The organism is Paenibacillus sp. FSL P2-0136 (assembly GCF_037975325.1).
Taxonomy (GTDB): Bacteria; Bacillota; Bacilli; order Paenibacillales; family Paenibacillaceae; genus Paenibacillus_AQ; species Paenibacillus_AQ silagei.
Genome location: NZ_CP150244.1, coordinates 2,132,366 through 2,190,036 on the forward strand (window position 1 = coordinate 2,132,366; position 57,671 = coordinate 2,190,036).

45 protein-coding genes (1 of these 45 cut by a window edge) are annotated in these 57,671 nt (G+C 53.5%); 27 read left to right on the forward strand and 18 right to left on the reverse strand.

From position 1 onward, the window contains the following. Positions 1-58: 58 nt before the first annotated feature. The 3 genes from NYE26_RS08870 to NYE26_RS08880 all read left to right on the forward strand — a co-directional run bounded on the left by NYE26_RS08870 (position 59) and on the right by NYE26_RS08880 (position 2,469). A complete protein-coding gene (locus NYE26_RS08870) occupies positions 59-496 on the forward strand; it encodes a LytTR family DNA-binding domain-containing protein (protein ID WP_036725417.1) in 438 nt (145 codons plus the stop codon). A 34-nt stretch (positions 497-530) separates the two neighbouring features. Continuing rightward, positions 531-986: a hypothetical protein gene (locus NYE26_RS08875; protein ID WP_036725414.1), complete on the forward strand. Its 456-nt coding sequence runs from the start codon at positions 531-533 to the stop codon at positions 984-986. Between the two features lie 157 nt (positions 987-1,143). Then, complete coding sequence (locus tag NYE26_RS08880; RefSeq protein ID WP_339255168.1) at positions 1,144-2,469, forward strand: amidase; 1,326 nt, start codon at positions 1,144-1,146, stop codon at positions 2,467-2,469. A 76-nt stretch (positions 2,470-2,545) separates the two neighbouring features. Here the strand turns inward: NYE26_RS08880 and NYE26_RS08885 are convergent, their stop codons facing one another. Continuing rightward, a complete protein-coding gene (locus NYE26_RS08885) occupies positions 2,546-3,835 on the reverse strand; it encodes a S8 family peptidase (RefSeq protein WP_339255169.1) in 1,290 nt (429 codons plus the stop codon). A 165-nt stretch (positions 3,836-4,000) separates the two neighbouring features. Here NYE26_RS08885 and NYE26_RS08890 point away from each other — a divergent pair, with 165 nt between their 5' ends. Both NYE26_RS08890 and NYE26_RS08895 read left to right on the forward strand, forming a co-directional pair. Then, the gene (locus NYE26_RS08890) at positions 4,001-4,363 is read left to right on the forward strand and encodes a hypothetical protein (RefSeq protein WP_076086360.1); all 363 of its coding nucleotides are present in this window, start codon (positions 4,001-4,003) and stop codon (positions 4,361-4,363) included. A gap of 456 nt (positions 4,364-4,819) precedes the next feature. Then, entirely contained in the window at positions 4,820-6,223 is a 1,404-nt protein-coding gene (locus tag NYE26_RS08895; RefSeq protein ID WP_339257412.1) for an NAD(P)/FAD-dependent oxidoreductase, read from the forward strand. 109 nt (positions 6,224-6,332) lie between these two features. Here NYE26_RS08895 and NYE26_RS08900 read toward each other — a convergent pair whose 3' ends face one another. Further along, entirely contained in the window at positions 6,333-7,421 is a 1,089-nt protein-coding gene (locus tag NYE26_RS08900; protein ID WP_339255170.1) for a low temperature requirement protein A, read from the reverse strand. Positions 7,422-7,613: 192 nt separating this feature from the next. Between NYE26_RS08900 and NYE26_RS08905 the strand changes: the two genes are divergently transcribed. After that, on the forward strand, positions 7,614-9,461 hold the full coding sequence (locus NYE26_RS08905; protein WP_339255171.1) for a UbiD family decarboxylase: 1,848 nt from the start codon (positions 7,614-7,616) through the stop codon (positions 9,459-9,461). A 671-nt stretch (positions 9,462-10,132) separates the two neighbouring features. Here the strand turns inward: NYE26_RS08905 and NYE26_RS08910 are convergent. The 4 genes from NYE26_RS08910 to NYE26_RS08925 all read right to left on the reverse strand — a co-directional run bounded on the left by NYE26_RS08910 (position 10,133) and on the right by NYE26_RS08925 (position 15,599). After that, positions 10,133-11,326, reverse strand: a complete 1,194-nt coding sequence (locus NYE26_RS08910) for an IS256 family transposase (protein WP_339249823.1) — start codon at positions 11,324-11,326, stop codon at positions 10,133-10,135. 233 nt (positions 11,327-11,559) lie between these two features. Continuing rightward, the gene (locus tag NYE26_RS08915) at positions 11,560-12,741 is read right to left on the reverse strand and encodes a copper amine oxidase N-terminal domain-containing protein (RefSeq protein WP_339255172.1); all 1,182 of its coding nucleotides are present in this window, start codon (positions 12,739-12,741) and stop codon (positions 11,560-11,562) included. 134 nt (positions 12,742-12,875) lie between these two features. Further along, entirely contained in the window at positions 12,876-14,273 is a 1,398-nt protein-coding gene (locus NYE26_RS08920) for a hypothetical protein (RefSeq protein WP_036725409.1), read from the reverse strand. 168 nt (positions 14,274-14,441) lie between these two features. Beyond that, positions 14,442-15,599, reverse strand: a complete 1,158-nt coding sequence (locus tag NYE26_RS08925; protein WP_339255173.1) for a glycosyltransferase family 1 protein — start codon at positions 15,597-15,599, stop codon at positions 14,442-14,444. A 222-nt stretch (positions 15,600-15,821) separates the two neighbouring features. On the opposite strand from NYE26_RS08925, the gene NYE26_RS08930 reads away from it, so the two are divergent. Both NYE26_RS08930 and NYE26_RS08935 read left to right on the forward strand, forming a co-directional pair. Then, entirely contained in the window at positions 15,822-16,010 is a 189-nt protein-coding gene (locus NYE26_RS08930; RefSeq protein ID WP_036725406.1) for a hypothetical protein, read from the forward strand. A gap of 451 nt (positions 16,011-16,461) precedes the next feature. Continuing rightward, entirely contained in the window at positions 16,462-17,655 is a 1,194-nt protein-coding gene (locus NYE26_RS08935) for an IS256 family transposase (protein WP_339249823.1), read from the forward strand. A 486-nt stretch (positions 17,656-18,141) separates the two neighbouring features. Here NYE26_RS08935 and NYE26_RS08940 read toward each other — a convergent pair whose 3' ends face one another. After that, positions 18,142-19,128, reverse strand: coding sequence for a zinc dependent phospholipase C family protein (locus tag NYE26_RS08940; protein ID WP_339255174.1), 987 nt, complete (start codon positions 19,126-19,128; stop codon positions 18,142-18,144). A gap of 224 nt (positions 19,129-19,352) precedes the next feature. Here NYE26_RS08940 and NYE26_RS08945 point away from each other — a divergent pair, with 224 nt between their 5' ends. Beyond that, on the forward strand, positions 19,353-20,372 hold the full coding sequence (locus NYE26_RS08945; protein ID WP_339255175.1) for a helix-turn-helix domain-containing protein: 1,020 nt from the start codon (positions 19,353-19,355) through the stop codon (positions 20,370-20,372). A gap of 148 nt (positions 20,373-20,520) precedes the next feature. Beyond that, positions 20,521-21,315 (forward strand): SDR family oxidoreductase, encoded by a 795-nt coding sequence (locus tag NYE26_RS08950; protein WP_339255176.1) that lies wholly within the window; start codon positions 20,521-20,523, stop codon positions 21,313-21,315. An 87-nt stretch (positions 21,316-21,402) separates the two neighbouring features. Here the strand turns inward: NYE26_RS08950 and NYE26_RS08955 are convergent, their stop codons facing one another. The 3 genes from NYE26_RS08955 to NYE26_RS08965 are packed head-to-tail and all read right to left on the reverse strand — an operon-like array spanning position 21,403 to position 24,454. Continuing rightward, on the reverse strand, positions 21,403-21,882 hold the full coding sequence (locus NYE26_RS08955) for a GNAT family N-acetyltransferase (protein WP_076078214.1): 480 nt from the start codon (positions 21,880-21,882) through the stop codon (positions 21,403-21,405). Beyond that, complete coding sequence (locus NYE26_RS08960) at positions 21,882-23,693, reverse strand: family 20 glycosylhydrolase (RefSeq protein WP_339255177.1); 1,812 nt, start codon at positions 23,691-23,693, stop codon at positions 21,882-21,884. Before NYE26_RS08960 ends, NYE26_RS08955 begins: the two co-directional genes overlap by 1 nt. Next, on the reverse strand, positions 23,690-24,454 hold the full coding sequence (locus NYE26_RS08965) for an SIS domain-containing protein (protein WP_081751153.1): 765 nt from the start codon (positions 24,452-24,454) through the stop codon (positions 23,690-23,692). The genes NYE26_RS08960 and NYE26_RS08965 overlap by 4 nt, the downstream gene beginning before the upstream one ends. A 633-nt stretch (positions 24,455-25,087) precedes the next feature. Here NYE26_RS08965 and NYE26_RS08970 point away from each other — a divergent pair. The 7 genes from NYE26_RS08970 to NYE26_RS09000 all read left to right on the forward strand — a co-directional run bounded on the left by NYE26_RS08970 (position 25,088) and on the right by NYE26_RS09000 (position 33,889). Next, entirely contained in the window at positions 25,088-26,023 is a 936-nt protein-coding gene (locus NYE26_RS08970) for a sugar ABC transporter permease (protein WP_076078219.1), read from the forward strand. Positions 26,024-26,090: 67 nt separating this feature from the next. Continuing rightward, complete coding sequence (locus tag NYE26_RS08975) at positions 26,091-26,879, forward strand: carbohydrate ABC transporter permease (RefSeq protein ID WP_051478036.1); 789 nt, start codon at positions 26,091-26,093, stop codon at positions 26,877-26,879. Positions 26,880-26,994: 115 nt separating this feature from the next. Beyond that, positions 26,995-28,356, forward strand: coding sequence for an extracellular solute-binding protein (locus tag NYE26_RS08980; RefSeq protein WP_209874550.1), 1,362 nt, complete (start codon positions 26,995-26,997; stop codon positions 28,354-28,356). 125 nt (positions 28,357-28,481) lie between these two features. Continuing rightward, positions 28,482-30,308: a histidine kinase gene (locus NYE26_RS08985; RefSeq protein ID WP_339255178.1), complete on the forward strand. Its 1,827-nt coding sequence runs from the start codon at positions 28,482-28,484 to the stop codon at positions 30,306-30,308. After that, positions 30,301-31,944 carry a helix-turn-helix domain-containing protein gene (locus tag NYE26_RS08990; protein ID WP_339255180.1) on the forward strand — a complete coding sequence of 548 codons (1,644 nt, stop codon included), beginning with the start codon at positions 30,301-30,303 and terminating at the stop codon, positions 31,942-31,944. Before NYE26_RS08985 ends, NYE26_RS08990 begins: the two co-directional genes overlap by 8 nt. Then, complete coding sequence (locus NYE26_RS08995) at positions 31,938-32,717, forward strand: glucosamine-6-phosphate deaminase (protein ID WP_209874542.1); 780 nt, start codon at positions 31,938-31,940, stop codon at positions 32,715-32,717. Before NYE26_RS08990 ends, NYE26_RS08995 begins: the two co-directional genes overlap by 7 nt. After that, positions 32,714-33,889, forward strand: coding sequence for an amidohydrolase family protein (locus tag NYE26_RS09000; protein WP_339255183.1), 1,176 nt, complete (start codon positions 32,714-32,716; stop codon positions 33,887-33,889). The genes NYE26_RS08995 and NYE26_RS09000 overlap by 4 nt, the downstream gene beginning before the upstream one ends. Positions 33,890-34,529: 640 nt before the next feature. Here NYE26_RS09000 and NYE26_RS09005 read toward each other — a convergent pair. Beyond that, positions 34,530-35,099, reverse strand: coding sequence for a YdeI/OmpD-associated family protein (locus tag NYE26_RS09005; protein WP_339255185.1), 570 nt, complete (start codon positions 35,097-35,099; stop codon positions 34,530-34,532). 277 nt (positions 35,100-35,376) lie between these two features. On the opposite strand from NYE26_RS09005, the gene NYE26_RS09010 reads away from it, so the two are divergent. Next, positions 35,377-37,428, forward strand: a complete 2,052-nt coding sequence (locus NYE26_RS09010; RefSeq protein ID WP_339255187.1) for a methyl-accepting chemotaxis protein — start codon at positions 35,377-35,379, stop codon at positions 37,426-37,428. On the opposite strand, the gene NYE26_RS09015 is transcribed toward NYE26_RS09010, so the two are convergent. Together NYE26_RS09015 and NYE26_RS09020 are read right to left on the reverse strand one after the other, a co-directional pair. After that, the gene (locus NYE26_RS09015) at positions 37,408-38,307 is read right to left on the reverse strand and encodes an NAD-dependent epimerase/dehydratase family protein (protein ID WP_339255189.1); all 900 of its coding nucleotides are present in this window, start codon (positions 38,305-38,307) and stop codon (positions 37,408-37,410) included. The genes NYE26_RS09010 and NYE26_RS09015 overlap by 21 nt on opposite strands. A 51-nt stretch (positions 38,308-38,358) precedes the next feature. Then, a complete protein-coding gene (locus tag NYE26_RS09020; protein ID WP_339255191.1) occupies positions 38,359-39,129 on the reverse strand; it encodes an RNA polymerase sigma factor in 771 nt (256 codons plus the stop codon). Here NYE26_RS09020 and NYE26_RS09025 point away from each other — a divergent pair. Together NYE26_RS09025 and NYE26_RS09030 are read left to right on the forward strand one after the other, a co-directional pair. Beyond that, the gene (locus tag NYE26_RS09025; protein ID WP_339255193.1) at positions 39,112-39,885 is read left to right on the forward strand and encodes an ATP-dependent Clp protease proteolytic subunit; all 774 of its coding nucleotides are present in this window, start codon (positions 39,112-39,114) and stop codon (positions 39,883-39,885) included. The genes NYE26_RS09020 and NYE26_RS09025 overlap by 18 nt on opposite strands. A 19-nt stretch (positions 39,886-39,904) precedes the next feature. Next, entirely contained in the window at positions 39,905-40,111 is a 207-nt protein-coding gene (locus NYE26_RS09030; protein WP_209874521.1) for a hypothetical protein, read from the forward strand. Between the two features lie 579 nt (positions 40,112-40,690). Here NYE26_RS09030 and NYE26_RS09035 read toward each other — a convergent pair. Then, positions 40,691-42,625 carry an acyltransferase gene (locus NYE26_RS09035; RefSeq protein WP_339255197.1) on the reverse strand — a complete coding sequence of 645 codons (1,935 nt, stop codon included), beginning with the start codon at positions 42,623-42,625 and terminating at the stop codon, positions 40,691-40,693. A gap of 157 nt (positions 42,626-42,782) precedes the next feature. Here NYE26_RS09035 and NYE26_RS09040 point away from each other — a divergent pair, with 157 nt between their 5' ends. The 3 genes from NYE26_RS09040 (at position 42,783) to nspC (ending at position 46,518) form a co-directional block, all read left to right on the forward strand. Then, the gene (locus NYE26_RS09040) at positions 42,783-43,634 is read left to right on the forward strand and encodes an AraC family transcriptional regulator (RefSeq protein WP_339255199.1); all 852 of its coding nucleotides are present in this window, start codon (positions 42,783-42,785) and stop codon (positions 43,632-43,634) included. Positions 43,635-44,155: 521 nt separating this feature from the next. Further along, positions 44,156-45,355 carry a saccharopine dehydrogenase family protein gene (locus NYE26_RS09045; RefSeq protein WP_036702452.1) on the forward strand — a complete coding sequence of 400 codons (1,200 nt, stop codon included), beginning with the start codon at positions 44,156-44,158 and terminating at the stop codon, positions 45,353-45,355. Positions 45,356-45,381: 26 nt separating this feature from the next. Continuing rightward, a complete protein-coding gene (gene nspC / locus NYE26_RS09050) occupies positions 45,382-46,518 on the forward strand; it encodes a carboxynorspermidine decarboxylase (RefSeq protein WP_209874726.1) in 1,137 nt (378 codons plus the stop codon). Positions 46,519-46,600: 82 nt separating this feature from the next. Here nspC and NYE26_RS09055 read toward each other — a convergent pair whose 3' ends face one another. The 3 genes from NYE26_RS09055 to NYE26_RS09065 all read right to left on the reverse strand — a co-directional run bounded on the left by NYE26_RS09055 (position 46,601) and on the right by NYE26_RS09065 (position 49,797). Next, on the reverse strand, positions 46,601-47,638 hold the full coding sequence (locus NYE26_RS09055) for a hypothetical protein (RefSeq protein WP_339255201.1): 1,038 nt from the start codon (positions 47,636-47,638) through the stop codon (positions 46,601-46,603). Continuing rightward, a complete protein-coding gene (locus NYE26_RS09060; RefSeq protein ID WP_339255203.1) occupies positions 47,628-48,134 on the reverse strand; it encodes an RNA polymerase sigma factor in 507 nt (168 codons plus the stop codon). Before NYE26_RS09060 ends, NYE26_RS09055 begins: the two co-directional genes overlap by 11 nt. 130 nt (positions 48,135-48,264) lie before the next feature. Continuing rightward, positions 48,265-49,797, reverse strand: a complete 1,533-nt coding sequence (locus NYE26_RS09065; RefSeq protein ID WP_339255205.1) for a stalk domain-containing protein — start codon at positions 49,795-49,797, stop codon at positions 48,265-48,267. Positions 49,798-49,988: 191 nt separating this feature from the next. Here NYE26_RS09065 and NYE26_RS09070 point away from each other — a divergent pair, with 191 nt between their 5' ends. Next, on the forward strand, positions 49,989-50,612 hold the full coding sequence (locus NYE26_RS09070) for a deoxynucleoside kinase (RefSeq protein ID WP_209874512.1): 624 nt from the start codon (positions 49,989-49,991) through the stop codon (positions 50,610-50,612). After that, positions 50,609-51,262 (forward strand): deoxynucleoside kinase, encoded by a 654-nt coding sequence (locus NYE26_RS09075; protein WP_339255207.1) that lies wholly within the window; start codon positions 50,609-50,611, stop codon positions 51,260-51,262. Before NYE26_RS09070 ends, NYE26_RS09075 begins: the two co-directional genes overlap by 4 nt. Positions 51,263-51,355: 93 nt before the next feature. On the opposite strand, the gene NYE26_RS09080 is transcribed toward NYE26_RS09075, so the two are convergent. After that, complete coding sequence (locus NYE26_RS09080) at positions 51,356-52,045, reverse strand: SDR family NAD(P)-dependent oxidoreductase (protein ID WP_339255209.1); 690 nt, start codon at positions 52,043-52,045, stop codon at positions 51,356-51,358. A gap of 154 nt (positions 52,046-52,199) precedes the next feature. Here NYE26_RS09080 and NYE26_RS09085 point away from each other — a divergent pair, with 154 nt between their 5' ends. Together NYE26_RS09085 and NYE26_RS09090 are read left to right on the forward strand one after the other, a co-directional pair. Beyond that, a complete protein-coding gene (locus NYE26_RS09085; protein WP_339255211.1) occupies positions 52,200-52,787 on the forward strand; it encodes a TetR/AcrR family transcriptional regulator in 588 nt (195 codons plus the stop codon). A gap of 353 nt (positions 52,788-53,140) precedes the next feature. Beyond that, positions 53,141-57,671, forward strand: partial view of a hypothetical protein gene (locus tag NYE26_RS09090; RefSeq protein WP_339255213.1) — the 5' portion only. The gene runs 1,079 nt beyond the window's last position; the window shows 4,531 of its 5,610 coding nt (coding positions 1-4,531); it begins with the start codon at positions 53,141-53,143; its stop codon lies off the right edge, out of view.

A 57,671-nucleotide genomic window follows, 5' to 3' on the forward strand; every position in this document is an offset into this window, starting at 1 on the left:
AAGTCATTTTACAAAAATATACTGTATCTGTAGGGAGAGAAGGCAGGAGGCGGTGGCGGTGAAAATCACGATTGAGCAGGTGCCGGAGGGCGGGGAGCCTGAAATTATTCTCAGGTGCAACGACCCGGATGAAGCCTTGCTGGGGCTGATCTACTCGGTGAACGCAGGCGCAAGGAAGCTGATTGGTATGAACGGGCTGCAGATGCACATCATCCATCCGCATGAGGTCTATTATTTCGAGGCGGTGGATCATAAGGTGTTCATCTACTGCCAGGAGAAGGTGTATGAGTCAAGGCTGAAGCTGTATGAGCTGGAGACGGAGTATGAGTCTGGAGATTTTTTCAGGGCATCCAAATCCAGTATTCTGAATGTGGCCAAGATCGAGTCGCTCCGCCCGGTGCTCTACGGAAGATACGAGGCGCTGCTGCACAACGGTGAGAAGGTCTACATCTCCAGACAATACGTCCCGGTGCTCAAACGGAAGTTAGGGTTATAGCTGTGCTGTCCAAACTTGACTAGGAGGAAAACTCATGATTACAACCAGAAAGTATGTGTCTTTGTTCGTGAAGGATCTGCTGGTGGCTTGCGGGGGTCTGATGGTGCTCGCGGCGGTTGTGCTGGCTCTGAACTCAACGGAGATGATCCGGGGCTCGCTGCTGGTGCAATTGTTCCTGGGGGCTGCGGCATTTACCTGCTTCCGCTATGCGCTGGTGAATACGTATGAGGTTGATCCCAAAGTGCAGACGATCAGCTTCTACCTCTGCTTCATCCTTGCTGATGTGCTGGTCATTCTCTGGCTGTGGCTGTTCGCGGATGGCCCGCTGATGGATAAGGGAGTGCTGGTGCCATTCGTCATTGTCATTCTGGTGGTCAAAAGTATGGTGTACGCGATGATGCACATCGACGGGAAGCGGGAAGCCAAGCAGCTTAATCAGAAGCTGTATGAGTATAAGCAGGACGGGGAGCAAAAAGAAGAAGAGCTTTAGGAATCTCTGGTGATAGGGGTTATGAAAGCCATCTTGGAGGGGAAGCGGCCCGGGTGGCTTTTTTGGTGCTAAGTAAGGTTGGGGATTTCTGTTACCTTTTGCAGACTGAACCGTAATAAGCCAAATGCTATACATAATCTTCCATGGAGATGATCTTATGCTGCTTCACAAGGTATCCCTGACAGAAATGATGAGCCGGATTCACGAACCCGGATATTCACCCGAAACTGTGCTTGACCCGTACTTGGAGCGTTACAGACAGGTTGAGCCGCATATCCATGCATTTGTCCCTGAGGATGAGGCTGAAGGGCGTCTGGATTCGGAAAAGGCTCTGCTGCAACGTACCTACAGCGGAGATGAGCGTAAACCGGCCCTCTTCGGCATTCCTGTGGGCATTAAGGATCTGCTGCATGTAGACGGCCTGCCGACCCGGGCGGGATCACAACTATCCGCTGAGCTGTTAGCCGGTGCCCAGGGATCTCTGGTCGCTAAGCTGCGTGCCCTAGGGGCCGTGATTGCAGGCAAGACGGTGACCGAGGAATTCGCTTATAACGGGCCGATTGCTACGCTTAATCCGCATAATACCGGGCATACTCCAGGAGGTTCCAGTGCAGGCTCCGCCGCAGCGGTGGCTGCGGGGCTCTGTCCGCTGGCAGTGGGCACACAGACGCTGCGTTCGGTGATCGCCCCGGCGTCCTTTTGCGGAGTGGTCGGCTTCAAGCCCAGCTACGGGAGGGTTCCGCTGGATGGGGTGCTGCTGTTCTCGCCGTCTTTTGACACAGTAGGGTTCTTCACACAAAACCTGCCTGATATGGAGGCTGCGGCGGCCTTGCTTGTCCCGGACTGGGAGGCTCCTGCTGCCCCAATGCCCCGCAAGCCGGTTCTGGGTATTCCCAAGGGAGTCTATATGGAGCTGATGAGCGCGGAAGTCAAAGGGCTGTTCGAGGCTCAGATCACAGGGCTTGAACAGCTTGGATATGAAGTCCGTTACGTCCAAATGCCGTGGGAGGATGAACTCATCTACGGAAATGCGATGCTGCGTTTCATTGAGGGCGAGCTGGCACGGGAGCATGAGCATAGATTCGCGGAGCATAGAGCGGAATACGGTCTTCCCGTGCAGGAAGCGATCCTTAGAGGGCAGCAGATTCCGGAGGAGGAGCTGGAGCAGTACCGAACCCGGCAAAGGGAGCTGAGGCAGGATCTAATGGAGCTTATGGAACAAGAGGGAATCGATCTGTGGGTCTCTCCGGCCCAAGGGGGGACTGCGCCGAAGATTGAGGAGCGGAATACGGGCTGGGCAGGGATGCCAGCAGTCTGGGGCTTCGCGGGAGTGCCCACGGTCAGTCTGCCTGCGGCAACGCTTGAAGGCATGCCGCTCGGCTTCCAGTGTATAGGAAGATATGGAGAAGACGAGGAGTTGTTAGCTTGGGCACGGCAGCTATGGCCGTGTCTGGCGGGTGAGCAACCGCTCCCCGTGAAATAAGGAGCGGTTACCGGTTGGTTACGGTGCCGGTTATTTTGTTTTGGGGTCCCCGCAAAGTACCTGAATATCATCGAAGCTAAAGTCTCACTTTGTGGGGTTTCTTGGGGAAGCAGCGCCGCTTCAGGAACCGTACGTCGATCTCCCCGCTGCCGCCGGTATTCGGCTTCAGGCGGAGGGGGAAGGCGTTACGCTTCAGCAAGAGCTTCACCTGGCGCGGCGTGAGACCAGGCGCAAGCTGGAGCAGCTGCGCGGCGGCACCGGACACGATGGGCGTGGAGATGCTCGTGCCGGACAGCTTGAAATACCGCTTGCCGACCTTATTGCGCGGCAATTCACGGACCAGCTGGGAGCCGGGGGCACGCAGCGAGATCACTGAATCGCCGGGGGCGACCAGATCCGGCTTCACCTTGCCGCCGGGAGCGGGCCCGCGGCTGGAATAAACGGCGATCCGGTCATCCTTCTGCGTCAGCGTCCGGCGGTCATTGACGGCTCCGACGGTGATCGCGGAGGGGCTGATCCCGGGGGACTCAATAGTATGGCGCCTGGGGCCGGCATTACCGGCGGCGATGACTACGGTGAGCCCGGCTTTGACGGCTTTTTCAACGGCCTGGACGAGAAGGTCATCCTTGACATGCGGAGCCACCGGTCCGCCGAAGGACATGGAGAGGATGCGCAGCTTCAGCTTTTTGCGGCGGGTGATGCAGTATTCAATTGCCTTGATAATGGTGGAGTCATAGCCGTCCCCATACTTATCCAGCACCTTGATTCCGACAATCCCCGCTTCCGGCGCGGGTCCCCGGTACTTGCCCCGGCTGGACCAGCCGTTACCGGCGGCATCCCCGGTGATATGCGTGCCGTGTCCATTGTCATCATACGGGCATTTCCGGTGATTGATATAATCCTTGAACGCCAGAATGCGGTTCACCGGCCGGGTCAGATCGGGATGCGGATAGACTCCGGTATCAAGTACAGCGATGTTGATGCCTTTTCCGGTAAGCCCTCTTGAGCGTCTAACCGCTGTAGCGCCTATGGATGGAGTTGCAATGTTGAGCGTAGCCTTCTTGATTCCATCCAGATAGACTTTGTGGACTCCGTTCCAGCGGCATACGTGTTCCAGACATTTCAGGGATACCTGTGAAGCCACAGCCTGGTGCAGCCGCAGATGATGCTTGACCGGGAGGACATGCCGTCCCAGATGCGTCCTTAGTTCGCGGAGTCCCGCCGGAGTAATCGGTTGTCTGAACTGTATGATCACCGGTATAGCAGCATTTGCAGTACTAGTGGAATAGGCACTGCGGATCTTATGCTTCAGGGGCCGGTTGAGCTTGGGGGCGTGACGCCTGACCCATGATGGTACACTCTTCATAATGTAATCACCTCTATGAAGCAGTGTATGCGGCCAGCTGCCCTGTGGGTACGAAACCATGAATGAGTACAGCGATACATTTATGTAAATAACAGGCAATCGTGCGTTTCGGTTGATTCTTCTCTTGCATTTACTACTGTATTCCAATAGAAAGTGGTGAAGCAAATGAAAGAATCAGAGAAGAAGGCATTGCTGGCAAAACGTCAACTGATGGCTAAAAAAGCAAGAGCAGCGGCGGTAGTAAGACCCAAGAGACGGCGGATCAGACAGGTGCTTAATAATTTCATCGTGCTTGCGGTGAACAATAACAATGTCCCTTACGATACACAGGGCTGGACGGCTACACTGACCCGGAGCTCCGGCACTGTGATCACGGCTCAGTTCGATGAATTCGGCGTCGCCCAGTTTAATACGATCAGTACGCTGACAACAGTCAGCTACACGCTCCGAATTATCGATGCGGATAATGTGCAGCGCACACAGAAGTTCGTCCCGTCGAACCGCGAGTTTTTTGTAGCACGCTTCTAAGGTGGCGGACCTATTTATATTCTATGAACAGAGCAAGATAGAGAGCCAGATTGCATAGTGTAGCTGTGAATGACTGAACGAAAGAGCTGTTTCCGGGGCCGGAAGGCTGATGGGGCAGCTCTTTTTTGAAAGAATTTATATGTTTTGGGGTCCCCGCAAAGTATCTGAGTCATCATCGAAGCTAAAGCCTCACTTTGTGGGGTTTATTTTGCGGATACGTGTGAGATAATATTTCGTTTGTCAAGCATTAAGGCGAGTTGGCGGTAAAATATTGGCTTAATGTACAATCCCGTCCACTGAATTCAGCTCTTATGACAATAAACCTTCCATCAATGTTCAAAAGCGGGGGCATACCCTATATAATATCGCCATAGATGTATATCAGGGATTATGGAACAGATTGTAAAGTGAGCAGCAGCTATGAGCTGAAGATGCCCCGGAAAGGTCTGAGGAATGATGAGCCTGGAAGCCTTGAATGAACGTGTGAACACGGATCTCGCTTATCTCGCCTATGGCGGCGCGGATTGGGTCCGCCCTGTGGAGCATGATGAAGGCCATGTCTATGATGTCGTCATTGTGGGTGGGGGCCAGAGCGGGCTTGGTGCGGCTTTTGGCTTGCTGCGCGAACGGATCTCGAATCTGCTGATCATCGATGAGAATCGTGACGGGCTGGAGGGGCCGTGGGAGACCTATGCCCGGATGGTGACGCTTCGCACACCCAAGCATCTGACCTCGATTGATCTCGGAATTCCGTCGCTGACCTTCCGCTCCTGGTGGGAGGCTCAGCATGGAACGGCCGCCTGGAGTGAGGTGGACAAAATCCCGCGCGGCCAGTGGATGGAGTATCTGCGCTGGTACCGGCAGATTCTGAAGCTGCCGGTACGTAACGAGGTGCAGCTAAGGCTGATTGAACCTGGTGACGACGGAATCTACCGTCTGCAGGTTACAGGAACGGGGGCGCAGGCTGGAACACTGCTGGCGCGTAAGGTGGTGCTGGCTACAGGTATTCAAGGCGGAGGGCAGTGGCATGTTCCGCCAATGATTGCAGATTATCTGCCGGAGCACCTGTACGCCCACACCTCCCGGCAGATTGACTTCGCTGCCCTGCGCGGCAAGCGGGTGGGGATTCTAGGCGGCGGGGCGTCCGCCTTCGACAATGCCAATTACGCGCTTCAGGAGGGCGCGGCTGAGGCCCAGGTCTTCGTCCGCCGGGCGCAGCTTCCGGGGGTGAACCCGATCCGCCAGATGGAGGGCTCAGGTATGATTGAGCGGTTCCATACCTTGGCGGATGCGGACAAATATGCAGTGATCTCGCATTTCTTCCAGTATAATCAGCCGCCGACTAGCGATACCTTCCGCCGTGCAGCGGCATGGCCCGGCTTCCGGCTGCACCTCGGCTCGCCGTGGCTGAAGGTGGAGGCTTCGGGGGAGCAGGCGGTGGTGACTACGCCCGCGGGAGAGTTCAGCTTCGACTATCTGATTGTCAGCACGGGCCTGCTTAGCGATCCTGCCCTGCGGCCGGAGCTGCGGCAGGTGGAGCCTCATATTGCCCGCTGGAGCGACCGGTACACGGCGCCTGCGGGAGCGGCGAATCCGCTGCTGGATGCGCACCCTTACCTTAGCCCAGGCTTTGCGCTTCAGAGCCGGGATGAAGCAGGCCGCAAGCTGCTGCATGGCTTATTCGTGTTCAACTATTCCGCTCTGGCCAGCTGCGGGTTATCGGCATCGGCCATCTCGGGCCTGCGGAATGCGATTCCTAGACTGGTCAGCGGCGTGGCTGACCAGCTGTTCCTGGATGACCGGCAGCAGATCCTACAGGCTTATTATGAGTACGATGAGATTGAATTTACAGGCCAGTAAGACGGCCGGAAGAGGCTGTACCTGAGGCGGGCAATGACCTCTGGTGCAGCCTCTTGGCGTGCAGAGCGAATAGATGGGGCCAGTGCCTGAGAGCTGACGGGCAGCCGGGTCAGGCAGTAATTCTGGCGTACAGCGCGAAGAACAGCGCCAGCTCGCCCATGATCAGGACATTCGGTACATGGACTATAAGATCCAGCACATAGAAGCAGGCCAGAATGACGGTCAGCCCTGCCAGCGGCTTCATTCCCAGCCGATGCTGCTTATGCCTGTAGACCTGGAAGACCAGTGTCGTGGAAGCGAAGTAGAGCAGCACCGAGCCGAACAACAGGTTCAGCATCTGCCCATAATGAAGCTGATCCAGGAACAATAGCTGGATTGACGCAGCAAGCATACATAGCGACAGATAAATGAACAGATGCCCGTAGATAATGGTCTGTCCGGCAGTCTGGATGTGCATATCGACCTTCTTCTCCAGGTTGTCATAATACTGCCACCATATGGCGATGATCAGGACAAAGGTGAGCGCAGCGAAGCCGACAGATGGCCCGGTCCAGCGGCTGGATTGCAGCACGGCGAGGATGCTAACCACGGATTCGCCGAGCAGGATCAAGGCGAACAGGGAGAAGCGCTCCAGCAGATGATGGGTATTGGGGGGCGTCTTCACCAGAATCCTCCGTCCCGTCAGCGGCAGAATGATGTCCAGCATAATTCCTGCGTACAGTACCGCATACCGCAGCCAAGAATCGAAGAACAGGGAGCAGGCCGAAATCGCAAGTCCAATCCAGAAGCGTGATCCCAGATAGCGGGCCGTGTCGCGCAGATGCCCGCTTTCTCTGGAATGGCTGTAATGATACTGGACCGCGGTCATGATCCGGAGTCCGAGGTAGCCAATCAGAAACGGCAGATAGTTGGCATCGAAATCTACGGACAGGCTGGCTGTCATAATCAATACGAAGAACAACTGGATAATCAGAAAAATCCGGTGCATCACCGTATCCTGACCATAGCGGTTAACGAAAAGCGTCTGGCCGACCCAGGCCCACCAGATCGGAATGAAGATCAGTACGAATTTGCCCAGTGTCTCAAGGGACAGGGCCTCGTCTTCTACATGCAGCAGCACATGGCTGGCTTTGGAGACCGCAGCGACAAACAGCAGATCGTAGAAGAGCTCCAGCCAGGTTACCTTTTTGATGATCATTGCGTTAGTCCCCTTTGCTTGCCGAATGTTTGCCCGGAGCCGTCCGGTTTACAAGTATAATAATGGCTCTCCACAGAAGAAGGCAAGAATATCTGTGACAACTGGAGAGGTTGCCCTGGCGGCAATTGACCTGACGGGCACACTCATTGATAATAAAGAGGTTCATATTCTTGAGAGAATGGGAGTAGAAGCATGTCATATCGCAATATGGAAGAATGTATTATTGACCTGGAGAAGCACGGGCATTTAATTCGCATACATGAAGAGGTGGACCCGCATCTGGAGATGGCGGCGATACATATGAAGGTCTATGAGGCAGGCGGTCCCGCCCTGCTGTTCGAGAAGGTCCGGGGCTCGAAGTACCGGGCGGTCTCGAATCTGTTCGGAACGATCGAGCGCAGCAAGTTCATCTTCCGCGACACTTGGGAATCGTCGCAGGCGGTCATCGCCCTGCGCAGCAATCCCATGAAGGCGCTCAAGCAGCCTTTGCGGTATATCGGGACAGGCCTTGCCGCCCGTAAAGCGTTGCCGATCAAGAAGGGCAGCGGCGTGCCGGCCGGATTCGAGGAGATTCAAATCTCCGATCTTCCGCAGATTAAGCACTGGCAGGGCGACGGCGGGGCATTCGTCACGCTTCCGCAGGTGTACTCCGAAGATCCCGATAAGCCGGGCATTATGAACTCCAATCTGGGAATGTACCGTATCCAGCTTAGCGGCAACGAATATGAGCTGAATAAGGAAGTGGGCGTCCATTACCAGATTCACCGCGGCATCGGCATTCATCAGGCCCACGCGAACAGACGCGGCGAGCCGCTGAAGGTAAGCTGCTTCATCGGCGGCCCCCCTGCGCATACGCTCTCGGCGGTGATGCCGCTGCCGGAGGGCTTAAGTGAAATGACCTTTGCCGGGCTGCTCTCGGGGCGTCATTTCCGCTACAGCTATGTAGACGGCTTCTGCGTCAGCAGCGATGCTGACTTCGTCATTACCGGAGAGATTCATCCCGGGGAGACGAAGCCGGAGGGGCCGTTCGGCGATCATCTGGGCTACTATAGCCTGACTCACCCGTTTCCGGTGATGAGAGTTCACAAGGTTTACGCCAAAAAAGGGGCCATCTTCCCCTTCACGGTGGTCGGCCGTCCGCCGCAGGAGGACACTGCCTTCGGAGAGCTCATTCATGAGCTGACCGGAGGGGCGATCCGCTCGGAGATTCCGGGCGTGAAGGAGGTACATGCGATAGATGCTGCGGGAGTGCACCCGCTGCTGTTCGCGATCGGCAGTGAGCGCTATACCCCGTATCAGCAACTTAAGCAGCCTGCAGAGCTGCTGACGATCAGCAACCGGATTCTCGGAACTGGCCAGCTCAGTCTGGCGAAATATCTGTTCATCACGGCAGAAGAGGACAAGCCGGTCAGCACGCATGATATCGCCGGGTTCCTGACCTACATCCTGGAGCGGATCAATCTGCGCCGCGATATTCACTTCCAGACGAATACAACGATCGATACGCTGGATTATTCCGGCACCGGGATCAACAGCGGAAGCAAGGTAGTCTTCGCAGCTGTAGGGGAGCAGAAGCGGAGCTTGTGCACGGAGGTGCCTGAGGTTCTTCAGCAGGTGGAGCAGGGCTGGGGCCCGGCGGCGATGATTATGCCGGGGATTGTCGCCATGCAGGGGAAGCCGTTCCGGGATTACGCCTCGGCGGCAGAGGAAATCTCCGGCCTGAGCGCTGCGATTGCAGCGCAGGGGGCGCTTGATTCCTGTCCGATGATTATTCTGTGCGATGACAGCAGCTTCATGTCGGAGTCGCTGAACAACTTCCTGTGGGCGACCTTCACCCGCAGCAATCCGTCCCATGACATCCATGGGGTGAACAGCACGGTGGAGCATAAGCACTGGGCCTGTGATAATGTGATCATCGATGCCCGGGTGAAGCCGCATCAAGCGCCGCCGTTAATTCCTGACCCCGAGGTGCAGCGGAGGATTGAGCGGGTATTTAGTGAAGGAGCAAGCTTGGGTGGACTGCGGAGCCGTAAGGGGTGAAGTAGCACTTCTATAACCGCTGAAACCGCTGAAAAGAGGGGTTGTATGGCTGAGCTATTCGGGGTGCTTTTTGAAGTTATGTTGGATCTCCTGCTCTACCGTAAGGACCGTAAACGGAGGAGAGAACGAAGAAGAGAGAGAAGAATAGCGCGGAGAATGAAAAGGCAGGGGCGTTTGTAGACGCCCTGTCTTTTATTTGCTGGCTGTTGGATGTTAAACGCATAAACGTCATTTATGATAATAATGACGTTTATGCGTTTTTTTGTCGTTGCCGAAAATGTATGCGAAAACAAATATGTCTTTCAAGACACAACTCCAGCATAAAAATGCGCAGCACGGAGGTGTGCGGACCAAATGTAATCGAAAAACCGACCACAATGCGCAGCGTGGAGGCTGAGCAGACCAAATGTAATCGAAAAACCGACCACAATTCGCAGCGTGGAGGCGAGCGGACCAAATGTAATCGAAAAACTGACCACAATGCGCAGCGTGGAGGCGAGCGGACCAAATGTAATCGAAAAACCGACCACAATACGCAGCACGGAGGTGTGCGGAGGTAGCGTCAAGAAGTTTGTGTAAAAGAGTAGAAGTGCCTCCCCCGGGTTACGGGTTGGGATGTAGTGTTTCTGGGGGGAGGGGGAACCCCGACTCCCAGAAACTGGATTTCTCTGTTACGCCTCTTCCGGTGTGGGCAAAGAGGGGTAGCGTGTTTCGAATAGCTCTTTTAGCTTCTTTTTAACGGCATCCACTCCAAAGCCTTGGGCGACCCGCCCTGCATGACGTTCATTGTATTCCAGCATCTCCAGGTACACGATTTTCTCTGCGGCATCCATGTTTGTCAGACTGTTCATCGGTTTCAGACGCTTGCGGATTTCCTTGTTCATCCGCTCGATGGGGTTCGACGTGTAGATCGCTTTACGGATCGACAGCGGATAGTTGTAGAACGTCAGGAGTGTGGATAACTGTTCCTCCCAGGACCTCATTTCCTTCGGATACAGCTTGTTCCACTTCGCTTTGACCGTATCAAAGTTAGCCCGGGCGACCACTTCATCCGGTGCCGTATATACGGTTTTCAACGCCTCCATGACATCGGTTTTGTGCTCCACCCGAATTTTATGAAACGTGGCCCGCACTTTGTGCACTACGCAATGCTGTACATCCGCCTGAGGATAGGTCTCTTTAAACGCCGCATCCAGTCCCGGTAGCCCGTCAAACACACCCAGCAGGACTTCCTGCGCTCCGCGGTCGTACAGGTCTTTGAGTACCTCCCGCCAGCCATTCGAACTCTCTTGGCCACCCACGTAGAACCCGAGAATTTGACGCTGGCCCTCCTCGTCAATTCCCATCGCAAAGTAGACCACTTCACCACGAACCGTGCCCCGTTTCAGCTTCACGTACAGCCCATCTAAATAGATGACGGAGTACCGTTTGCTCAGTGGCCGTTTCTGCCACTGGTGGATATCGTCTAGCACCGTAGCCGTAATATTGCTGACCGTGGTGGGGGAGTAGTGGCTGCCAAACATACTTTCAATGAACCGGGCCACATCCCGCGTACCCATGCCCGATTTATACATTTGGATGACGGCCTCTTCTAACCATCCGTCCCGCCGCTGGTACGGCTCAAACAACTGCGTCTGGAAAAGGCTTTGGCGGTCCCGGGGCACCTGAAGATCCTCGATATGGCCGTATTTCGTGTGTAAGTCTCGCGTATAGTAGCCATTGCGACTATTGCTGGCGCCGGCTTCTTCACTCTCCATAAACCCCTGGATTTCGGCGCGCAACAGGCGTTCCATGTTGTCTTTCACAAAATCTTTAACAAGTTTTTCAAATAGATTATTCAGCGAACTTTCGGGTAAAATATTCATTGGTAGGGTTCCTCCTTGGTGGTTTCGCAATCCCGAGGATACCCTACTTTTTTGGTGCCTGACTAGGCTCCAAATCTTGGTACACAACTTACTTTACGCCATCTGTGCGGACCAAATGTAATCGAAAAACCGAACATAATTGGACCGGGCGTGCCGCGTAGGTCGTGCGTTTATCGCAAGAGACGTATTTTCACAGAAAAACAGAGTGCAATCGAATGTGAAAGTGTAGCTGCTCAGTTCTGGCTGCCTGGCCATGTGTAGGACTTGATGATGTCTTGGCTGCCGTCCATTCTGTGAAGCTTGAAGGTGAAGACGTTGTCAGTACGTCCGGTGAAGTAGATATAGTCTCCCGGGAACATAAAATCGGGCTGCTCTACTTCGCGCTGGCGCTCTGCACTGAGCAGCTGCTTATATAACACAGTCTGCTTACCAGTAGCGCGGTCAACTAGGGTCAGGAAGGCAGTGTCTGTAGGGCGTACCAGCAGAACATCCGGGTATACGGCTTCGACATTGTAGTAGACATCCTGGGCAACGGTTGCACCCAGCAGTTTCGGTATATCTACGGTCTCGCTGACCGCTCCGGTCCCATCCTCAATGAGCCTTAGTGTGCGGCCGTCATTGAATACCAGCTTGCCGTCGGCCCAGACCGGGGCTGTGCCGAAGGAGGTATGGATATTCGTATGCCCCTGGCGGATCACACTGTTATTCTTCACTAGATAGGTGTAATACTCTGCATGCACATGGGGCTCGCCATACGAATTGACGACTTGAAGCAGTGTCAGACCGGCGGGTGTGCGCTCGAAAGTGAAATCCACTACATCCAGTCCTTTGCCGAGAACAGCAAGCTTATGCTTAGTGTTCTGCTTCGTAGTCAGATAGAGCTCCCCGCTGTCCAGCGACAAGGAGTACACTCCGCCGTCGAACACTTCTGAATAACCGCGGTACATATGCAGACCGTTGGCCCGTATTGTATTGGTGGCGGCATCCCATCTTACGGGGCCGCCTTCAAGGGCCGCCACCACAAACTTGACGGGCACATACAACTGCTTATCTGCCATATAAGGTGTACCTCCAAGGGAGACCTTCTTCCCGTCCAGTACGCCGGTGGATTGACCAAGCTTCATGCTGAAGCTTTTGTTCCACCCGCTGAAGGTGGCCGTTTTGTCCGCGTTATTCCACTTGACCTTAAGTCCCATGATTGTGACCAGGTTAGCTGGCATATAAGAGACCCCGTTCTTGATCTGTGCGGTGCCTCCGGCCATGCCTGATGTTCCGCTTCCGTTGTTGTAGGTTAATTGGAGCTGCACGTCCGGGGCGGGCTTGGCCGAAGCCGAAACGGCTTCAGCTCCTCCGGCCAGAGCCAGTGCAAGTGCGGGGAGGAGTAATAACCTCCGGGTGATCTTCATGTTCATCATCCTTTCTGGGGGCGCGGCGGCTGCTACATCAGCCGTCCCCCGTACCGTGACCCATAGGCTGAACCACGGATTGTACAGTAGCCTTTGTTACAGATTCATAACCCTCCAGGGGGTGAATAGCTATAACGGCCAAGCTACATGACATTAGAAGCATAATCATTTTTCTTATCATTGGATTCTTGCACCTCTCCAATCAGAAGTCTGTATTGTTCTGTCTGTTCCTCAGTGGCTTGATGCCGGAATTGTTCAAACAGATTCACACATTTAATGATTATGCTATCACTCTTTATTTTAGCAGAAGATTCCAGACTTTGCAGAAGGAAGGCCATTCCTTCCAGGCGGTGATTGCGTAAATAATAGTTGGCTAATTCCGCTAGAAAGGTAGAGTACTGGTCGGCCAGGATCTGCTGGTTGTGAAGCTCGCCGAAGTCCTTCAGATTGGTCCGGTAAGGGATATAGGAAGGGAACTGTTCAAGCACCTCATCCACATTCCAGGAGAAGCGGTTGGCTGAGATCACAATATGGTACAGGGCTACAAAGATCTCACTGGCATGCGGAGCAATATAGGCCACATATTCAGGCAGCACTCCATAGTCGCCGGACATCATCCGGTAGAGGAGGGTATTGGCTGTACCCCATTCCTGAAATTGGTCCAGGATGTGCCGGGTGTCTTCCCCTTTTTCGCGTATCCAGCTCCTATCCATATATAGAGCTACGTATTTCAGCGCCGATTCATAGTCCCGGAATTCTTCGCACACGCTTGCCCGCATCAGATGCGAATACAGCGCGTAGAAGAATACCGGCTTCTCCGGGCATTTATCCTGGCGGTCTCTGCGCTGCGAACGGTGCAGATGGTGGTAGCTGAGCATGGCAAGACGGTGCATCTCCTGAGCCAGCGCGTCCACCTTGTCCCATTTGTGCAGCGAGTAATAGACATGCATCAGAGCTTTCAGTCCATCGAGCTGATCAGACACCTCAAGCCGTTCAATATAACATTCGAATAAAAGAGCAGCCTGGAGGTTGAGTGTCTGGCTGTCTCCTAGGGCAATGCGGAACAAACGGTACTGGCAGAGGGCCAGCCGCTCGGAATGCTGATACTTCTCGCTCGCGCTGATATTCTTGTACAGCACGGCTGCCGCCTGCCAGTGATGCTGCTGGAACAAGTCCTCGGCCACTTCAAAAAGCATCGGAGCATAGGTTAGGTTGTCCAGCAGATTTTTGACTACTAGCTCTATACAGTCCAGCCGCCCCAACTCCGCCGAATTCAGGATGAAGGGGCGCAGCCGCCGCCAGGTGGGTGCCGAATATAAAAAACACTCATCGACATACATGCTATAGAAATGATCCTCCGGCAATGACATGCCCCGGGTGATCAATTTCAGGTGATTCATGGCAATCGGCTGCTGACCGCTAAGGATACGGCTTAAGGTGCCGGAATTAACGCCGGACTGAATGGAGAACTGGTTGATGGACAACTGCTGGGAATAGAGATAAGCCTCAAGATGACTGCGAATCGTTGTGAGAGGCTTCAAGGGATCACCGCCTGACTGAATTCCATATTATGGATTATTGTATATGTGTATAATATAAGTCATTATTCCAATGGTCAATAGAGTGATGGGGAGAAACCGTGAACAATGGAAAAAAGCATTCCCGTGGTCCCAGGAACGCTTAGTCTTCATAGGCGGGCAGACAGCGGATCAGGCGGTGTAAATCCCTGCTTCATTCTTGATCCTGCGGCGCTCGATGACTTCTTCATAATCCTTAATCAGTCTGTCAAAAATCTGCTCCCAGGAGCGCTGGAGGGCTTGGTGCCGCCCTTCACGGCCCATTGCGCTCCGCAGCAGGGGCCTGGCGGCGGCGGTGCAGATCTGCTCTGCCATGGCTGCCGGGCTGCGCGGCCCGAACAGCATGCCGGTGACACCGGGTGCGATCAGCTCCCGCGTTCCGCCTGCATCTGCGGCGATCACGGGAAGCCCCGACGCCATGGCTTCAAGCACGACGTTGCCGAAGGTCTCCGTGCAGGAGGGGAAGACGAACAGATCGGCGGAGGCGTACAGCTCTGCCAGCTCTTCGCCGTGTCTGGCACCGGTGAAGGTGACATTCTCCGGTGCCTGCGACTTCAGCTCAGGCAGCAGCGGGCCATCGCCGACAATCACCAGCTGAACCTTTGAACGCACGGACTCCGGCAGGAGCTGCATAGCCTGAAGGAGGGTGGTGAGATCTTTTTCCGGGGCAATCCGTCCAACATAGAGCATCATCAGCGCTGCTCCCTTGCCGTAACGCTCCCTGGTCTCTTCTCTTCGTCTCTCCGGCGAGTAGAGGGTACAGTCCACGCCTCTGGACCATAAGCGCAGCCGGGTGAAGCCCTCCATGCGCAAGCTGGTTAGGGTCTCGCGGGAAGGGGCCAGGACGGCATCGCAGGACCGGTGATACCACTTCATGTATTTCCAGTAGAGCGGGAGGATTCTTCTCATTTTGTAATATTCGAGGTAACGGTCGAAGTGGGTGTGATAGGAGGCGACATGGGGGAGCTGCTGCTTGCGGGCATACCGGAGGCCGGTTAAGCCGATATTGAACGGGGTGGCGAGATGGAGCAGGTCAGGGGCGAACGCAGCCAGTTCACTCTGCATGGAGGACATGCCGAGCAGGGCCAGCCTGCACTCGGGATAGAGGAAAAAGGGGATGCTGGCCACGGGTCTGACAGGATCGGGGTAGCTGCTCTCCGGGGCGGATTTTGGCGTGAACAGCAGATGTTCAATTCCCCGGCGGTGCAGGTGGCTGGTCAGCCGGCCGAGTGTACGGGCAACGCCATTCGTCTGCGGAAGAAAAGTGTCCGTGAATAGAGCCAGACGCATCGGTATCCCTCCCAGTAATCTTGTTGCCTTGATCTTAACAACCAACTATTACTTGGAGATCAACCGCAGGTTAAACATCTTGCATGAAGAGGGGATTTTGCAGAGAGGACAAGGGAGGACTAGGGAGGACTAGGGAAGACCGGGGAGGACTAGGGCAATAAGGTTAAAGGAAGCGTGGAGCGGGTATAAATGAGGTATCAGGAATGAAGGAGGTATAAGGAGATGAGCAAAGATCTGCCGCCCGAGGTTCCGCCGAAGGTTGTCCCTGATGTGAAGCCGGATATCCTCCCGGAGCCGGTTGTGATCCCGCCGGAGGTTGTGCCGGAGAAGCATCCCGAAATCGTACCGCCGGAGCAGCCGGATATGGTGCCACCGGCCCCGCCCGAGATTCTTCCGAATGATCCGCTGTAAGCTGGAATGCTGTCTGACAGAAGGATAATGTATAAATTGTGCTGAGCGCCCGGGGAACCGAGCGTTTTTATGATTATATAGGAAACTATAGTTTCCTGCTGCTGTGGAAAAGGTGAGTGTAAATTTGTGGATATGAGTTCTTGGAAAGAAGGAGAGTGTATGTGAAAAACAGCATACATTGTGCTCGCGAGCAGGCATATGGACCAAATGTATGTGAAAAACAGCATACATTGTGCTCGCAAGCAGGCACACGGTCTGAATGTATGTGAAAAACAGCATAGATTGTGCTCGCGAGCAGGCATATGGACCAAATGTATGTGAAAAACAGCATACATTGTGCTCGCAAGCGATGGCGTAAAGTAAGTTGTGTACCAAGATTTGGAGCCTAGTCAGGCACCAAAAAAGTAGGGTATCCTCGGGATTGCGAAACCACCAAGGAGGAACCCTACCAATGAATATTTTACCCGAAAGTTCTCTGAATAATCTATTTGAAAAACTTGTTAAAGATTTTGTGAAAGACAACATGGAACGCCTGTTGCGCGCCGAAATCCAGGGGTTTATGGAGAGTGAAGAAGCCGGCGCCAGCAATAGTCGCAATGGCTACTATACGCGAGATTTACACACGAAATACGGCCATATCGAGGATCTTCAGGTGCCCCGGGACCGCCAAAGCCTTTTCCAGACGCAGTTGTTTGAGCCGTACCAGCGGCGGGACGGATGGTTAGAAGAGGCCGTCATCCAAATGTATAAATCGGGCATGGGTACGCGGGATGTGGCCCGGTTCATTGAAAGTATGTTTGGCAGCCACTACTCCCCCACCACGGTCAGCAATATTACGGCTACGGTGCTAGACGATATCCACCAGTGGCAGAAACGGCCACTGAGCAAACGGTACTCCGTCATCTATTTAGATGGGCTGTACGTGAAGCTGAAACGGGGCACGGTTCGTGGTGAAGTGGTCTACTTTGCGATGGGAATTGACGAGGAGGGCCAGCGTCAAATTCTCGGGTTCTACGTGGGTGGCCAAGAGAGTTCGAATGGCTGGCGGGAGGTACTCAAAGACCTGTACGACCGCGGAGCGCAGGAAGTCCTGCTGGGTGTGTTTGACGGGCTACCGGGACTGGATGCGGCGTTTAAAGAGACCTATCCTCAGGCGGATGTACAGCATTGCGTAGTGCACAAAGTGCGGGCCACGTTTCATAAAATTCGGGTGGAGCACAAAACCGATGTCATGGAGGCGTTGAAAACCGTATATACGGCACCGGATGAAGTGGTCGCCCGGGCTAACTTTGATACGGTCAAAGCGAAGTGGAACAAGCTGTATCCGAAGGAAATGAGGTCCTGGGAGGAACAGTTATCCACACTCCTGACGTTCTACAACTATCCGCTGTCGATCCGTAAAGCGATCTACACGTCGAACCCCATCGAGCGGATGAACAAGGAAATCCGCAAGCGTCTGAAACCGATGAACAGTCTGACAAACATGGATGCCGCAGAGAAAATCGTGTACCTGGAGATGCTGGAATACAATGAACGTCATGCAGGGCGGGTCGCCCAAGGCTTTGGAGTGGATGCCGTTAAAAAGAAGCTAAAAGAGCTATTCGAAACACGCTACCCCTCTTTGCCCACACCGGAAGAGGCGTAACAGAGAAATCCAGTTTCTGGGAGTCGGGGTTCCCCCTCCCCCCAGAAACACTACATCCCAACCCGTAACCCGGGGGAGGCACTTCTACTCTTTTACACAAACTTCTTGACGCTACCTCGCAAGCAGGCACACGGTCTGAATGTATGTGAAAAACAGCATACATTGTGTTCGCGAGCAGGAGGGGCGTTCAGACAAGCAAGAAGTCACTGTAAAGGGAAATAGGTGGATTTTGTACACTTGCTGATGACCAAAAGCCCTCTGCTGCAACAATAGTTGGAATAACAACACTTAATTCGCACATATCCTCCAAAGTAGCGAAAAGTAACTGGAATAAATGTACAAAATGCACTTCTTACCCGATATTCTTGAGAAACCGGCGAAATTAAGATACGTTTTTCCAATTGTTTGCGGCAGGCAGCCGTCTCCTCAGCTGGGAAAGGGTGCGGCGGTAATAGAGACGTTGGCTGACGTTTGGTAGGCTCAACCTCAACTCCCAGGGAGACTTGTCCAGATCGGCTCGGCGAATTGATTCTGCAGATTCATGCTGCAATCCTTGCCGGTATCGTAGGAGCGGTTGCCCAGTGCCAGTGTGAACTGCTCAAGCTTGCGGCTTGCCGCAGCGGAGTCCTCCGTACATTCCAGCCAATCGGCAAGCGCTCCGAGCACAGTCCGTCCTTCCGCAAGGGCCGCCTCCCACAGCTCCCACACAGATTCGGTCTGCACCTCGGAATATAGTGCAGGATGCCGCCACCGGGAGTGCCGCTCATTCAGATAATCCAGCCGTTCCTCGCGGGCAGTGAGCTTCCGTGAGAACAACCGGCGGGTACGGCCCCAGGTTATAGCCTTCTTCCAGCCCTTCGGGTCATACAGGCATTTCTGAGCCAGCACCATATCGCGGTACGCGCTCTGCCAGATCTCTGCGGGCAGTCGATCCATAGTCTCCGGGTAATGCTTAAGGGCGGTGGCATGAAGAATGCGATGAACCGGCTCAGGCAGCCGGGCACCTGTGTCAATTGTGGCCCAGGCAGCGTGCTGCCAGGTGTTCATCCCGTGCAGCCGCTTCATGAACAAAGTGTCCAGGTCAATCTCAAACCGCTGATGGGCACGGTACTTATAGCCCGCCTTCCAGTTAATATAGGGATGGAGGTTGCGGTCCAGCAGATGATGGGTCAGGAAACCGAGGAAATAGAGCTGGACCTGGGCCGCTTCCGTTCCTTTAAGTCTCCGGGCAGCCTCCCAGAAATCAACAAGTACAGGCCCGCAACTCTGCGTATGCATCTGGTCTCCGAGATGAAGTGCCCCGGTATCTCGTCTCCAAGGAAGAAAGCTGTGATATAGCAGGAAATCCGGACCCTGACAGCCGAGATTATAGAGCCGCAGCTGTTGTTCCAGCAGGTGGAGACACGGGAAACGGCTGCTGAATTCTCCGGCCAGCTGCTGACCGAATTCAATATGCATCCAGATATTGGGCATGATTGATCCTCCTACTAGTTATGATGGATACCGTGCAGTGATAATCTGAATCCATTCTAATGCCTATATGTTAAAACAAAATAAGAAATATGTGTGAAATTAGGCAGAGCTGTACATTCCCGTACATTAAGGTAGACATGATCACGGGCACAAGAGTATTCTTATATGGCCTTAAGACAACCATAACACTGTAATATGCAACTGGCAAAAGGAGGCCCATACCTATGAAGTCCCGTTCCTCTGAACGCGTTAAAATGCCTCCGGGATTCTGGACAGGAATAAGCCGCCTGGGGATTGCTGCCCGCGACGTAGCCCGCCAGGCACAGCTCCCTGTAACGATAACAACAGAAGCCACGGTTACCACTGCCCAATATTTCGCAATCTGGCAGGCGTATTCCGAGCTCGCCGGGGATCTTGCGTCAGGCATCACCAGGCTTGCGGCCGCCTTTGACACCGCGCAGTATCCTCCCGCCGTATTAGCGACGTATCACGCCCGTGACTACCGCGATGCCTTGCACCGCATGGTCAGGTACAAACAGATGTGTCCGCCCGAAAGCCTGCGGATGACTGAGGAGAACGGGCAGTGCACCATAGAACTGGAGTGGGGGTCTACAGGGCTGCCCGGTCCGCCGGTGCTGGCGGGGATCACGCTGGCTTTTCTCTTGGAGCTTGGAAGAAAGGGGACGGGTCAGCCCTTGAAAGCGCAGGCCGCCGAATTTGTCAACTCCATGGGCGATGAACAAGTGCTTGAAGCTTATTTCGGCTGCGCGATTCAAACAGGCGGGAAGTATAACCGGTTGACGCTACTGTCAAGTCAGCTGGACCTTCCCTTTGTTTCTTATAACAAAGAACTGCTGGAGATCCTTGCTCCTGCACTGGACCGCTCACTCGACGAACAGCTTGACAGCTTCTCTGTATCCGGGAGGGTCAAGGTGATCATTGCACACTGTCTCGCAGGTGGATGCCCCGACCTCCAGACAGTGGCGAAGGAGCTTACGATGAGCGGGCGGACCTTGCAGCGCCGGCTGACTGACGAGAATACGACCTTCAAGCAGCTTCTGACACAAGTCAGACATGAGCAGGCACAGAAGTACTTGGCAAATCCTTCGCTTGATCTTAAAGAGGCGGCGTATCTGACCGGGTATGAGGATCAGAACTCTTTCTTCCGTGCCTTCCGCCATTGGGAAGGGGTTACGCCTTCACAGTGGCGTGCGGAGCATCTGAATGGACACCTGAATAGTTGAGCACCTGAATGCACGAATTTGCTGAGCTGTAACTTTTGGCGTGTCCGGCAAGAAGCTTGGCGTAAGGTGCTAGTTACTGAACGATCCCAACAAGATAATATAATCACTATCCGCAACACAACAAGATATGAATAAGGAGAAGTGCATTATGGAGATGGGATTACACAATACAACAGCACTAGTTACAGGATCAACGAAGGGTATAGGAAAAGCCATCGCCATAGAGCTTGCTAAGGAAGGCGTCAACGTGCTGGTCAATGGGCGGAATAGGGAAGAGGTAGAACAGATTGTCCGTGAATTGAAGCTGAATTACCCGGCCACCGCTCCTCAGAATGCCGCAGCCGATCTTTCCGATCCTGAACAAAGACAAGCCTTATTCGCCCAATTCCCCAGCGTTGATATTCTGATCAACAGTATGGGCATTTATGAATTGATGCAGTATGAGGAAGTGGCCGATGACATCTGGGAGAAGTATTTCCGCACGAATGTGCTGGCTGCAAACGGATTAACGAAATTATATTTACCTGGAATGTTGAGCAGGAATTATGGCCGTGTGATCTTCATTGCCAGCGAAGAGGCGGTCATGCCCTCAGGACAAATGCCTCAATATGCGATGACCAAATCCATGCTGCTGTCCCTGTCCAAAAGTATCTCTAAAGTGACAGCAGGAACAGAGGTTACAGTGAATACCATCATGCCCGGACCAACACTCTCTGAAAAAGTGCATCACATCATTGAGGGAATGTATCCTGACGAAGATTTAACTTTTGCAGAAAAAGAGCAGAAATTCATGGCGGCCAATCTGCCGCAATCGGAATTACAGCGTTTCATCAAGCCGGTGGAAATCGGCAGGCTGGCTGCCTTCGTATGCAGTCCTTATGCGGCGGCCTTTAAAGGTTCTCCCATCCGCATGGATGGAGGGATGGTGCCGACTATATATTGATGGAGGTGTACATGCTCAACAGCAAACAGCGGCACCCGGGACGGTTAAGCCCCGGAGTGCCGCTGTTTTGCTGCATCAGGGCCGATTTCAGCCCAGTTTGATCATGTCCCGGAATACACCGGGAAAAGAGTCAGGGATCGCTATCGCACCGACGGTCTTCTCATAGAACGGCTGTGCGTCCTCGACCCAGCCGATGACGGCGTAGCCGTAGCCGTTCTGGTGCATCGCGGACAGGCATTCCAGCAGCAGGGCCTTCCCGATGCCCAGCCCCCGGTAATCGTCCAGCACGCCGGTCGGGCCGAAGAAATTCTTCATTACAACCTCGTGACAGGCGAAGCCGATCACCTCGCCCTGCTTCACTGCGATATAGCAGTGGACGGGCAGGTGGGCGAAGGCTACCTCGCATTCATTCCGCCAGCTCTCCGTGAAATGGCGGCCGACAAAATCCACAATGGCCTGCTTATCTCCGGTCATCGCCCTTTTAATAACAATGCCTTGTCCACGCAGACGCTCCAGCAGCGCCCCGTTGTCCGGCAGATCGTACAGCTTTACAAGCATATCAGGCATCAGCTATCCCCCGCTTTCTGTTCTATGATCTCAAGATCGGTAATCATGGCATGCAGGTCTGCTTCAAACAGCTCCGGCCGGTAGAAGCGGGAGCGGATGAACAGCTCCGCCATCTGCGGCGGAAGCAGCTCGGCAAGCACGGTCTGCATTCTTAGCTTGGCTCTCCGCAGATCTCCGTATCCGCTCCTGTATTTGTCCCGGAGGAAGGTCAGCACTTCCTCACTGTGCGGCGACATCGCGCCCCGGAAGAGGAAGGTATGCAGCGGGGAACGGCGCTGCGCCGGAATCTCATACTGGATCATGGCGTCGATCAGCTCGGCGGTCAAGCGGTTCTTCCTCACCTCAGGCAGCAGTTGCGGGATCAGGGCATAATAGTCGGTTACCGCATAATCTGCCCATTCTTCCCCGCTAAGGAGAGCGGCGGGCAGTCCGTGGAAGCGGTGCAGAAACCGGACCAGGAAGGTAGAGAGATCTGCCCCGGCATTCCAGCTCTGCTCTGCGGCCAGGAAGGCCGGATAACGCGAGGTCTCGAACAGCCCGTAAGGACTGCCCAGCGAGAACGGGCAACCCCAATTCGTATGAATAATGCCGCCCAGCTGCTCGGAGCGGGCGAGCTCAATCCAGTCCAGCACATTCTTGACCCGGTTATGGATGACCGGATAATTCTGGTCCCCGTTATCATCCCAGCAGCGGACAGAGGAAGCGCCGAGAGTCTCGATGCCCGCATCCCGCAGCTTATGGAGAATCAGCCGGGCATCGGCCTTCATCCGGTGTCCGCCATAGATCCAGACGACGACTACAATCCGTTTGTCCAGCGCCGCAATCTCTTCCGCAGTAGCGTGCATAATCATATCATGCCAGATCATCGGCTGCTTGCCAAGGCTGACCGTCTTCTCCGCCAGTTGATTGACGAAGCGGATGAACGAAGCCTCCGGGGTAAGCCCGGACCGCTTGCAGTCTTCACAGGTGCCGAGGGTCCAGACCTCATCGCAGCCCAGGTGAAGATAGTCGCTGTGGGGATGCAGGGCAGCTACTTCCTCCAGAATGCCGGCCATCATCTCGAAGGAGCCTGGGCGGTGCGGGCACAGCTCCGAGACCGTCTCCGGGACCTCGCGCAGACCGATATAAGCCGGATGCTTCAGGATATATTCCAGATGGCCGAAGGACTGCTGCTTCGGAATCACGGTGACGAAGTGGTCATGTGCGGCCTTCAGCAGCCGCTGGTGTTCTTCTTCGTTGAAGGCAAGCTCAGGATGGCGCAGGAAGCCCAGCTTACGGAAGGGCAGCTTGTCTTCATATTCAATGACCAGCGTATTGATCTTATAATCGGCCAGCTCCGCGATATACTCCAGGATATGCTCATAGGTCGGATAGACCGTGCGCAGATCGAGATAATCGCTGCGCAGCTTCAGCTCCGCCCAGTCGGCAATGGTCAGGGCGGGTACCCTATCGCCGCCTGTATGGAGCAGTTGTTCCAGCGTCTTCAGCCCGTAGAACAGGCCTGACGCACTGAGCGCATACAGCTCAATCCGGTCCGTGTCTGTAATCAGCACGTAGCCGTCATGTTTGCCCTCAACCCGCCGGGCCAGCAGCGGGTTGAGCGGGGTACCGTCCGTGACCAGGGAGAATACACCGCTGCCGTCATGCGTAGTACGCACCGTCACCTCTGTGAATATCCTTTGCGCTGCCGTGAGCAGCCGGACATCCTTCACGGGGAGCTGAAGCTGCACCGTCCAGCCGCGAATACCGCTGACCGGCTCGGGTCCCCGGCTCTGCACCACCTGAGGCTCTGGAATCAGCTGAAGGTTCATAGCCAGCGGACCCGGCCTTTGAAGCGTTCAATGAAGCGGTTATTCCACTCATCCCCGCCGGGAGCGTTGCCGCTGCGCCAGACCGGCACCTCGATCCCTTTCGCTCCGAGACAGGCCGCTGTAGTCATCATCAGGGAATTGAGCAGAAAAGCGTTGGCGAAGGTGGAGGTCGAACCCATCTTCGGTTCAATCCCGTCAATATGCAGCGCAGCGTCACCGGGCTTCACCTTGCTGTCCAGGACATAGTCGCACAGCTCATACAGATTCTGCCCTGAAGGGTGGCGGGCAATATGATCCTTAGGCGTAGCTTCAGCATGGCCGACCGAAGTAACGGCAATCGTTGTGACTCCCCGGCGCCGGGCTTCTACTGCCGCATCGACACAGGCGGTGTTAATGCCGTAAGCATTGGCAAGAATCAGAATATCGCCCTCGCCCAGCCGGTTATCTTCAATAACAAGCGTTCCGTAGCCGGGAGTGCGTTCAACGGCCATCGAGCGCAGGGCGCCGTTCGAGATCATTGTGCCTTCATCTAATATGGCGCTGATATGCATCAGGCCGCCGGCGCGGAAGAAGACCTCAGTCGCATTCATATTGGAATGGCCGCCCGGGCCGTAGAGGTAGACCAGCTTGTCCTGTGCGATATGATCCGCAAGCAGCTCTGCCACCTGCTGCAGCTTGTCCTGCGGTTCGTTCCGGATCTCATTCAGCAGCTCAACAATAGTATCCATATAAGCGGACATAATATCTGGCTTGGCGTTCATCTGGATTCCTCCTAAAAGTTTTGTAAGCACAAGCCCCCCGAGTCTCTTCGCAAAACTGGCTTCGGAAGCATAAACTTTAAGTTTGGTAAGCATAAGCTTTAAGTTTTGTAAGCATATGCATTGTGCTTGCCTAGAAGATAACAAAGCGGGCAAACCAAGTAAATCAACTATTTTGCGCAAATCCTCACCGTTTTTGACCGATTTGGCCAACCGGATGTCATAGAGCAGCATCAGATGTAATCTGTGAATAGGATCAGATCCCTGAGGTTCCGTAAAATGAAACTGCACCGGCCGATGAGTTTGCTTCTAACGGACCTGAGAGCCCCTACTCCCTGGAAAACGCCACTTTTTGCGGTTTAACGGACGGAGTAGCCCTTATCGTCTCTCTATAAGATGTTTTAAAGTAGAAATTCCAAGAATAAGGACCATGGGGTCCGTTCCTTGGCCAAAGTGGAGACTTTCATCCGGAATAAGCGCGCCTCAGTCCGTTATGCCGGGCCAGACGCTCTAATGGACAACTCACGTCTGCGGCAGGTAAAAATTTTTCTGAACGGGTCAGGATCGTGACTTATGTAAAATTCTTTGCTTTTCTATAATGAGAGATAAGATCACGCAAGAGGGGGGACAGAGCCTTTGAAGACGTCAGTTACCTTACCGCAGTCCCATCAGACACCAACCGCCGGCAGCAGAAAAAGAAAACGGATAGAAGCGGGGATGGGCTACTTTTTCACCGGTCCCATGCTGCTGGGGGTGCTGGTATTTACGCTTATTCCGATGATATTCTCCTTCATGCTCAGCTTCACCAAATGGTCGTTCGTTACCGGGTTTGATAAGATCCGCTGGAGCGGCCTCGATAATTTCCGCCAGCTGTTCCAGGATGAGGTGTTCCTGAAGTCGCTGGGCAATAACTTCATTATGCTGCTGGCCGTACCCGTCGGGATGGCGATCGCGCTGATCCTCGGGGTAATTATCACGAGTCATGTATATGCGCCGGGTGCCTTCAAGGTCATCTACTTCATGCCCCAGATATCCAGTGTAGTTGCTGTGGCGGTAGTGTGGCAGGTACTCTTCCATCCTTCGTACGGTCCGGTCAACGGTTTCCTGTCGGCGATCGGGGTGGACAATCCGCCCAAATGGCTGGCCGATCCAACGTATGCGCTTCCATCGGTCATGCTGCTGATGATCTGGATTGACCTTGGGGTCTCGCTGATTATCTACATTGCCGGGATCAAGAATATCCCTGCCGACCTGTATGAAGCGGCGACGATTGACGGCGCCTCCAAGCTCGCCCAGTTCCGCTCCATTACCTTTCCGCTGCTGACGCCGACGACCTTTTTCCTGCTCGTGACCGGCATTATCGGCAATTTCAAATCCTTCGCCCTGGTCAAGGTGCTGACGGACGGCGGACCGGCTAACTCCACTTCTGTCGTAGTGTACGATATGTACCAGACCGCATTTGTCGATCTTCAGACCGGTTATGCTTCATCCATGGTCATGATTCTGTTCGTCATCGTGCTTGCCATTACCGGCCTGCAGTGGCTGGGACAGCGTTATTGGGTCAATTACTAGATAAGGGAGGCACATACCTGTGAGAATAGGCAATCTGGACTGGGGAAAAGCCATCATCACCCTGATCATGGCACTGCTGGGCATTGTGTTTCTGCTCCCTTTTATATGGATGCTGTCCGCTTCGCTCAAGCCTGAGGCCGATGTGTTCAAATATCCGATCGAATGGATTCCGCAGACATGGAGGGCGGCGTTCAACTATCATTCCGTCTGGTTCGGCAAAGCAAACTTCACCCTGTATTACTGGAACTCGATTAAAGTCACGGCGCTCACGACACTTCTCTCCGTAGCGGTGTCCAGCATGGCGGCCTATGGCTTCACCAAAATCCGCTTCCCCGGCAGAAATGCACTTTTCGTACTGGTGCTGGCGACTTATATGATTCCTGCGGAAGCCACGCTGGTGCCGCTGTTCATTATCTTCCGCTCCACCGGCCTGTACGATACGCATCTGGGCCTGATCCTGCTTGGCGGGTTCAGCGTGCTGGGCACCTTTCTGCTCCGCCAGTTTTTTGCCTCACTCTCGAATGAGTATATCGAATCGGCGCAGATCGACGGCGCGGGACATATCCGTATCTTCCTCTCGATTCTGTTCCCGCTGGTCCGTCCCGCCATTGCCACTTATGCCATTCTGCGGTTCATCTGGACCTGGAATGATTTTCAGACGCCGCTGGTCTTCCTGAACAGCAAGACACTCTATACCCTTCAGCTTGGCATGAATGCCTTCGCTGACCGCAACGGGGCCTTCTATTCGCTCATCATGGCGGCTTCGGTCTCGGCGATTGTCCCGCTGCTGGTCGTGTTCATCCTCGGGCAGAAACAGGTAATCGAAGGTATTTCCTTGGGGGGGGTGAAGGGGTGAGGGCTGGCAAGTTCCCGGAAGCTGCATAACCGGAAGACAGGCGGGCGGATAGGACGGTCAGGAAGTGCATGAGAACTGCATGGAACTGTAGACCACATTAGAAGGGGTGTTAGTTATGAAAAAGAATGTGTTCGCTTTGGTATGGATCATCGTGCTTCTGGTAGCCCTGGCGGGCTGCGGCAACTCAAACAACACAAATGGTGCATCTCCCACTTCCGGCAGCACGGCTGCACCGGAGGCGGGGGAGAGTGCCGCACCTTCAGCAGAACCGGTAACGATCAAAGTCGCCAACTGGTCGCCTGCGGCGGATATGGAACCGATTCTGCAGGCGTACGAGGATTCCCATCCGGGAATTACACTGGAATACGTGGAGCTGGCTGACAACGGTGATTCAGTGGCCGGAATGAAGAAGCTGGATCTGCTCGTCGCATCCGGCGAGAACCTGGATGTGGTATTCATGCCGGGGGCAACCGATTATTCACAGCGTGCCGGACTCGGACTGCTGGCTCCGCTGAATGACCTGATCAGCAAGGAAGGCATCACGCTGACAGATGAGTATACGGTTGATCCGTCCGTTGACGGTAAAGTGTATGCCCTGCCGGATACGCTGGAGAATTATTTCGTCCTGCTGAACAAGGACAAGCTGGATGCGGCGGGCTTAGCCGTTCCCACCGAATGGAGCTGGGACGATTACCTTGATTACGCAGCTAAGCTGACCAGCGGCACCGGGCCGTCCAAGACCTTCGGTACGTATTTCCATACCTGGGCTATGTACTGGGAGCTGGCCGTCATCAACCAGGAGAAGGACAATAATCTGGTCAACAACGGTGTCGTAAACATCGATAGTGCGGGTATCCGCCAGTCCCTGGAGCTGCGCAGCAAGGCAGAGGCATCGGGAGTAGCGGTGCCGTATGCCGACACCATCTCCCAGAAGCTCGCGTACCGCTCGGAATTCTTCACCGGACATGCCGCGATGATCGTGACCGGCAACTGGATGATCGGCGAAGCAGGCGGGTCGGAAGAATTCCCTGCAACCTTCACTACCGCGTTCGCTCCGATGCCGTCCAATAGTGCCGGACAACCTGCGGGAGTCAGCATTGCCAACGGCAACTATGTAGGTATCCTGGAGAAGTCGGGACATCAGCAGGAAGCCTATGATTTCATCCGCTGGTACTCCACAGAGGGCGAGCAGATGCAGAATGTATATTCCGCGTGGAAGAAGCAGGATGTGGACAAGTTCATTGCCGGCGTCAAATCGGGTGCCATGAGCCCCGACAAGATTGACGAAGCCTCACTGGCCTATGTAATTAAGAATGCCAAGCCCGCACCGCTCAGCGTGCCGCCGACCTATCAAGGCGAGCTGGAAACAGCCTTTACCAAAGAAACCGAGCTGTACATCCTGAAACAGCAGGATCTGGAGACCACCATCAAGAAGGCGCAGGCTGAGCTGCAGAAGATTGTAGACGCCAACAAGTAAAAATTGGAAGCGCTGAATAGCCCTTTTTTACCCGGAATAATAGATTGAAATGAGCTGCTGGAGGCGGAAAGCTGATATGATAGAGGCATAGAAAACGATAGTCTGATTGTGAAGGAGGATTGCCATTGCTGCCTAGAGGATGGAGACTCGGTTTTCGCAATAAGCTGCTCGTCGCTTCTCTGCTCTGTCTGCTGCTTCCCGCCTCTATTACCTTGTATATCTCCAATTCCTACACCGAGCATATCCTCCGCTCCCAGGTGATTCAGAATGAACGCCGTTCGCTGGAGCAGGAGAGCCTATATATCTCTAACCTTCTCAGCAATATGGTGCTGGTGGCGAATTATATCCAGTTCGACCCCGGCATCACTCTTATTCTCAAAGAAAACTGGCAGCGCAATAAGCTGCACGAGCCTGATACCGCCAAGCACATTCTCGATTTCAAAGAGGTTACGGACAAGCTGAACAGCGTCACTTCCATGATGGAAAAAACGTTCGTCACCGTCCTCACCTCAGATGGACAATATTATTCAAACTATGCTTACGCCAAGCTGGATATCGGCGCACTGCTGAAGCAGCCCTGGATGGAACAAGCCCGCCAGCAGCCTGCCTTCGAGCTGTATTGGGCGGGTGTGCTTGCCAACTATATTCCGACCGCTGCCCCAAGCAGCCCGCAGGTGCTGACCATTGCCAGGAATCTCAAGCTGTCCTCCAATTCAACCTATGCTACCTTGATCATCAGCATCGCCGAGAGCCGGATCAGCCAGATTTTTAATGACAACCGGCAGGGCCAGGAGACGCTGCTGATTGCGCCTGACGGAACCGTTCTTGCCGCCAGGGACAAGACCCGGCTGGGCCGGCCGTTCGCGCTTATGGATGCTGTGAAGCATTCAGAAGGTTCCGGGTTTATGGATTACCGGGGCGAGCAATATCTGCTGAGCAGCCTGGAGATTCCTTACGGGAATTACCGGATTGTCAGCCTGTCGCCATACCGTGAGGCCGTGAGCCAGATCAGTGCCACCCACCGCTGGAGCAGTGCCGTGCAGATCGTATCAGGCGCTTTTTTCCTGCTGATTCTGGTTCTGCTGGTCCGGCAGTTCACGAAGCCGGTGATCCGGCTGGATCAGGTGGCAGCACGGGTGGACAGAGGAGAGCTGGGCATCCGCTCAGGCGTCCGCGGCTATGACGAGATCGGACGGCTGGGCAAGTCCTTCGACCATATGCTGGACCGGGTGGAGCGGATGATTATCCAGATCAAGGTGGAGCAGGCGCAGAAGCGCAAGGCCGAGCTGGCCATGCTGCAATCGCAAATCAATCCCCATTTCCTGTTCAATATTCTGAATTCGATCCGCCTGCGCATCATGATGCGGGGCGATGAGGAGAATGCGGAGCTGCTGTTCTCGCTCTCCCGGCTGCTGCGGATGACCATTCAGCAGCGGGACGAGTACACCACCCTGCATGATGAGCTGCATATTGTCAGGAGTTATGTGGAGCTGCTGAATTTCCGCCAGTCCGAGGAGGTGTCGCTGGATACAGACTGTACTTCGGAGAGCCTTGGCGTGAAGATCCCCCGGTTCCTGCTGCAGCCGGTCATCGAGAATGCCTACATTCATGGTCTGCATCAGGAGAGCGGACGTATTCTGATCCGGACCCGGACGCAGGATCACCGGCTGCTCATCGAGATCGAAGACAACGGACAGGGGATGGATGAGGTGACCCTGGACCGCCTGCGCGCCGAGTTAAGCTCTGAATGGCAGGAGAAGGAAGCGATGCCGTCCAGCAGATTGGCCCATATCGGCATGTCCAATGTCTATGAGCGGCTGTATCTGACTTACGGTGCAGCCTTCCAGATCACGATTGACAGCCTGCCCGGACAAGGGACGACCTTCCGGTTCGTGCTGCCTGAAGAGATTCCGGATCAAGGCTATGAAAGGGAGCGTGGAAGCGATGTATAGCGTAATGCTGGTGGATGATGATCAGCCGGTACTGGACTTTCTCTCGGCAATGATTCCTTGGGACGAGCTTGGATTAACGCTGCATTCGGCCTGCAAGAATGGTCTGGTTGCCCTGGAGAAAGCACAGGCCGATATGCCCGATATTGTCATTACGGATATTGGCATGCCCTATATGGATGGTCTGGAGCTGATCCGCGAGCTGAAGCTGCGCAGCGAAGAGCTGCGTGTGGTGGTGTTGTCCTGCATGGATGATTTCACATATGCCCAGCAGGCGGTGAAGCTGATGGTGAGCGACTATATCCTGAAGGAGATGATCAGCCGCGAGCTGATTACCGGGCTGCTGCGGGAGCTGGGCGAGGATCTGCGCCGCAGGGATGCGGACAAAGCCCAAACGCTGAAGTGGAAAAGCATGGCCGAGCATCAGAAGGTGTTGCTGAAGCAAAGTGTGCTGCGGAGAATCGCTGCCCGCGAGCTGCCGGACAGCGAATGGCGGGCAGACGCCGCCGAGCTGGGAATTATGCCGGATCTCACGGCCCATGTAGCCGTGCTCTGCCGGATCAGCGGCAACGCCGGTGAGAATGAAGCGGAGGAGCTTGCACTAATGTCATGGGTGGAATCCGCCGCCGAAGCCGTGCGGCAGGAGGATACCGCTGCCGTGTGCCTGCCTTACAGCGGCCGCGACTGTGTGCTGGTCTTCAGCGGCGGTATGGGCAATGGAGCGGACTCAGGCCATATCTCCATGCTGGGCAGGCTTCGTTCCGCCATTCAAGCGCTGCCGGGAGTTACGGCTTCCTTTCAATATTTATGTATACCGGCGGGCGGCGGGCATTTCCGGGAGGGTATTATTGATCTGCTTAGCCAAGGCCGCGAATATGCCTTCTATCTGAAGCCGGGAGAGCTGAACGGCCTGAAGACGCTTCCGCCGTTCACGGAGGAGGATCTGTTTCTCCATTATGCCGAAGCGGCGCAGGAGATCCGTGAGGCCTTCCTGGAGGAAGCGGCGGACAGGCTTGCGGCCTTGCTGTCGAAATGGATGGATACCATCCGTGCCAGACGGTATGCGCCGCGCCAGGTGAAGGAGTGGATGCTCAAGCTGCTCTACGATAACCAGATGCGTCTGATGGCCCGCCAGCAATACCAGTCCACCTTTTCCCTGGAGGTTCTGCATGATACCCTGACGGCCATTGATCATATTGATCATCTGGAGGAATGGTCTCAGCAGTTCTTCAGCGAACGCCTGCCGGTGATCCGGGAGATGTACCAGGAGACCCGCCGGGATGAGATCAAGAAGGTGAAGCAGTATGTAGACCGCCATCTGAACCGCAAAATCACCCTGGAGGAGGTGGCGGAATACACGCATTTGAATTCGAGCTATTTCAGCCGCCTGTTCAAAAAAGAAACCGGAATGAGCTTCATCCACTATGTCACCCATACCAAAATGGAGCAAGCTAAAGAATGGCTGGACCAGTCTCCGCAAAGTGTGGAGCAGGTAGCGGAGCAGCTGGGATATGAGAATAAAAGCTATTTCACGAAGCTCTTCAAGCTGCATACAGGCACTACGCCCGGAGAGTTCCGGGGGGAGGAAGGCAGCCGGTCTGCACAGACATTAGGCACAAGGAGGCAATACCCATGCTGAGCATCAAACCGATTCATACGGAACTGTCGGGCGCTATGCTTGTCCGCGTATACAAGAACCGCTCGCAGCTCGGAGCTGCTGCCGGGCGTGAAGCAGCGGCGGCCATCCGGGCGCTGCTGGCCTCCAAGGCACAGGTGCGGATCGTGTTCGCCGCTGCACCCTCCCAGAATGAATTTCTTGCTGAGCTTGCCGCTGCGCCGGATCTGGACTGGAGCCGGATTACCGCGTTCCATATGGATGAATATATCGGCCTGCCGGCAGGCTCTCCGCAGAGCTTCGGCAGCTTCCTCCGGGAGGCGCTGTTTGGCAAGGTACGGCCGGGAACGGTCCATTATCTGAACCCTGCCGCCAGCCCGGAAGCCGAATGCAAGCGTTACGGACGGCTGCTGGCGGAAGCGCCGATCGATATCGTCTGCCTTGGCATCGGGGAGAATGGTCACCTGGCCTTCAATGATCCGCCCGTGGCAGATTTCAATGACCCGCTTCCTGTGAAGCTGGTAGTACTGGATGAGGTCTGCCGGAACCAGCAGGTGAATGACGGGTGCTTCCCCAGCCTGGCGGAAGTGCCGCAGCAGGCCTTAACGTTGACGATTCCGGTCCTGCTGTCTGCGCAATGGCTGTTCTGCATGGTGCCGGGCGCTTCCAAGCGCGGTGCGGTTACCCGCACACTGCATGAATCCATCTCCACGGCATGTCCGTCGACCATCCTGCGGGAGCACGGGGATTGCCGGATGTTCGTGGACACCGACTCCTTCGGGGCGGTCTTCTCATGAACATTGACGCACTGCATTACCGGACAGGCGAACCCGTTCGGGTTCACGTGGAGGATGGGGCGATTGCTGCCATTGAAGCCTTGGGCATACGGGAGCTGCCGCTGGAGGAACGGGAGGGGCTTCCAATTGTTGCGCCGGGCCTGGTGGATCTGCAGATTAACGGCTATGGCGGATATGATTTCAATCATCCGGCACTGGGGGCAGAGGATGTCAAGAAGGCGGTCCGCGCGGTGTGGCGGGAGGGGGTGACCGGCTTCTACCCGACTGTAATTACCGGCGCTCCGTATACGATTCTCGGAGCGATGCGGGCGATTGCCCGGGCCTGTGAAGAGGATGAGGCCAGCGCTGCGACGATCAAGGGCATCCATCTGGAAGGCCCGTTTCTCTCGCCGGAGGACGGGCCGCGCGGGGCACATGCGCTGGAGCATATCCGTCCGCCGGATACGGCCTTGTTCGACCAGTGGCAGGAGGCTTCAGGCGGGCGAATCTCCATTGTGACGCTGTCCCCCGAATGGGAGGGGAGCGCGGAATTCATCCGCCACTGCGTACGGCGGGGAGTGACGGTCTCCATCGGGCATACGTCAGCGGATGCTGCGCAGATTGCCGGGGCGGTTGCCGCCGGAGCGCGGCTGTCCACGCATCTGGGCAATGGCGCCCATGCTATGCTGCCGCGCCATCCGAACTATCTGTGGGCCCAGCTCGCCGCAGATGAGCTGTGGTGCACATTGATCGCCGACGGCTTCCACCTCCCGGATGAGGTGCTGAAGGTGGCGATGAAGGTCAAGGGCCGGCGGGCGCTGCTGGTCAGCGATGCCGTTGCCCTCGCCGGGCTTGCGCCCGGCAGCTACGACACGCCGGTCGGCGGCCGTGTCGTGCTGACCCCGGCGGGCCGGCTGCATCTCGCCGGCGAGCCCGGGCTGCTGGCGGGTTCGGCGCAGATGCTGCTGCGCCACATCGCGCGCCTTAGCGCCGCGGGCCTGGCCAGCCTGCCGGACGCCTGGGACATGGCGTCCGTGCATCCGGCAGGCTTCATGGCCCTGCCTGCGGCCGCGGGCCTGGCGGCCGGAGCGCCGGCGGATCTGGCGTTGATCCGCCGTACCGGGCCGGGTGGCGGCGGGCTTGCACTGACGGCGCTGTGCCAGGCCGGCGGCTGGGTGTACCGCCGGGAGTGAGTGAGCGGCGGTAAGGTGAGCACAGGCCCCCGGTTACGGGGGCCTGTTATGATTTGGAAGTGAATCGCTCAAGTTGAACGATTGCAGAGGGCGGGGGTGGCATGGGCTGAGCAAGGGGATGGCTGTTGCGCCAGCGTCTGCTCCACGCCAGTAACATTAATAGTAAATGTATTCGGTTTTCCGTATACACTCACACTAGCACCCGCACTATATCACACTTGCGTCAACGTCTGCGCCAGGGCCTGGACCAGCAGCTGCATCAGCATCTACAAATGTATCTGCATTAGCCTCAGCACCAGCCTCACCGTCAACCTCAGCCCCTCCCTCAGGGAACAGTTGGATTTTAGGCACTTGTTCAGGGGCGGAAGGGACCACACCCAATCGTAGTTGGAAAAAAGGCACTTAATATGCTGGCATCAGAGCCTTAGAGGGAGTTTGCACAAGAATAAATGTCATAAATCCAATTAATTTCCGCGAACGCTCCAACTGAGCCAGATTAAGCTGCATTTGTCCAACTAATTCCGTATCGTCTAGAAGTAAACCCCAGTTACTTTCAAATCGCATACTTTCAAGTCGCACATCTACATCTACCCGTACCGTTTGCGGAATCCCTCCAGAACGCTATAGGAGTACAGCAGAACTAATAATCAAGCAGACGCCCGTTGTCATGCCACTGGCCGTACATTTTGTTAACTCTGGTGTTCTCTATGAATTTGTCCAATCTACGTTGGAACAGCTCCGGCTGGCGGATATAGCTCTGAATGGTGTCGATCCGCACCCGCTGATACAGCGCCGGAAAGGCCAGAAAATGGCGATACACCTGCTCGTCCTCCTTCAATCTCTGTTCAATCAAGGGATCGATTCGAAAAGCTCCGACATCCATATCCGGCAGGCATCGCCGTCCCTCGTCGCGCATCAGCCCCAGCTTCTCCAGCCTTCGGACACGTTCCTTATTCAGCTCAGTCCATGAACTCCGTTTGCTGCGTGGAGACAGCCGTTGCATCAGCTTGCCTTCAGCGTTCACCTTCTTCACCCCGTCAATCCAGCCGAAGCACAGCGCTTCTTCCACGGCGTCCAGATACAGTATTGTCCCCGGGAGTGGCTTCAGACTGACCTCTACCCAGCAACACCCCTCCGTCGTACTGTTCACCAACAGCCACTTTCTCAAATCTTCTCTCGTTGCAGCTTCAAGTCTATTTTCGCTACTCATAGATATGGTTCATTCCCTTCTGTCTTCTGCTTCCGGCTCTCTGTCTGCCCTCTGCCCGATCGAAATCCTGCACATTATGCAACTTCTCCTAATTCCTTAAATTTTGCCGCTTTGTTAACACTTTCGCAACACATTCTTTACGCTGCGCATACACAACTTGAGAGAGTAATTAATATCCGGCTTTTACAATGAGGTTATTAGCATAATATACCTATTGCATAATCAGGCTTGATATGAAGGGATGATACTTTTGAAGGGGAAGCGGCTGCACTTTTCGATGAAATGGAAGCTGATCTTGAGTTTCTCGGCGATTACACTTATTTTTCTGGGCGTGGCTGTGTACCAGGGACATAAAATCAAGCAGGTCGAGCGATCCATGGAACGGCAGAAGAGCGAAATGGAGAATAGAATTACGGTCTCAACCATCACCCAGCAGCTGCAGGAGCTGAACCGTGCGGAGACTTCCTTGGCGGAATCCAGTGACCTGGAGCAGGCAGAGCCCTTGAAGGAGAAGCAGCAGCAGCTGTCCACGGAGCTGGCCAAGGTAAATTTTGGGCTGGGTACGCCTGCTTCTGCGAGCTATAAGCTGCTGTCTGCCCAGGCCGCAGAATACAGCGCTCTGACGAAGGAACTGGTAACCACAATGTCGGACGAGACCCTTGACCCGCTAAGTGTTTTGGAGAAAATCGATGGTATACATACGAAGGCGCTTGCGCTGAATCAGGACATGCTGAAGACTAACGGTGAGCTGTACACCGCTGCTGCTGCCAATGCTGATCAGGCCCAGGGGGTCTCCTTCGCCCTGCTGGATGATACGGTATCCATCGTGACGTACGCTGCGATCGCAGTATCCCTGTTCATGCTGGTGCTCGCCTGGCTGCTGATCCGCTCGTTCCTGTCACCGGTGCGCAAGCTGCAGGCGGCGCTCAGACAGATCGCGGAGGGCGATTTGCGGCAGCAGATTAACTCCCCGTACAATGATGAGCTGGGACAACTGAGCCATCATTTCGACCATATGGTCAGCAGGGTACAGGGGATGCTGCGGCAGACCTTGTCAGCGGCAGGCTCGCTTGCCGATTACGCGCAATCTTTTCAGGGGTCTTCGGCCGTTACAGCGCATACGAACCAGAATATTGTCAGAACCATCCAGGAGATTTCGCTTGGAGCAGACCAGCAGGCTGTCCAGTCGGAGCAGAGCTCACAGCTGCTGGAGGAGCTGGCCTGCGGGGTTCAGGAGATTACCGATTATACGGATGTCATGCTGACTACGAGTGAAGCCGCTAACCGGAACAGGCAGCAGGGCTCGGAGACCGTTACGGCGCTGCGTCAGAGCTCCCAGGATTCCCGGGTGTCCATCAGCAAGGTCTACGGGGCGCTGGACAAGCTGGTGAGCCAGTCCAAGGATATCTCGCGTATTACCCATTCGATCACCGAAATCTCGAAGCAGACGAATATACTCTCACTGAACGCAGCGATTGAAGCTGCCAGGGCGGGGGCAGCAGGCAAAGGCTTCGCCGTGATTGCCGATGAAGTGCGGCAGTTGTCCATACAGACGAATGACTCCTCGGTACTTATCAGCAGGATTATTCAGGAGCTTGGGGCCGGTATGGCGGATTTCCAGGGACATATGATGGAGACCCGGGACCGTCTGGAGCAGCAGGACCATCAGGTGGAACAGACCCTGGCTTCCTTCGCCGCTATCGACGAATCGATTACAGGCATCAGCATACAGATCGGGCAAATTCACCACAAGGTGGAACAGACGCGTACCCTCAATTCGCGGCTTGCCGAATCTGTACATTCTGTTGCGGCTGTAGCTGAGCAGACGGCGGCCGGAGTTCAGGAGGTGAACGCCTCCAGCACCCAGCAGGATCAGGCCATCGGGGACATCGCCAGGCAGGCCGGGGAGATTAATGAAATCTCGCAGCGGCTGTTCCGGGAGATCAATGTGTTCAAAATATCGGAGACTGCTGAGGCCGGATTCGAGCTGGGAGCAGCGTCTGAGCTAGAGCCAGACCCAGATTCGGACCCGGGTTCAGATCCAAGTTCAGCACATGCAGCTCCAAAGGTTCGCGGGATGGTGCAGAAATCGGAAGAGCAGCAGGAAGCGGAGACTGCCGGGGAAATCCAGCCCAAGCTACAGCGGGAGATGCATACGAAGCAGACGGAACAGACAGCAAAAAGGGCAGAAGCCGGAATTCACCAGCCCCTGCCTGCAGGAATACCGGTGCAAGATAAGCCTGCGCCCGGCCTGAGTACGCTTGTTAACGAACCTGATAAAGAGATCTCCAAAGAGCTGGAGGAGGAGCTACTGGTCCTGGCGAAGTGAATGGGTCAGCGAAGAGACCAGCTCCGGGAACCACTCGGATAAGGACAGGAAGCTGAAGCCCGCTCTGCGGGCTTTTGCCGTATCCATGAACCACGATGCACCGATGCCAAAAGGCGATTGGTCCGCTTCCGCCGCCTCCCTCTGGACGACAGCCGCTCTTCCGGTGATCTGCTCGATGATGGAGATCACTCCGCCGATGGTCAGGGTGCCATCCGAGCAGGCGTTCACCGGTCCCGTGACGGCTGAGCCTTCCCGGCCCAGCCAATGCAGGAAATCAGCCGCTTCATCCGAACGGATGAACGAGATCTCCGCCTGCGGATTAGGGATGCCAACCGGCCTTCCCGCCAGAACATGCTCGATGTGAAAATGCAACCGGCGCGTATAATCATCCGTGCCCAGCACAATCGGAAAACGTACCGCAGCCACCGGGAAATCGGCTGTCTGGAGCAGAACGGCTTCGGCTTGTCTTTTGCCTTCCTGGTAACTGATATCCGTCTTCCCGCCAGACTTCAGCGGATAATGCCAGGGATCGAAGTCCGTTTCAGCCAGCGCCTCTTGCTGCGGATCGTACACGGATAAGCTGGAAGTCAGGATATACCGCTTGGCCCGCCCCGCCCAGATCCGCACAGCCGCCGCCGCCTCATCCGGCGTGTAGCAAATGTTATCGTAGACGATATCCCATACAGTGTCCCCGACAGCCTGCTCAAGCGCCGCTTCATCCGTCCGGTCCGCGGCCAGCCGGGTGACACGCTCACCGAAGGAATCCTCTGTTAGGCCCCGGGTCAGAATGGTGACCTCGCTGTCCTGGTCCTGGAGCAGCAGCTCCACCAGCCTTTTGCCGAAAAATCTCGTCCCTCCAAGCACAAGCACCTTCTTCATGGGATCACCTCTCCTAAGCTATAGTCAGAGCTACTGCTCCATTCATCCGTATTATGCAGCCATCCGAAGCTCACCGTATGCAGGCGCTCCATGGGTATAGGCGTATCTCGCGTTGTCTGTATACATGGAATACAAGGACTGAACCGTAAACGTGCTTACAGCAGCGGTTACCTCCCCGGCGTTCTCCTGGCGGAGCAGCTCCAGCAATACTGGAATCCGCCCTTGCTCATAAGCCTCAGCTAGAGCCCGCAAATACCCCCGGTAATCGGCATCCTGCGGAAGCGCGGGGCCTTCATACTGGATCAGCTCCTCCCGGACCTTGCTCAAGGCCTGGCGTGCACGGTGCAGCGCAGCTTTGACCGCGCCTTCCGTGGTTGCCAAGAGTCCGGCGGACTCGGCGGCTGAATACCCCAGCACATCGCGGAGGACCCAGGCGGTCCGCTGCGGCGGCGAGAGATGGGCGAGCAGCGCCTGAAAGGTCAGCTCCATCTCGGTCAGCTCCTCTAGGGCTGCCGCCGCAGAAGCTGGATCGGATGACACTCCAGACCTTTCCATGGCACGGATGAGCGACCCCTGGCGGCGGGAGGCGTCAATCCAGGTATTCTTGGCAATCCGCAGCAGCAGGGCTTCGGGATTGGGGCTGATGGTGAATTTGCAGTAGCCCAGCGCTTTGGCCCAGGTCTCCTGCGCCAGATCGTCGGCGTCGAAGCGGGAGCGGGTGAGCGACAGGCAGTAGCGCTGCAGCGTTTTTCCCAGCTCCTGCAGATGTCTTGTATCCATAGCTATTGTATCCGGTATCCGGTGATGTTCAAGCATCGTCATAGTGGCCCTCTCCTTCGATGGGTTGTGTTGCTTCTATTATATAAACGAACGGCACAATGTAAAAGATACGCACTCCCGTTATTTCCGCAACTCTTCCGCCTTCCGTATCTTTTCGCGCGGGCTGACCGTTTACAGGGTATCCACACTAAGACAGATCAGAGGAGGCACACCAGAATGAGTGTAATACCCTATGTGATTGAACAGACGGCTAGAGGAGAGCGTTCCTACGACATCTATTCCCGGCTGCTGAAGGACCGGATTGTATTCGTGGGTGCGGCAATCGATGACGGGCTGGCTAACAGCATTATTGCCCAGTTGCTGTTCCTCGCGGCGGATGAGCCGGAGAAGGATATTCAGATGTTCATTAACAGCCCGGGAGGTTCGACTACCGCAGGCTTTGGTATTTATGATACGATGCAGGTAATTAAACCTCAAGTCAACACGATCTGCACCGGTTTTGCTGCTTCATTTGCTTCTCTACTGCTGTTGTCAGGCGCTACCGGCAAACGGTCGGCCCTGCCGAACAGCGAGATTATGATCCATCAGCCGCATGGCGGGGCGCAGGGGCAGGCCAGCGATATTGCCATCAGCGCCAGACGTATTCTTCAGATCCGTGAGAAGATAGTCGGGATCACGGCGCAGCGGACCGGCCAGCCGCCGGAGAAGGTGGAGAAGGATATGGACCGGGATTATTTCATGTCGGCTGAGGAGGCCCTGGAATACGGAATTATTGACACGATCATCACCCATCTGTGAGACGAAGGAGAGGAAGAGCATGCTGGAAGCGCTGAAGGGACAGGAAGTTCATATTCATTTTTTGGATGGTACAAGTGTTAGGGGAGGCGTACTGGAGGAACTGGATGATCGGTTCGTGAAATACAGTACGGAGTATCAGACCCTCTACATTCCCATTACCTCGATCCGGGCGGTAGAGCTGCAGACCAAGGAGCGCGAGCGTCCGCGCGTCGGCTTCGGGCAATAACCGGGAGCTGCAGGTAAAAGCGTACAAAACCCCGTCATCCCTGCTCAGAACGAGCGGAGACGACGGGGTTTTTGCGCTTGTATAGGAAATTATAGTATCCGTCTGCTGAGGATAAGGCAGGTGTAGAGGTATGGATAAGCGTTCTTCGAATGATTCGTAGAGTCTGCATATGGCCCAAATGTATGCCAAAAACAGCATACATTGTGGTGGCACGCAGGCGTATGGCCCGAATGTATGTGAAAAACAGCATACATTGTGCTCGCACGCAGGCGTATGACCCGAATGTATGCGAAAAACAGCATACATTGTGCTCGCACGCAGTCGCATGACCCGAATGTATGCCAAAAACAGCATACATTGTGGTAGCACGCAGGCGTATGGCCCGAATGTATGCGAAAAACAGCATACATTGTGCTCGCACGCAGGCGTATGACCCGAATGTATGCGAAAAACAGCATACATTGTGGTGGCACGCGACCTTCTACTTCTCACTGAAACGGCACCGCCCTTTAAAAGCACGATAAAGCCGTTTCCACTTATGGACGTAAGTTCTGGCCGCCTTGAGGACGCCAGTCCAGCTTATACGGATAACGTGAAGGCAGGCTCCAGGCGGTGTACTCCCTTCGGGGAGTAGCCCAGGGCTGAGCTTAACCCGCACAGGTCCGCCAACAGATAGATAATGCTTAGCCACATCTCCGTGCCTTGCAGACCGGTCTCCTGCTGCCGGGACAGCTGGAAGGCGAAGCCGCGTCCAGGAACCCAGAAGGGTAGCACTTCGCCGAGCAGCTTCTCCGCCCAAGCGCGGATCTCCGCCTGCCGGTAATCACTCTGCTTCTGGCAGAGCCAGAGCGGGTGGACGACATCCAGCACGTTGCAGGCATTGAGCGCGTCTAGGCGGAAGAAGCGGCGGTCCCGGCTGTGAGCCAGCACGGTATCGATGCTGCGCTCCGGGTACGGCAGGGGCAGACCGAACTGGGCGTAGGTAGCGCGGGTAAGCCGGTAAAAGCCGTTCACCGGCTGCAGCCAGCCCTCCTTCGAAGTAGGCAGACCCCACAGCCCGGAGTCCCGGCGGCAATGCGTCGCCAACCAGCCGAACAGATCATCCGGGCGCTTGCCGGAGCCGAAGGACTTCAGATTGTGATACAGGCCGGTAGCATAGCAGTCGATCCAGTCGCCAGCGCCCCAGGCATTGTCCGCCCATGGCAGACTATTAAGTTGATGATACAGTGTAGCAGTATCCATATTCTCGGCAACAGCAACGGGATGGGGCAGAGCAGAACCTAACGCCTCAAGTGCGTACCCTACAGCGAGTAGATGATAACGCGAGAGATGATCGGCTAACCGCTCCGGCTGATCCTCCGGTCCGGGCGGCGACCATGGGTCGGGCAATAATCCGGTCTGGCTATCCTGGAACTGCTCTAATGTGGCGATCAGCTCTTCCTTTGTCCAGCCAGGCGGCAGACTGTCAAACATTGCAGCAAACTCCACAGCATCGCAATACGCCCGTACGGTCCGCCCTGCTCCCGGCCGGTCCCGGAACAGCTTCTCTCCCTCTATTGTTTCGGAGTAGAACTCCAGCAGGGGAGTTATCTGCTCCTGCACCTGCCTGCTGAAGTCTGCCAACTGGCTATAAAGTGTCTTAAAAGCGGGGGCAACTCCACCAGTCAGTCCTGCGGCATCGCCTAACCGCCTTGTACCATCGCTCAACCGCACAACGTCATCGTCCGACCGCTCACTGCGATCTCCCGCTGGCTCAACGCCCTCGCCGAACAGCTCAACGCCTGTCTCCAACCGCTCACCGTTTTTCCCCAGCCCCTTCCTTCCTTCCTCCCTCTGCCCAGATTCTCCCCCCAAATTAGCCTCCTCAATTCCCATTCCATCCTTCATCTTCATCACTGACTCCTCCTTGTCCTTGGTGGGCTCAGCCGTTGCAGCTGCCTCCCCGGCCAGCCGGCTGCGGATCAGCTTGGCCGGATTGCCGCCGACAATGCTGTACGCCGGCACATCGCGGGTTACTACCGCCCCCGCCGCAACAATGCTGTGCGAGCCGATCCGCACCCCGTCAAGAATCACGGCATTAGCCCCGATCCACACATCATCTCCTATGACAATGCCCTTGACTGTCAAAGGCTGGCGGAAGACCGGAACATCCGTCACGGCGTAGCCGTGATTGAAGCCGTATAGACTTGCATGGGAAGCGATCCGCACGCCATTCCCCATGGTAATATCGCCTGACAATATGCTATAGCTGTTCATAGAGCAGTCGCTGCCTGTGACCAGCCGTGTGCTGCGGATAATCGCACCTCCTGCAATGTAGCTCCGGTCGCCGAGCGCCAGCTGATCCGGCAGCACGATGGCTTGCGGCGAGACGAAGCAGGCTTCTCCGAAGGTGCAGGGATAATCCGCAGCAAGCTGCTGCTGGTAGCGGTCCTGCTGAAGCCGTTCTTGTTCGGACAAGCCAATCCAAGGCATGTAATCCAGGGCTTGTGCTTGGGTGGACAGGGTTTCAGTCATCTGGTATCTCTCCTTCATCATTCCAGCCGTTAATGTGCTAAGTGTAGCAATGAATGCAGGGGAGTGGCATGGTATAATGAACAGAATTGGCATGTCAAAAACGCTTCAGTATTAATCTCTGGTTGATCCCATTCCTGATTGATTCCATCTCTGGTAAATGGCAAACCGAGAAACGGAGGAGCTATACATGGAGGAGATTCCGCAGAATCTGGTGATGGATATCCACTGGATTCATGACAAGACCACCTTCCCGCACTGGAAGGATATCCGTCAGAATATACATGTGCACAGCCTGTACTGGATTCAGGAAGGGGAAGGAGTTTTCCGCACAGACACAGAGGAGCATCCGGTGTCGCCGGACATGCTGTTCTATCTGCGGCCGGGCCTGTCCATGGAGATGAGCAGCGGAGGCGGGGAGCCACTGAGGATCACCATGATCCTGCTGTCGTTGTATACGTTGTCTCCTTCAGCGGATAATCAGGGGAGGGTGGAGCCGCTTCATGCACTGCCTTTGCCGTTCCACCTGAAGCCGGGGAGGGAGCCAGGCAGACAGCTGAGTCAGCTGTTCCGCCAGATTGCCGGCGATTTTGTTCCGGGTAATCCCGGAAGCCAGCTTAAGACTCAGGCGCTGCTCTATGAGCTTTTGTACGAATTATTTCAGGCTAAGGATAGCGGTAATCCTGACCGGGGGCAGGGCTATGAACTGTTCTTACGGATGAAGGAGGAGCTTGAGCGGCGCTACAGTGAACCCTTGCAGATCCATGAGCTGGCGGTGCGCTACGGCATATCCTCCTCGTATGTGCGCAGTCTTTTTCAGCAATATCTGCACAAGAGTCCCAAAGGGTATTTAAGTGAAATTCGCTATGAACATGCGAAGAAGCAACTGCTGTATACCAGGCTAACCCTGAAGGAAATTGCTGCCGCCTGCGGATACAGCGATGAGTTTCATTTCAGCAAAGCCTTCAAGCAGCTCAGCGGACAGCCGCCGTCTGTGATGAGGTCCCGCTAATCCCGCAACGGCTAGGCACGACAGAGGTATGGGATAGAGAGGGTTACGCATAATAAACGGATGGACCAGATCAGAGTAGTCCACACTGGGCGGCCTTTACAATGATCAGTTAACGGCAGCGAAAAACGGGTAAGTTATTATAATGTGACTCATTTGCACTTTTGTCCGGCTGGCCTTGCTTAAATTTGAAATAAAAAAGTTGAACAACACCGCCGTTGTGATATAATTATCCGGTTGGCCTGATGGAATGACATGTGGACGGGACCCTAAGCTGATTTTCAATTTATTAAGGTTAAAAGCGAAGGAAAACGAAGGATTTCAGTGCAATGAAGTGAATTACAGAGTATTAATGTAGAAAACTGCAGATTTTACACGGAAGATCACAGTTTTTGTCGGATTTTATTGATTTATTGAGAAAGTTTCTGTATAATCAGCGTTGTTGATTTTTCATAGGATGTAGCCTGTTCCAGAGCAGCAAGGCTAATAACTAATAACTTAAGCATAATTAGGGGGTTATTAATTTGGGAAAAGCGTTAATTATTGGCGCTGGCGGTGTAGCGAGCGTTGTTGTTCATAAATGCTGCCAGAACCCGGATGTATTCGAAGAGATTTGCATTGCCAGCCGTACGGTGTCGAAGTGCGATGCGCTCAAAGAGAAGCTGGACGGGGGCCTGACTAAGATTTCTACGGCCAAGCTGGATGCTGACAACACGGAAGAAGTCATTGAGCTGATCAAGAGCTTCCAGCCGGATGTCGTGATTAATGTGGCTCTTCCTTACCAGGATCTGACGATCATGGATGCCTGCCTGGCTACCGGAGTGCACTATGTGGATACAGCGAACTATGAACCGCAGGATACGGCGAAGTTCGAATATTCCTGGCAATGGGCTTACAAGGAAAGATTCGAGAAGGCCGGAATTACAGCGCTGCTCGGCAGCGGCTTCGACCCTGGCGTAACCGGTGTATTTACGGCTTATGCGCAGAAGCATTATTTTGACGAGATTCATACGATTGATATTGTGGATGCGAATGCGGGCGACCACGGTTATCCGTTTGCCACTAACTTCAATCCTGAGATTAATATCCGCGAGATTACTGCGAACGGACGTTACTTCGAGAACGGCGAGTGGATTGAGACAGCGCCGCTGTCCGAGAAGAAAGTATACGATCTCCCGGAGATCGGCCCGAAGGATATTTACCTTTTGTACCATGAAGAGTTAGAATCCTTGGCAGTTAACATTCCTGGCGTCAAAAAAATCCGCTTCTGGATGACCTTCTCGCAGAACTATCTGACTCACCTGAAGGTGCTTGAGAATGTCGGCATGACTTCTATTGAGCCTATTAATTATGAAGGTAAAGAGATTATTCCTTTGCAGTTCCTGAAGGCTATTCTGCCTGACCCGGCTTCCCTGGGACCAAGAACCAAAGGTAAAACCAATATCGGCTGTATCATTCAAGGAACCAAAGACGGCCAGCCCAAAACCTATTATGTCTACAATGTCTGCGATCATGAAGAGTGCTATAGAGAGGTTGGCTCCCAGGCCATTTCCTACACTACCGGCGTTCCTGCGATGATCGGGGCGATGATGATTATCAAAGGCATCTGGAACAAGCCGGGTGTACACAATATCGAAGAGTTCGACCCAGATCCATTCATGGATGCTCTTAACAAACACGGCCTGCCTTGGCAAGAAGATTTCTCGCCGACGCTGCTGGATTAAGGCGTATGACCATGAAGAACAAGGACATCGATATTGATATCAGCAATCTGCCGTCCCCGGCGTATCTGGTGGATGAACGGCTGCTGACGAAGAACCTGGAGACCCTGAATTATGTGCAGGAGAAGAGCGGAGCCAAGATTCTTCTTGCGCAAAAAGGCTTCTCCATGCACGCCATGTACCCGCTGGTAGGCAAATACCTGCATGGGGTAACCTCCAGCTCCCTGTTCGAGGCCCGGCTGGGCTTCGAGGAGATGGGCAAAGAGGTCCATGTCTATGCACCGGCTTATGTAGACCGCGAGTTCGATGAGCTGCTTCGCTACAGCGATCATATGGTATTCAACTCGTTTGACCAATGGAGCCGGTTCAAGCAGCGCGTGCAGAACGCGCCGAAGCAGATTAGCTGCGGGATTCGCGTCAATCCGGAGTATTCCGAGATTGAAGTGCCGCTCTATGATCCTTGCTACAACTTCTCCCGCATGGGCGTAACCCTGCCGAACTTCCGGCCGGACGAGCTGGACGGCATTGACGGCCTGCATTTCCACACAATGTGTGAGCAGAATTCGGACACGCTGGAGCGTACGCTTAAGGTCGTAGAGGAGAAGTTCGGCCAATATCTGCACGGTATGAAATGGCTGAACTTCGGCGGCGGGCATCATATTACCCGTCCTGACTATGATCTCGACACCTTGATTAAGTGCATTCTGCATATGAAGCAGACGTACAATGTGGAGATCTACCTGGAGCCGGGAGAAGCGGTTGCGCTCAATACCGGTTATCTGGTAGCCACGGTACTGGATACGATGCATAACGGCATGGATATCGCGATTCTCGATACTTCGGCGGAATGCCATATGCCGGATGTGCTGGCGATGCCTTACCGCCCGGGCATCATCGGTGCCGGAGAACCGGGCGAATTCGCCCACACCTACCGGCTGGGCGGCATGACCTGCCTGGCGGGGGATGTTATCGGCGATTATTCCTTCCCGGAGCCGCTGAAATACGGCGACAAGCTGATCTTCACCGACATGGCGCATTACTCCATGGTGAAGAACCACATGTTCAACGGCGTCAACCTCCCGGCCATCGCTTCCTATAATGAAGCAGAAGGACTCAAGGTGATCCGCGAGTTCGAATACAGTGATTTTAGCGGCCGGTTGTCTTAAGGAATAGATATTATTAATAGATGCGCCCCTTCAGCTTTGGCCGAGGGGGCGTTTTTGTACACAATTTAAACCGGACTAACGATCAGTGCGGGACCGTGTTTAGCGGAATCTTTTTGCCAAAAAATACGAAAGATTCGATTTCTTTATCATTTATAATATTATCAAACGTTTTTAGTGTAATCAGCTGGTTGCTCTCATAATAACTTGCAGACATTCCGGTAAAAATGCGGGTTGTCTCTGAAGTGCCGTCCTTAAAGTTAATTGTGATAGGCAGTTTATCCAAAGATTGGTTTGGACCAATTTCTTCTGATTTGAAGGCGAATTTATTAATCTCTTTTAATGAATCGCTCTCAACTTTCAAGGTGATGGAAATTGGCGAGACAGAGATCGTCTTTAAGGTTGCCTTATAACCATAAAGTGAAATGCCTTGATTGATCTGATAAAGGGTAGAGTACTCTTTGAAATCTAGCTTAAGTGAGGTTTCCCAGGAACCAGAAACTACGGTTTCAAAAATACCGGGAAACGGATCAGCAGCTTCTAAATCTCTAAAAATAATATCAACAGTTTGACCAGCTAAGGAATTATCGGTCATTATATTCATAACCAAGCTAATTTTGTTGTCATAAGGATTCCCGTCATCGAGTACCTCGTATCCTGTACTGTACGAGCTTTGATTAGAGTTGATATGGGCATGAAAACGATAACGGGCTGCATTCAAAATAGTGCCTTTAGGAGCGGTAAAGTCCATTAAAATGTAAGTTAGATTACTGTCACCGATCACCTGCTTAATGGCAACAGACCCCTGCTTATTTTTAATTATTTTATTTATTGTATAAGCGCCATTGGACATATGTACAACCTGATCCTTATTGGATGGTTTAAGAAATTGAATCAGTGCTTCATCAAGTCCTGTATATACTGCTGCAAAAGCTGTAGTGGTTAAACCAACCATCAGTACAGCGGCAATTATAGTATATCTTCTAAGTTTTATAGGAGAAGTTCTTCTTTGGCTTCTATGTTCGATCTGGCTACTTGTTAAAAGATTTTGAAAGATTTTTTCTTTTTGATCATTTGTTGGAGTCAAAGCTTCAAAAACCTTACGGATATTTTTAATCTTCAATATAATTCCCTCCCAAATCCATCTTAAGTCGTTTGCGGCCTCTAAATAATTGTGTTTGGACCGTGCTTTCTTTACGACCTAACATTTCAGCGATTTCCTTTACTGTGTATTCCTCTAAATAATATAGATACAAAACGGTTTTGTATTTTTCGGGGAGTGAAAGAAGTTTTGAAACGACTTTACCCGAAGGCTCAATACCATTCCAAATGACAATCTCCGGCAAAGGTTCCAATGCCACACGGCGGGTTCTCCACCAATGTTTAAGGATATCTTTGCAGTAATTCCTAGTGGTTACTGTCAACCACGCTTTTTCATGCTCGTGGTCGTTAAAGACCATTGGAGTGTTAATTAGTTTGAGAAATACAGATTGAACAGCGTCTTCAACATCAACAGGATTTTTTAAATATATATAGCAAAGCCGGTAGACCATATCTGCATGACGTTGATAGAGTTCAGCGAATTCTTTATCTGTGTCTAACAAAGAGCTGGATTTCATTATTTCGCCTCCTATAAACAACACGATTGAAGGTTTCAAAATATCTCAAAAGGCGAATTTTAGATTAAAAAAAGACCATTCTCCATTTGAGAATAGTCCGCTAATATTCTTATGTCAGGAGAGAATCCCCTTACTTCATACTAATCGCAATTCTGCTCTCCTGCGGTAGCCAGTCAACCTTGGCGCCGAGCTGTTCGCTGATGAAGCGCAGCGGCAGGTAGACGGTACCATTCACTACAAACGGCGGCGTGGCCAGAGTGACACTTTTGCCATTGACGGTGGTGGCTCCGTTCACGGTATTGATGACGATGGATAGCGGAGTTTTATCGGCAGCGGTACCGGTGATCGTTACTACTTTGTCGATGGAATAACCGATAGTAGCGCCCATCTTGGTGAACAGCGAACGTAGCGGAATGAAATTCTGTCCGTTACGGGTAATTACTCCGTTCGTGAAGGCGATGGATTCGCTATTCAGGGTAACGGAGATCGGCTTCTGCATCGGGACAGGCTGCTTATAGCTGAATTCATAAGTACCGTACCCTAGTTGAGCATTCTTGTTTACGCCCCAGCCCCAGAGCGTGCCGTCGTTTTTCTGCATAATGACATGTCTTCCGCCGCCTTTTATCGACTGAATATCGGAAGCAAGTAAGGCGAACTTTGCATTCGGCGACATAAGCTCTGCGGCAATCGAAGCCGCATAGACCTTGCCGTCTGAGGTCAGGGCGACAATAGATTGTTCAACGATGTAGGCATCGGTCACCTTGCTGATCCCTGAGAAGACGACCGGAACGGGTTCATCCTGATATGTGGTTCCATCCGAATATCCGGTGACCGTGGAGCCCCAGAACCATAGTCGGGATTGAATGTCAATCGCGAGCCGGCTGCGCCCGTTGTTGTACAGGGCCCGAATATCTTTTAAGCCGGAGAATGGAGTTACAGTTAACTGGGCCGGGTCACTATAGGTCTCCGGTAAATAACTATCCTGGTCTGGCCAGGTCCAGACGCTGCCATCCTTGCTGAGCGCATAATTCTGTTCGAGCTGCACAATATCCTTCAGATTGGGGACGGGTGTAAAAGTGGCAAGTTCGTCAATGCTGGTCCAGACCGTCCCGTCTGTCTTCAGGAACAGATAACGATCCCAGCTGCTAACCTTATCGTTAAGCTTGTTGCTCTCGTAATATTGAGAGATAGCTGCAACGTGATCCAGGCCCGGAACAGGCGCAAACGGTGGGGTCGTATTATCGTCAGTTGACGTAACTGAAGTATATACCGTTCCCTCTCCGGTGACTGCTAAATGACGCGGGTATACTCTTTGGAAACTGGTTATATTCTTCAATTCCGGCACTGGCGTAACTTCGATGGCCATCGTCCGGGCGTTGCTCTCCCACTTCCAGACCGAGCCATCCTTGGTGGTTACCATTGCGCTGTAATATAGCGGGAAAGAAGACTGTACATCACTTAGTCCGTGTACCTGCGTAGGTACGGACTTTGTCTCACCCCAGACCCACAGGGAACCGTCATCCTTGATCAGATAATCGGGTCCGTAGGAAGCGATGCCGGAGCCACCGCCACTAGCTGCTGCTGTTGCAGCCTCGGGAGTCCCAACAGTCAGACACGCCGTCAAACCCATCATCATGCTCACAAGCAAATTTCTTTTTTTCATCAAGATATCCTCTACTCTCTTTAGGAAATTACTGAATTAGGTAAATAAATGAATATATTACCTTGAATATAGACGCTGCATAGGTGCGAAAAGTTTCTTTGAAAATTAACCGTTGCTGGCGGCGCTCCTGTGGTACAATAATTTAGTCTGTTTTTTGGAATTGTCCGTACTTGAGGAGGAAATTAGCGTTAATGAAACATGCACCTTTTATAGCCGTGGAAGGCCCGATTGGAGCCGGTAAAACCACCCTCGCCACGATGCTCGCCACCGAATTGCAGCTTCCGGTCATTAAAGAAATTGTCGACGAGAATCCGTTTCTGGACAAGTTCTATCAGAATATGGACGACTGGAGCTTCCAGCTTGAGATGTTCTTTCTCTGCAACCGGTTCAAGCAGCTGGAAGACACGACTGTGCAGTACATAGATCAAGGGAAGCCGGTCATTTCGGATTATCATATCTATAAGAATCTGATCTTCGGGGAACGGACGCTGAAGGGATCGAAACGGGACAAATACCGGGAGATCTATCATATTCTGACCGATGATTTCCCCAAGCCGAACATTATTCTGTATATCCGGGCGGATCTGGATACGCTGCTGGCCCGGATTGCCAAGCGTGCGCGTACCTTCGAAGAGATCATTGCCCCTGCCTACCTCGAGCAGTTAATTGAGGATTACGACGATGCGATGGCATCACTGGCCCTCCGCGAACCATCCACCGTAATCGTCACGATCGACGGAAACCAGGTGGATTTCGTGGAGAACCCCGAAGACTTCACCGCTATCGCGGAACAAGTAAAGGAGCTTATGAAATGAACAGTTACAATATCCCGAACAATGCCATTATCACTGTGGCCGGAACCGTAGGCGTCGGCAAATCGACGCTGACCGCAGCACTGGCGGAGCGCCTGGGCTTCCAGACCTCACTGGAGCAGGTAGATCATAACCCGTACCTGGAGAAGTTCTATCACGACTTCGAGCGGTGGAGCTTCCACCTGCAGATCTATTTCCTGGCGGAGCGCTTCAAGGAGCAGAAGAAGATGTTCGAGCTGGGCGGCGGTTTCGTGCAGGACCGTTCGATTTATGAAGACACCGGGATTTTCGCCAAAATGCACGCCGATCAAGGCACCATGTCCCCGACCGATTATGCCACTTACACCAGCCTCTATGAGGCCATGGTGATGACGCCATACTTCCCGCATCCCGATGTGCTGATCTATATTGAAGGCAGCCTGCCTTCGATCCTGACCCGGATCAATGAGCGCGGGCGTGAGATGGAGATCCAGACCGACGTCTCCTACTGGGAGCATATGCACGGCCGCTATTCCCAGTGGATCAACGAATTCAGCGCCTGCCCGGTGCTGCGTCTGAATATTGATGAGTATGATGTGCATGATCCCGCTTCCATGTCGGAGATTCTGACCCGGGTCAGCGCGGTAATTAACCGGACTGCGGTGGGGAAATAAATAGTTAGAGTGAAAAAGCAGCACCAGGGGTTAATCCTGGTGCTGCTTTTTTGATCCGCCTTCCTGCAATGAGGCCAAATCCATCACAGAATGTTAAAATACAATGGTTTCGGGGGTTACACCCTTGGGATATTCTTCCTCCCATATGGTTTTGTCCATATAGGCTTGATACCACATGTCGCCAATCACATCCGGATCATTGATTGCGCCAGTACCCGACTCCTTAATCAACAAGCCTAAAGAACGGTGACCAACAAAAATGCCTTGAGCAGCCAATGAAGTATGGAGATTAGCTACATAATTGCGCAGTCCTGAAAGAGCAATGCCGATATTCCCCATCATTGGGACGGGGTACATGGCAGATAATCCTGTGGTAAAGAGTATGGAACCCTCTTTCTTAGCGAGCATATCAGGGAGAACAGCATTGACAACTTGGACGGCACTGACCACATAGGCCTCAAATGCGTCCCTTACATTCTCTACGGTTAACTCCAATACAGAGGTGGGAGGATAGTTGCCTGCTGTAGGACTGAATTCCAGCACATCAATCTGGCCATACTGTGCTTTAATGTTACTGATCGCCTGTTCAATTTGTTCTTTACTGAAAATATCCGCTATGAAATAAGAGGCCTTAATACCCTCCGCTTTCAAGTCATTCACCATTTCTTGCAGCTTTGCGGCGTTTCTTGCGACTAATGCCACTTGGAAGTCATTTTTTCCAAAGCTCTTCGCAATAGACATTCCTAATCCCTTACCTGCACCAATGATCGCTAGTGTTTTCATATCTGATTCTCCTCTTATGAATACGTGAGTGTAATTGACAATTTTAATTGTAAAATCTACAATTAAAACGTTCAATGGTTGATATGAGTCAACATGACATTTAAACATCATTTTATATATATTTGACTATTATTTATGAAGGAGTGGCTCATTATTGGGCAAGGATAAGGTGGATCTGCGTATTCTTAAAACGCGAAAAGCGATTAAGGAAGCCTTCTTGAGACTAGTGCAAACCAAAGGCTACGAACGAATTACTGTACAAGACATTGCCGACGAAGCGATGATAAATCGAAACACATTTTATTTACACTATGTAGATAAACCTGAATTCATGGACAAGTTATTTCAGGAGAGCGTACAGAATTTGAATGCTTGCTTGAGCCTGGAGGTGAGCTCGATCCATGAGATGGACAAGGATATGTTCAGTACGATGATAAAAACGATTTTCGACAATATCGATGCAAACATGATATTCTTTAAAACCATGCTCACTCAAAACATTCACCCAAACTTCCCCATCTACTTAAAAGACGCTTTTAAAACGTTCATCTTCGCCGGAATCAGCGATTTCCACCACGACGAAAAGATGAAAATTGGCCTCGAGTACATGATATCGGGATTGGTAGGTGCGATTTGTCTATGGATTGTTGAACGTGAGAATTATAAGATGGATGACTTTATCTACCATCTGAGCGAAATTCATTATCATAACATGGTTGACTTGCTGAAGAATACTAGATAGCAAAACAACACCAATAAACCGCAACTGAGCCGTTCTCAGTGCGGTTTATTTTGCTTTTCAGACATTTTCTCTTAAAAATTCAGGACTTTTTTCGTTTTCCGAGTATATTAACCCTGTTTTGGGGCGTTTGACGCAGCTTTTGTCGAGATTTGTTAAGAGTTTGTTTAGAGCTGCCTGATAGAATAAACGCAGATATGAAAAAATAGGTAGTTTATAACTAGTATTTTTTGTCCACGGGAGGGCAGGGCGAAAGGAGAATGCGGAAGCATAGGGAGTGAATCTTAGACTACAGCGAAGCTTGCTGCATGCCGGACAGGACATGATGAACGAATAAGGGGGAGCACCAATTGTTAATGAGCAGGAGATTGAAGAGATATACCTCGCTAAGCTTGATTCTTAGTATGTTGTTATCGTTAATACCCAGTTCCTTTAGCGGACTGGCAGAGGCTGCGGGTGATGATTTTGAAGTCAAGTTTCTAAACGGACAACATGTTGGGAACCTAAGCTACCCTGCGGATAATACATTCCTCAACTTTTATACCGAGGAGCAAGGCTTCAAACAGACAGAGAAAGACAAAGATGCCAAATATGATTGGGTCAAGGGAGATATCTTTGCCGGTGTCGATGATAATGAGGCCACGGTTCAATTCCAGGTGAAGGTAGCCGACAATACGCTTCTGAAAAATATGGCGGAGAGCGGACATGCGGAGATGCTTACAGGGTTCTCTGTACTGCGCCGTCACTCCGGGTTCTTATGGACGCGTCATTCGTCTATTACAGTAAACATTGACGGAAAAGATATTATTAATGAACGAACCGGCAGTAGCCAGCGGTATAACAAGTCGGCCAAGGCCATCATCAAACCTAATTCCGTTATTACCATTAGGGTCTGGGGCGAAGGCGATGACGACGGTGAAGCAGCCGGTGTACGCGGATTCTACCTCAAGTTCCAGGATCTCAAGCGTCCGGTCATCGATAACTATACCTTCACCGGCAATGGTGCAGAGCGGCTCAACGAGAAGATTAATCAGAAAGAGCTGTATGTCAAAAGAGACGAGAACATCACGCTCAGCTACAACTTCAGCGAGCCTGTCAGACCGACTTCGGTCGTGGAAGCAAACTCCGATTATTTCCTGCGGCATAAGTTGTTCGTTAGTGATCCGGGCACTGGACTTCCGGCAGCCGGAGAGCAGCAGTATCTGCAGAATATAAGCTTTACCAATACCAAGGTGAGTTTAAGTTCCTACCAGAAAAAAATTGCTTACAGATACACAGGAGTTCCTTTCCATAACAGCGGCAATCTGCCACTGAAACCGCTAATTACCGGGGGAACCACCGGCGGAGCGCAGATGGATCTATCGCTGGATAATAAATTGAAAGAAGCCGTGCTTAGCGATGCGGCAGGTAATAAAGCGGTTGTCAATCTCAACACTGTGCCGAGCAGCGGCAGCAATGCCTGGCTGGACCGGAAAAGCGGGAACCCGTTTGACTTCGACCGGGGCGGATACCGCGTCATTGTCGATGCTGTGCGTCCGAAGTATTCCAAGACCGCGAACGGCATTCAGCCGGAGATTCTGACCGGAGTTACGCTGAATAAGGGAGATGTCATCGACTTCACCCTGCAGATGACGGAAGAAGCGATTGCCAAAACCGGCTGGGAGGAGAAGAAGACCTTCATCCTCTTCAATAACGGAATGAAAGCCTATTATGTTATAGGCAGAAATACACCGAATTGGACGTTCCGCATGACCGTGCCTGACGGGCTGACTGTGGAAACTCCGCTGCTCAAGGCCGTAGCCATATCCAATGATGCGAAGGGCGGCAGTGAGCCGATCCAGATGGATACCGATGTTATCCAGGATTACGCAGGTAACTTGCTGATTCAGCCTGCGAACTTCGATGGAATCCATGAAGAGAAGTTTCCTAATATTGAAGGCGGCGACTTCTCACTCGCCAACTCCAAGATTGACTGGGCGAACCTGTTCATCGACAACACGGAGCCGGTGATCGGTTACCGGTTCGAGACAGGCGGTGCGACGGATACAACCTATGCCAAAAAAGGCAAGGTCACCATCGACGCCAACGATCCTTCCATTAAAGTACCGCATCTTGATCCTACTGTAGCTGACCGTGGAACAGAGCGGCCGAGCCGCGGGATCTACCGCCCTTCCAATATGAGTGCGGAAGCCTCACCTTCGGTAGGTCTGGTGTACTACTGGTGGAGCCAGGATAAGGCTGATCCATTCGCTGGTGTAGCCGGAGATCATTATGCAGCGCTTAAGCGTTACGCACTCTCCGCCAAGCAGCCGTCGGAAGAGCTGTATCCGGGAGAATTCGAGAATGTAGAGCTGTCGGTAGTGAATAACAAGACGAACCTGCTCGCTCCTCCGGTGGAAGCCTTCGAGGAAGGGAACAGCGGCGAGTGGTATCTGCATACATGGACTGCCGATATGTCTTGGGATTCTGCCAGAGAATTGATGCAGCATAAGAAGAAAGACATTTACAAGAATACCCATCAGGCGCAGTATGACGCTTGGATAGAAGAAGCACCGGGTTCCAAGGCAGATAAAATCTTCTATGCCGATAATCAGGCGCTGGCGGCTGTTGGACAATACGGCGATAAGAGTGTCTGGCCGCTTGAGGATTTCAAGAATGACGACTCTAACTGGAAGCACGAAGTTGGCGTACTGAAGCTGGACAACCAGGGGCCTGCCATTACCTTGGCGGCAGAGGATATCGCCACTGTACAAGCTCTTGTGAAGGACCCGCACAGCGGTGTCAAAAGTGTACAGTACCAATGGGTGAAGGACGGGGATTCCCCGGCGGACGGAAAGTGGGCGGATACGACCTACACCGGTTCAACCGTAACCCGGTCTACCTATGAGGATATTGATGAGGACGGATCATACTGGCTCTATCTGAAGGCGCTGGATCATGCGGGCAATGAGACGATTAAGACTCCGCAGGAAAGAGCGGTAGTCGTGAGTTCAGAGGCGGCGATTCCGACGCAGTTCACACCGGAAGCCAACCCTAACTATGTGAAGAGTCATGATGTCACCTTCCAGATCAGTGGTGTGCATCCCGATTATGTGGGCTATGCCATCAGCGACAGCTCTCTTCGTCCAAAGGATAGTGATTTCACCGGACTGGATGCTTCTATGGTATCGGATATATCACCTTTGTCTGAGAAAAGCCTGCTTGAAGACGGAGCCGAACCGGCGGAGCCTGGCGCGCCGGCTGAACCCAACTCTTCGGCCGAGCCGGAAGTTATAGCAAGCATCGGGCCGGTAGCCATTATGAAGTTCCTGTCCTCCGGGCCAACAGCGCCTTCGTTGACGCCGCTTGAATCGGAAGAGACTCCGGCACCGGATAACAGTGCTGAGCCGACAGTAACACCTGCTGCTTCAGCAGAAACAACTGAACCGTCAGCGACACCAACTGGCTCAGCAGAAGCAACTGAACCGTCAGCGACGCCTGCTGCTTCGCCAGAAGCCAGCACGGACGCCAAGCTGGCAGCCAAGGGCCTTGGCGCTTCTGTAAGTGAAGCCACTTACAGCTATGTCATTCCTGCTGAAAAATTAAAATTAAACGGCACGCAATACATTCATCTTATGGTGAAGCACAGCGACAAAACGTACTACTACTCAAAGGCTTATTATTTTGATAATGAAGCACCGGCAGTGTATTTCAGCCCTGATAGTGTTGCTTATCCGCTGCCGCTGCAGAAGACGAAGATTAGCGTGTCGGAATTCTACAGCAAAACAGGACTGGTCAGCAAGTATCAATGGGTTAGACAAGATGCAGGTGCAAAAGTGCCTGACGAGTCTTCCATAGAATGGAAAGATGTTCCGGCAGGCGGCTCAGTGTCCATCGATGACAAATCGCTGAAATCGGGAGAAATCTCTGAGTTCCGCTTATATGTACTCGCGGTTGACGGAGCAGGCAACAGCACGATCAAGGCAAGTGCAGGAACCTTCAAGGTCTCGGCAACGACCAAGCCGGATGCGCCGGTGTCGGATGCCAAGTCTTCTCTGATCTATCTGTCCGGTGATACAGCGGACGGCTACACAGCCATTATGAAGCTGAGTCTCGAAACGGAAGACAAGACCGGTTACGAATATTCAGTCTCACCGGATAACGGAGTGAGCTGGCTGAACTGGAAGCCTTATACGAACTTCGTAGCCGTGAAGGTTCCGACGAGTAAGGCTGAGGAGCTTCAGGTGTGGGTCAAGTACAGAACGCCGGGCGGTCTGATCAGCAAGCCGGCCCAGCTTGAAATCAAGCTTCCTCTTACTACCGTACAGCCGGTCTATGCGCTTGCTTCATTAAGCGTGAACAGCCCGGTCAATGCCAAGGTTGGCGCAGACATTGAGATTACGCTCCCTCCGGGTATCCGCGTAATGCCATCGAAGATTAACCCTTCGGTGCCTGTGCGGACCGGAAATTCATTCAAGATCTACGAGAATGGTTACTACAGCTTCGATCTCACCGATCTCAGTGATCCGGACCGGACAGATACGCTGTATCTGGTCGTGAAGAATATTGACGGTACGCCTCCTGAAGGAACCATTGAATATTCATACATGGAGAGTACGAACGGTAATGTGGTTGCCCTTCTCCAGAGCACCTCTGAGCCGGTCACGGTTGTGAACAATGGCGGCAAGACAGCATACACCTTCACGGAGAACGGCAAGTTCGAATTCGAAATTAAGGATGCTGCCGGAAATGTCAATAAGGTTGAAGCAACCGTTGCGAACATTAACAAGGAAGTGCCTAGGGTGAAAGTGGTCCGTTCCTACCAATATGGCGAGAATGGAAGCCAGACCTTCGGCACCCTGAAGGATAACAGCGGCAATGTGCTGTTCTCCACCGGCGTTACGGTTA

What these genes read in the sequence shown, in the direction of transcription:
- NYE26_RS09080 (WP_339255209.1), bottom strand. Translation starts at nt 52,045, where the DNA reads ATGAAAACACTAGCGATCATTGGTGCAGGTAAGGGATTAGGAATGTCT.
- NYE26_RS08950 (WP_339255176.1), top strand. Translation starts at nt 20,521, where the DNA reads ATGGAGATGGGATTACACAATACAACAGCACTAGTTACAGGATCAACG.
- NYE26_RS08910 (WP_339249823.1), bottom strand. Translation starts at nt 11,326, where the DNA reads ATGAATATTTTACCCGAAAGTTCGCTGAATAATCTATTTGAAAAACTT.
- NYE26_RS08885 (WP_339255169.1), bottom strand. Translation starts at nt 3,835, where the DNA reads ATGAAGAGTGTACCATCATGGGTCAGGCGTCACGCCCCCAAGCTCAAC.
- NYE26_RS09060 (WP_339255203.1), bottom strand. Translation starts at nt 48,134, where the DNA reads ATGAAATCCAGCTCTTTGTTAGACACAGATAAAGAATTCGCTGAACTC.
- NYE26_RS08935 (WP_339249823.1), top strand. Translation starts at nt 16,462, where the DNA reads ATGAATATTTTACCCGAAAGTTCTCTGAATAATCTATTTGAAAAACTT.
- NYE26_RS09065 (WP_339255205.1), bottom strand. Translation starts at nt 49,797, where the DNA reads ATGAAAAAAAGAAATTTGCTTGTGAGCATGATGATGGGTTTGACGGCG.
- NYE26_RS09015 (WP_339255189.1), bottom strand. Translation starts at nt 38,307, where the DNA reads ATGAAGAAGGTGCTTGTGCTTGGAGGGACGAGATTTTTCGGCAAAAGG.
- NYE26_RS08930 (WP_036725406.1), top strand. Translation starts at nt 15,822, where the DNA reads ATGAGCAAAGATCTGCCGCCCGAGGTTCCGCCGAAGGTTGTCCCTGAT.
- NYE26_RS09025 (WP_339255193.1), top strand. Translation starts at nt 39,112, where the DNA reads ATGTTCAAGCATCGTCATAGTGGCCCTCTCCTTCGATGGGTTGTGTTG.
- NYE26_RS09005 (WP_339255185.1), bottom strand. Translation starts at nt 35,099, where the DNA reads ATGAGTAGCGAAAATAGACTTGAAGCTGCAACGAGAGAAGATTTGAGA.
- NYE26_RS08895 (WP_339257412.1), top strand. Translation starts at nt 4,820, where the DNA reads ATGAGCCTGGAAGCCTTGAATGAACGTGTGAACACGGATCTCGCTTAT.
- NYE26_RS08980 (WP_209874550.1), top strand. Translation starts at nt 26,995, where the DNA reads ATGAAAAAGAATGTGTTCGCTTTGGTATGGATCATCGTGCTTCTGGTA.
- NYE26_RS08995 (WP_209874542.1), top strand. Translation starts at nt 31,938, where the DNA reads ATGCTGAGCATCAAACCGATTCATACGGAACTGTCGGGCGCTATGCTT.
- NYE26_RS09040 (WP_339255199.1), top strand. Translation starts at nt 42,783, where the DNA reads ATGGCAAACCGAGAAACGGAGGAGCTATACATGGAGGAGATTCCGCAG.
- NYE26_RS09000 (WP_339255183.1), top strand. Translation starts at nt 32,714, where the DNA reads ATGAACATTGACGCACTGCATTACCGGACAGGCGAACCCGTTCGGGTT.
- NYE26_RS08940 (WP_339255174.1), bottom strand. Translation starts at nt 19,128, where the DNA reads ATGCCCAATATCTGGATGCATATTGAATTCGGTCAGCAGCTGGCCGGA.
- NYE26_RS09010 (WP_339255187.1), top strand. Translation starts at nt 35,377, where the DNA reads ATGAAATGGAAGCTGATCTTGAGTTTCTCGGCGATTACACTTATTTTT.
- NYE26_RS08880 (WP_339255168.1), top strand. Translation starts at nt 1,144, where the DNA reads ATGCTGCTTCACAAGGTATCCCTGACAGAAATGATGAGCCGGATTCAC.
- NYE26_RS08890 (WP_076086360.1), top strand. Translation starts at nt 4,001, where the DNA reads ATGAAAGAATCAGAGAAGAAGGCATTGCTGGCAAAACGTCAACTGATG.
- NYE26_RS08925 (WP_339255173.1), bottom strand. Translation starts at nt 15,599, where the DNA reads ATGCGTCTGGCTCTATTCACGGACACTTTTCTTCCGCAGACGAATGGC.
- NYE26_RS09030 (WP_209874521.1), top strand. Translation starts at nt 39,905, where the DNA reads ATGCTGGAAGCGCTGAAGGGACAGGAAGTTCATATTCATTTTTTGGAT.
- NYE26_RS08875 (WP_036725414.1), top strand. Translation starts at nt 531, where the DNA reads ATGATTACAACCAGAAAGTATGTGTCTTTGTTCGTGAAGGATCTGCTG.
- NYE26_RS08960 (WP_339255177.1), bottom strand. Translation starts at nt 23,693, where the DNA reads ATGAACCTTCAGCTGATTCCAGAGCCTCAGGTGGTGCAGAGCCGGGGA.
- NYE26_RS08990 (WP_339255180.1), top strand. Translation starts at nt 30,301, where the DNA reads ATGTATAGCGTAATGCTGGTGGATGATGATCAGCCGGTACTGGACTTT.
- NYE26_RS09070 (WP_209874512.1), top strand. Translation starts at nt 49,989, where the DNA reads ATGAAACATGCACCTTTTATAGCCGTGGAAGGCCCGATTGGAGCCGGT.
- NYE26_RS08965 (WP_081751153.1), bottom strand. Translation starts at nt 24,454, where the DNA reads ATGAACGCCAAGCCAGATATTATGTCCGCTTATATGGATACTATTGTT.
- NYE26_RS08945 (WP_339255175.1), top strand. Translation starts at nt 19,353, where the DNA reads ATGAAGTCCCGTTCCTCTGAACGCGTTAAAATGCCTCCGGGATTCTGG.
- NYE26_RS08975 (WP_051478036.1), top strand. Translation starts at nt 26,091, where the DNA reads ATGGCACTGCTGGGCATTGTGTTTCTGCTCCCTTTTATATGGATGCTG.
- NYE26_RS09020 (WP_339255191.1), bottom strand. Translation starts at nt 39,129, where the DNA reads ATGACGATGCTTGAACATCACCGGATACCGGATACAATAGCTATGGAT.
- NYE26_RS08905 (WP_339255171.1), top strand. Translation starts at nt 7,614, where the DNA reads ATGTCATATCGCAATATGGAAGAATGTATTATTGACCTGGAGAAGCAC.
- NYE26_RS08900 (WP_339255170.1), bottom strand. Translation starts at nt 7,421, where the DNA reads ATGATCATCAAAAAGGTAACCTGGCTGGAGCTCTTCTACGATCTGCTG.
- NYE26_RS08955 (WP_076078214.1), bottom strand. Translation starts at nt 21,882, where the DNA reads ATGCCTGATATGCTTGTAAAGCTGTACGATCTGCCGGACAACGGGGCG.
- NYE26_RS09035 (WP_339255197.1), bottom strand. Translation starts at nt 42,625, where the DNA reads ATGACTGAAACCCTGTCCACCCAAGCACAAGCCCTGGATTACATGCCT.
- NYE26_RS09075 (WP_339255207.1), top strand. Translation starts at nt 50,609, where the DNA reads ATGAACAGTTACAATATCCCGAACAATGCCATTATCACTGTGGCCGGA.
- NYE26_RS08915 (WP_339255172.1), bottom strand. Translation starts at nt 12,741, where the DNA reads ATGATGAACATGAAGATCACCCGGAGGTTATTACTCCTCCCCGCACTT.